Source organism: Maridesulfovibrio ferrireducens (assembly GCF_016342405.1).
GTDB lineage: Bacteria > Desulfobacterota > Desulfovibrionia > Desulfovibrionales > Desulfovibrionaceae > Maridesulfovibrio > Maridesulfovibrio ferrireducens_A.
The window spans coordinates 115,344-171,890 of record NZ_JAEINN010000002.1; the positions used below are offsets into that span (position 1 = coordinate 115,344).

The 56,547-nt window shown below is 41.8% G+C and carries 54 protein-coding genes, 4 tRNA genes, 1 other RNA gene and 1 riboswitch (2 of these 60 running past the window's edge); of the genes, 35 read left to right on the forward strand and 24 right to left on the reverse strand.

The features are described from left to right. From selA to JEY82_RS02405, 5 genes are all read left to right on the forward strand, one after another. Window positions 1–432, forward strand: partial view of an L-seryl-tRNA(Sec) selenium transferase gene (gene selA, locus JEY82_RS02385; RefSeq protein WP_304082224.1) — the end only. 975 nt of this gene lie to the left of the window's left edge; only the last 432 of its 1,407 coding nucleotides appear in the window; the start codon falls outside the window, past its left edge; its stop codon occupies window positions 430–432. An 11-nt stretch (window positions 433–443) separates the two neighbouring features. Next, window positions 444–1,832, forward strand: a complete 1,389-nt coding sequence (locus JEY82_RS02390) for an aminopeptidase (RefSeq protein ID WP_304082226.1) — start codon at window positions 444–446, stop codon at window positions 1,830–1,832. 57 nt (window positions 1,833–1,889) lie between these two features. Next, the gene (gene selB, locus JEY82_RS02395) at window positions 1,890–3,803 is read left to right on the forward strand and encodes a selenocysteine-specific translation elongation factor (protein ID WP_304082228.1); all 1,914 of its coding nucleotides are present in this window, start codon (window positions 1,890–1,892) and stop codon (window positions 3,801–3,803) included. Window positions 3,804–3,902: 99 nt separating this feature from the next. Then, complete coding sequence (locus JEY82_RS02400; RefSeq protein WP_304082230.1) at window positions 3,903–4,343, forward strand: PaaI family thioesterase; 441 nt, start codon at window positions 3,903–3,905, stop codon at window positions 4,341–4,343. Between the two features lie 97 nt (window positions 4,344–4,440). Further along, entirely contained in the window at window positions 4,441–6,639 is a 2,199-nt protein-coding gene (locus JEY82_RS02405; RefSeq protein ID WP_304082232.1) for a pentapeptide repeat-containing protein, read from the forward strand. Between the two features lie 289 nt (window positions 6,640–6,928). Here the strand turns inward: JEY82_RS02405 and JEY82_RS02410 are convergent. After that, a tRNA-His gene (locus JEY82_RS02410) sits at window positions 6,929–7,004 on the reverse strand. 123 nt (window positions 7,005–7,127) lie between these two features. Between JEY82_RS02410 and murA the strand changes: the two genes are divergently transcribed. The 5 genes from murA to metG all read left to right on the forward strand — a co-directional run bounded on the left by murA (window position 7,128) and on the right by metG (window position 14,999). Beyond that, entirely contained in the window at window positions 7,128–8,378 is a 1,251-nt protein-coding gene (gene murA / locus JEY82_RS02415; RefSeq protein ID WP_304082233.1) for a UDP-N-acetylglucosamine 1-carboxyvinyltransferase, read from the forward strand. 19 nt (window positions 8,379–8,397) lie between these two features. Then, entirely contained in the window at window positions 8,398–10,860 is a 2,463-nt protein-coding gene (locus tag JEY82_RS02420; RefSeq protein ID WP_304082235.1) for a DNA internalization-related competence protein ComEC/Rec2, read from the forward strand. A 123-nt stretch (window positions 10,861–10,983) separates the two neighbouring features. Next, a complete protein-coding gene (locus JEY82_RS02425) occupies window positions 10,984–11,382 on the forward strand; it encodes a response regulator (protein ID WP_304082237.1) in 399 nt (132 codons plus the stop codon). A gap of 260 nt (window positions 11,383–11,642) precedes the next feature. Further along, window positions 11,643–12,833: a regulatory iron-sulfur-containing complex subunit RicT gene (locus tag JEY82_RS02430; RefSeq protein ID WP_304082239.1), complete on the forward strand. Its 1,191-nt coding sequence runs from the start codon at window positions 11,643–11,645 to the stop codon at window positions 12,831–12,833. Between the two features lie 228 nt (window positions 12,834–13,061). Then, window positions 13,062–14,999, forward strand: coding sequence for a methionine--tRNA ligase (gene metG / locus JEY82_RS02435; RefSeq protein ID WP_304082241.1), 1,938 nt, complete (start codon window positions 13,062–13,064; stop codon window positions 14,997–14,999). A gap of 67 nt (window positions 15,000–15,066) precedes the next feature. Here the strand turns inward: metG and JEY82_RS02440 are convergent, their stop codons facing one another. From JEY82_RS02440 to JEY82_RS02450, 3 genes are all read right to left on the reverse strand, one after another. After that, window positions 15,067–15,294 (reverse strand): SlyX family protein, encoded by a 228-nt coding sequence (locus JEY82_RS02440; protein WP_304082242.1) that lies wholly within the window; start codon window positions 15,292–15,294, stop codon window positions 15,067–15,069. Window positions 15,295–15,429: 135 nt separating this feature from the next. Then, on the reverse strand, window positions 15,430–15,696 hold the full coding sequence (locus JEY82_RS02445) for a hypothetical protein (protein ID WP_304082244.1): 267 nt from the start codon (window positions 15,694–15,696) through the stop codon (window positions 15,430–15,432). Between the two features lie 11 nt (window positions 15,697–15,707). Further along, window positions 15,708–15,968, reverse strand: a complete 261-nt coding sequence (locus JEY82_RS02450; RefSeq protein ID WP_304082246.1) for a FeoA domain-containing protein — start codon at window positions 15,966–15,968, stop codon at window positions 15,708–15,710. A gap of 168 nt (window positions 15,969–16,136) precedes the next feature. Between JEY82_RS02450 and carB the strand changes: the two genes are divergently transcribed. The 4 genes from carB (at window position 16,137) to JEY82_RS02470 (ending at window position 23,878) form a co-directional block, all read left to right on the forward strand. Beyond that, window positions 16,137–19,376 (forward strand): carbamoyl-phosphate synthase large subunit, encoded by a 3,240-nt coding sequence (gene carB, locus JEY82_RS02455; RefSeq protein WP_304082247.1) that lies wholly within the window; start codon window positions 16,137–16,139, stop codon window positions 19,374–19,376. A gap of 65 nt (window positions 19,377–19,441) precedes the next feature. Then, complete coding sequence (gene purF, locus JEY82_RS02460; protein WP_304082248.1) at window positions 19,442–20,833, forward strand: amidophosphoribosyltransferase; 1,392 nt, start codon at window positions 19,442–19,444, stop codon at window positions 20,831–20,833. Window positions 20,834–20,860: 27 nt separating this feature from the next. Further along, complete coding sequence (locus tag JEY82_RS02465) at window positions 20,861–21,388, forward strand: YkgJ family cysteine cluster protein (protein ID WP_304082250.1); 528 nt, start codon at window positions 20,861–20,863, stop codon at window positions 21,386–21,388. A gap of 90 nt (window positions 21,389–21,478) precedes the next feature. Beyond that, on the forward strand, window positions 21,479–23,878 hold the full coding sequence (locus JEY82_RS02470; RefSeq protein WP_304082252.1) for a penicillin-binding protein 1A: 2,400 nt from the start codon (window positions 21,479–21,481) through the stop codon (window positions 23,876–23,878). A gap of 102 nt (window positions 23,879–23,980) precedes the next feature. Here JEY82_RS02470 and JEY82_RS02475 read toward each other — a convergent pair whose 3' ends face one another. The 6 genes from JEY82_RS02475 to JEY82_RS02500 form a co-directional block, all read right to left on the reverse strand. Beyond that, window positions 23,981–24,676, reverse strand: a complete 696-nt coding sequence (locus JEY82_RS02475; protein WP_092163075.1) for an orotate phosphoribosyltransferase — start codon at window positions 24,674–24,676, stop codon at window positions 23,981–23,983. Window positions 24,677–24,740: 64 nt separating this feature from the next. Beyond that, complete coding sequence (pyrC, locus tag JEY82_RS02480) at window positions 24,741–25,784, reverse strand: dihydroorotase (protein ID WP_304082255.1); 1,044 nt, start codon at window positions 25,782–25,784, stop codon at window positions 24,741–24,743. Then, window positions 25,784–27,070 carry a Zn-dependent hydrolase gene (locus JEY82_RS02485; protein ID WP_304082257.1) on the reverse strand — a complete coding sequence of 429 codons (1,287 nt, stop codon included), beginning with the start codon at window positions 27,068–27,070 and terminating at the stop codon, window positions 25,784–25,786. Before JEY82_RS02485 ends, pyrC begins: the two co-directional genes overlap by 1 nt. A gap of 77 nt (window positions 27,071–27,147) precedes the next feature. Beyond that, entirely contained in the window at window positions 27,148–28,425 is a 1,278-nt protein-coding gene (locus JEY82_RS02490; protein ID WP_304082259.1) for a TRAP transporter large permease, read from the reverse strand. Between the two features lie 15 nt (window positions 28,426–28,440). Then, window positions 28,441–28,962, reverse strand: coding sequence for a TRAP transporter small permease (locus tag JEY82_RS02495; protein WP_304082261.1), 522 nt, complete (start codon window positions 28,960–28,962; stop codon window positions 28,441–28,443). A gap of 63 nt (window positions 28,963–29,025) precedes the next feature. Further along, window positions 29,026–30,045 (reverse strand): TRAP transporter substrate-binding protein, encoded by a 1,020-nt coding sequence (locus JEY82_RS02500; protein ID WP_304082263.1) that lies wholly within the window; start codon window positions 30,043–30,045, stop codon window positions 29,026–29,028. A gap of 219 nt (window positions 30,046–30,264) precedes the next feature. Here JEY82_RS02500 and JEY82_RS02505 point away from each other — a divergent pair, with 219 nt between their 5' ends. Further along, entirely contained in the window at window positions 30,265–31,152 is an 888-nt protein-coding gene (locus JEY82_RS02505; protein ID WP_304082265.1) for a helix-turn-helix domain-containing protein, read from the forward strand. A 14-nt stretch (window positions 31,153–31,166) separates the two neighbouring features. Continuing rightward, a complete protein-coding gene (locus JEY82_RS02510) occupies window positions 31,167–31,511 on the forward strand; it encodes a phenylpyruvate tautomerase MIF-related protein (protein ID WP_304082267.1) in 345 nt (114 codons plus the stop codon). 73 nt (window positions 31,512–31,584) lie between these two features. Here the strand turns inward: JEY82_RS02510 and JEY82_RS02515 are convergent, their stop codons facing one another. Further along, a complete protein-coding gene (locus JEY82_RS02515; protein ID WP_304082269.1) occupies window positions 31,585–33,561 on the reverse strand; it encodes a peptidase U32 family protein in 1,977 nt (658 codons plus the stop codon). Between the two features lie 55 nt (window positions 33,562–33,616). On the opposite strand from JEY82_RS02515, the gene JEY82_RS02520 reads away from it, so the two are divergent. The 3 genes from JEY82_RS02520 (at window position 33,617) to JEY82_RS02530 (ending at window position 35,516) form a co-directional block, all read left to right on the forward strand. After that, window positions 33,617–34,411, forward strand: a complete 795-nt coding sequence (locus JEY82_RS02520) for a dihydroorotate dehydrogenase (RefSeq protein WP_092163061.1) — start codon at window positions 33,617–33,619, stop codon at window positions 34,409–34,411. Window positions 34,412–34,413: 2 nt separating this feature from the next. Beyond that, a complete protein-coding gene (locus JEY82_RS02525) occupies window positions 34,414–35,331 on the forward strand; it encodes a dihydroorotate dehydrogenase (protein ID WP_304082272.1) in 918 nt (305 codons plus the stop codon). Between the two features lie 95 nt (window positions 35,332–35,426). Then, a tRNA-Ser gene (locus tag JEY82_RS02530) sits at window positions 35,427–35,516 on the forward strand. Between the two features lie 109 nt (window positions 35,517–35,625). Here the strand turns inward: JEY82_RS02530 and JEY82_RS02535 are convergent. From JEY82_RS02535 to JEY82_RS02545, 3 genes are all read right to left on the reverse strand, one after another. Then, window positions 35,626–36,186 carry a hypothetical protein gene (locus JEY82_RS02535; protein ID WP_304082274.1) on the reverse strand — a complete coding sequence of 187 codons (561 nt, stop codon included), beginning with the start codon at window positions 36,184–36,186 and terminating at the stop codon, window positions 35,626–35,628. 367 nt (window positions 36,187–36,553) lie between these two features. Continuing rightward, complete coding sequence (locus tag JEY82_RS02540; protein ID WP_304082276.1) at window positions 36,554–36,790, reverse strand: type II toxin-antitoxin system BrnA family antitoxin; 237 nt, start codon at window positions 36,788–36,790, stop codon at window positions 36,554–36,556. Then, on the reverse strand, window positions 36,780–37,040 hold the full coding sequence (locus tag JEY82_RS02545; RefSeq protein WP_304082278.1) for a BrnT family toxin: 261 nt from the start codon (window positions 37,038–37,040) through the stop codon (window positions 36,780–36,782). The genes JEY82_RS02540 and JEY82_RS02545 overlap by 11 nt, the downstream gene beginning before the upstream one ends. Window positions 37,041–37,254: 214 nt before the next feature. On the opposite strand from JEY82_RS02545, the gene JEY82_RS02550 reads away from it, so the two are divergent. From JEY82_RS02550 to JEY82_RS02570, 5 genes are all read left to right on the forward strand, one after another. Next, window positions 37,255–38,430 (forward strand): PIN domain-containing protein, encoded by a 1,176-nt coding sequence (locus JEY82_RS02550; RefSeq protein WP_304082279.1) that lies wholly within the window; start codon window positions 37,255–37,257, stop codon window positions 38,428–38,430. A gap of 121 nt (window positions 38,431–38,551) precedes the next feature. Next, on the forward strand, window positions 38,552–39,004 hold the full coding sequence (locus JEY82_RS02555) for a hypothetical protein (protein WP_304082280.1): 453 nt from the start codon (window positions 38,552–38,554) through the stop codon (window positions 39,002–39,004). A gap of 179 nt (window positions 39,005–39,183) precedes the next feature. Next, on the forward strand, window positions 39,184–39,705 hold the full coding sequence (locus JEY82_RS02560) for a type 1 glutamine amidotransferase domain-containing protein (RefSeq protein ID WP_304082281.1): 522 nt from the start codon (window positions 39,184–39,186) through the stop codon (window positions 39,703–39,705). Between the two features lie 204 nt (window positions 39,706–39,909). Then, complete coding sequence (locus JEY82_RS02565) at window positions 39,910–40,656, forward strand: ABC transporter substrate-binding protein (RefSeq protein WP_304082282.1); 747 nt, start codon at window positions 39,910–39,912, stop codon at window positions 40,654–40,656. 111 nt (window positions 40,657–40,767) lie between these two features. Next, window positions 40,768–41,031 (forward strand): hypothetical protein, encoded by a 264-nt coding sequence (locus tag JEY82_RS02570; RefSeq protein ID WP_304082284.1) that lies wholly within the window; start codon window positions 40,768–40,770, stop codon window positions 41,029–41,031. Window positions 41,032–41,201: 170 nt separating this feature from the next. Here the strand turns inward: JEY82_RS02570 and JEY82_RS02575 are convergent. After that, window positions 41,202–41,278 (reverse strand) — tRNA-Pro (locus JEY82_RS02575). Window positions 41,279–41,526: 248 nt separating this feature from the next. On the opposite strand from JEY82_RS02575, the gene JEY82_RS02580 reads away from it, so the two are divergent. Then, window positions 41,527–42,816, forward strand: coding sequence for a hypothetical protein (locus JEY82_RS02580; protein WP_304082286.1), 1,290 nt, complete (start codon window positions 41,527–41,529; stop codon window positions 42,814–42,816). An 81-nt stretch (window positions 42,817–42,897) separates the two neighbouring features. Here JEY82_RS02580 and JEY82_RS02585 read toward each other — a convergent pair whose 3' ends face one another. Then, window positions 42,898–43,071: a hypothetical protein gene (locus tag JEY82_RS02585; protein WP_170830396.1), complete on the reverse strand. Its 174-nt coding sequence runs from the start codon at window positions 43,069–43,071 to the stop codon at window positions 42,898–42,900. Between the two features lie 537 nt (window positions 43,072–43,608). On the opposite strand from JEY82_RS02585, the gene JEY82_RS02590 reads away from it, so the two are divergent. Further along, window positions 43,609–44,160, forward strand: coding sequence for a hypothetical protein (locus JEY82_RS02590; protein WP_304082288.1), 552 nt, complete (start codon window positions 43,609–43,611; stop codon window positions 44,158–44,160). A 76-nt stretch (window positions 44,161–44,236) separates the two neighbouring features. Here the strand turns inward: JEY82_RS02590 and JEY82_RS02595 are convergent, their stop codons facing one another. Continuing rightward, complete coding sequence (locus tag JEY82_RS02595; protein WP_304082675.1) at window positions 44,237–46,222, reverse strand: methyl-accepting chemotaxis protein; 1,986 nt, start codon at window positions 46,220–46,222, stop codon at window positions 44,237–44,239. 179 nt (window positions 46,223–46,401) lie between these two features. Next, window positions 46,402–46,555, forward strand: a riboswitch (FMN riboswitch). A gap of 112 nt (window positions 46,556–46,667) precedes the next feature. Here JEY82_RS02595 and ribB point away from each other — a divergent pair. After that, the gene (gene ribB, locus JEY82_RS02600; protein WP_304082289.1) at window positions 46,668–47,321 is read left to right on the forward strand and encodes a 3,4-dihydroxy-2-butanone-4-phosphate synthase; all 654 of its coding nucleotides are present in this window, start codon (window positions 46,668–46,670) and stop codon (window positions 47,319–47,321) included. 122 nt (window positions 47,322–47,443) lie between these two features. On the opposite strand, the gene JEY82_RS02605 is transcribed toward ribB, so the two are convergent. Further along, the gene (locus JEY82_RS02605) at window positions 47,444–47,842 is read right to left on the reverse strand and encodes a cupin domain-containing protein (RefSeq protein ID WP_304082291.1); all 399 of its coding nucleotides are present in this window, start codon (window positions 47,840–47,842) and stop codon (window positions 47,444–47,446) included. Between the two features lie 300 nt (window positions 47,843–48,142). Between JEY82_RS02605 and satP the strand changes: the two genes are divergently transcribed. The 6 genes from satP (at window position 48,143) to JEY82_RS02635 (ending at window position 51,501) form a co-directional block, all read left to right on the forward strand. Beyond that, complete coding sequence (gene satP / locus JEY82_RS02610) at window positions 48,143–48,697, forward strand: acetate uptake transporter (protein WP_304082292.1); 555 nt, start codon at window positions 48,143–48,145, stop codon at window positions 48,695–48,697. A 193-nt stretch (window positions 48,698–48,890) separates the two neighbouring features. Then, window positions 48,891–48,986: signal recognition particle sRNA small type (gene ffs / locus JEY82_RS02615), an RNA gene on the forward strand. Window positions 48,987–49,191: 205 nt separating this feature from the next. Further along, complete coding sequence (locus tag JEY82_RS02620) at window positions 49,192–50,469, forward strand: OFA family MFS transporter (protein WP_369681145.1); 1,278 nt, start codon at window positions 49,192–49,194, stop codon at window positions 50,467–50,469. A gap of 21 nt (window positions 50,470–50,490) precedes the next feature. Continuing rightward, window positions 50,491–50,946, forward strand: a complete 456-nt coding sequence (locus JEY82_RS02625) for a rhodanese-like domain-containing protein (RefSeq protein WP_304082294.1) — start codon at window positions 50,491–50,493, stop codon at window positions 50,944–50,946. Next, entirely contained in the window at window positions 50,947–51,351 is a 405-nt protein-coding gene (locus JEY82_RS02630; RefSeq protein ID WP_304082296.1) for a MauE/DoxX family redox-associated membrane protein, read from the forward strand. Between the two features lie 73 nt (window positions 51,352–51,424). After that, window positions 51,425–51,501, forward strand: a tRNA-Arg gene (locus JEY82_RS02635). A 61-nt stretch (window positions 51,502–51,562) separates the two neighbouring features. On the opposite strand, the gene JEY82_RS02640 is transcribed toward JEY82_RS02635, so the two are convergent. The 5 genes from JEY82_RS02640 to JEY82_RS02660 form a co-directional block, all read right to left on the reverse strand. Next, entirely contained in the window at window positions 51,563–52,570 is a 1,008-nt protein-coding gene (locus JEY82_RS02640) for a site-specific integrase (RefSeq protein ID WP_304082298.1), read from the reverse strand. Then, a complete protein-coding gene (locus JEY82_RS02645; RefSeq protein ID WP_304082300.1) occupies window positions 52,512–52,901 on the reverse strand; it encodes a hypothetical protein in 390 nt (129 codons plus the stop codon). Before JEY82_RS02645 ends, JEY82_RS02640 begins: the two co-directional genes overlap by 59 nt. Before the next feature lie 12 nt (window positions 52,902–52,913). Further along, window positions 52,914–53,432 (reverse strand): hypothetical protein, encoded by a 519-nt coding sequence (locus JEY82_RS02650; RefSeq protein ID WP_304082302.1) that lies wholly within the window; start codon window positions 53,430–53,432, stop codon window positions 52,914–52,916. Next, entirely contained in the window at window positions 53,429–53,647 is a 219-nt protein-coding gene (locus tag JEY82_RS02655) for a hypothetical protein (RefSeq protein WP_304082304.1), read from the reverse strand. Before JEY82_RS02655 ends, JEY82_RS02650 begins: the two co-directional genes overlap by 4 nt. 115 nt (window positions 53,648–53,762) lie before the next feature. Further along, complete coding sequence (locus tag JEY82_RS02660) at window positions 53,763–54,002, reverse strand: hypothetical protein (protein ID WP_304082306.1); 240 nt, start codon at window positions 54,000–54,002, stop codon at window positions 53,763–53,765. A gap of 589 nt (window positions 54,003–54,591) precedes the next feature. Here JEY82_RS02660 and JEY82_RS02665 point away from each other — a divergent pair. Beyond that, window positions 54,592–55,674: a type I restriction endonuclease gene (locus JEY82_RS02665; RefSeq protein WP_304082308.1), complete on the forward strand. Its 1,083-nt coding sequence runs from the start codon at window positions 54,592–54,594 to the stop codon at window positions 55,672–55,674. A 125-nt stretch (window positions 55,675–55,799) separates the two neighbouring features. On the opposite strand, the gene JEY82_RS02670 is transcribed toward JEY82_RS02665, so the two are convergent. Then, complete coding sequence (locus JEY82_RS02670; RefSeq protein WP_304082310.1) at window positions 55,800–56,327, reverse strand: helix-turn-helix domain-containing protein; 528 nt, start codon at window positions 56,325–56,327, stop codon at window positions 55,800–55,802. A gap of 79 nt (window positions 56,328–56,406) precedes the next feature. Here JEY82_RS02670 and JEY82_RS02675 point away from each other — a divergent pair, with 79 nt between their 5' ends. Then, window positions 56,407–56,547, forward strand: partial view of a helix-turn-helix transcriptional regulator gene (locus JEY82_RS02675; protein WP_304082312.1) — the 5' portion only. It continues 87 nt past the right edge of the window; the window shows 141 of its 228 coding nt (coding positions 1–141); its start codon is at window positions 56,407–56,409; its stop codon lies off the right edge, out of view.

Here is a 56,547-nt window from a genome sequence, read left to right on the forward strand (position 1 = left end):
GATAAAATGACGCTGGCTGCGTTGGAAGCTACTTTGCGGCTTTATCTGGACCCCGAGACAGCCATGAAACAAGTGCCGACCATACGCATGATTATGGAAAAGCCGGAATCTCTACAGCTCAGAGCGCAATCTCTTTCGCGCGTTCTGGATAGATTTCTGGGTGATAACGTTACCCTTGATGTCCGTGAGGGTGTTTCCAGAGTCGGGGGCGGTGCGTTTCCTGAGCAGGATTTAAAAACTTTTCTGGTAACCGTGATTCCACAGGGAGATCTTTCTGTGCCGGAACTGAAAGAACGGTTGCTTTCATCTGATCCGCCGCTGGTAGGGCGTATAGAAGATGATGCCTTTTGTCTTGATCCGCGAACTCTTACACAAATTGAATATCATATGGTGGCTGAGTCGATTTCACAGGCCCTTAATCTTGATAAATAAAAGGATTTAACATGAATAAAATGCTTGAACATAAAACAAAAAGTTGCTGGGAATTATTTCAGGATGAAGAACATCAGCAGGCTATGGATGATCTTAGCGCACGTTACATTGATTTTTTGAGCCGTTGTAAAACTGAGCGTGAAACAATCAAGTATGTTGAAGAAGTTCTGCTCGAAGCCGGTTTTGATGATTACATCGGTTCCGATAATTGTTTCCGTTCGTTCAAGGACAAGACAATCTTTATTGCCCGTAAAGGTAAAAAGACTCTTTCTGATGGATTCAGACTGGTCGGTGCTCACGCGGATACTCCCCGTCTCGATCTGAAACAGCATCCCCTTTATGAAGATTTGGGTCTCGGCATGGCTAAAACTCATTACTACGGCGGCATCAGAAAATATCAGTGGCTCGCACGTCCACTTTCTTTGCATGGTGTGGTTGTAAAAACTAACGGCGAAAAAGTTGATGTTGTCATAGGTGAAGATCTTAACGATCCAGTCCTTACTATTTTAGATCTTCTGCCGCACCTTGCTTACAAGCAGGTTGAAAAAAAGGTCAGTGATGCTTTTGAAGGCGAAAAGTTAAATATCCTTATGGGACATTCTCTTTCATTTTCAAAAGATGATAGCGAAGATAGTGATGAAAAAACTAAACCATCCGTTAAACGTAAAATTTTGGAAATATTGAACGAGAAATACGGCATCATCGAAGAAGACTTTTTCAGCTCGGAAATGCACATCGTTCCAGCCGGGCCTGCCCGCTATGTCGGACTGGATAAGTCTATGGTCGGTGGATACGGACAGGATGACCGTTCCTGCGTATTCTTGGCACTCGAAGCATTTCTTTCCGAACCTGAGCCGGACCATGCACAGATTGTGCTGTTCTACGATAAAGAAGAAGTCGGTTCCGAAGGTTCAACCGGCGCCAAGTCACTTTTCTTTGAATACTGCCTCGAAGATCTCATTGAAGCATGGGAACCCGGCATGAAGATGTCCCGCATTATGATGGCGGGTAAGGCTCTTTCAACTGACGTGCACGCCGCAATCGACCCTGATTATCAGGATGTGCATGAAAAGCTGAACTCCGCTTATCTCGGTTACGGTCCATGTTTTTGCAAGTTTACCGGACATAGAGGTAAGGTTGGCGCAAATGACGCACATGCCGAATATGTAGGCTGGTTGCGTAATATTTTAGCTGACGCAGAAGTTCCATGGCAGATGGCTGAACTCGGCAAGGTAGACATGGGCGGCGGCGGAACTGTTGCAAAATTCCTGGCACTCTACGGAATGGACGTTATAGATTTCGGGCCTCCGGTTCTTTCCATGCACAGTCCGTTTGAACTGACAAGCAAAGTTGATCTTTATGCTACCAAGTTAGCTTTCAGTACTTTTTTGCGTAGTTAATTTACTAAAAGTTTTTCCCTTTGGTCGCCGAAGGCAAATTTTTTTTAAGGAGCATAAATGCCTGTAGTTATGGGGACAGCTGGTCATATTGATCACGGTAAGACCAGCTTGATTAAGGCTCTTACCGGAACTGATTGCGACAGACTTGCTGAAGAGAAAAAGCGCGGCATCACCATTGAATTAGGTTTTGCCAGCCTAGATCTGGGCGGTAACCGTCAGCTCAGTATTATTGATGTTCCCGGCCATGAAAAGTTTGTTAAAAACATGGTTGCCGGAGCGGCGGGGATTGATTTTGTTCTGCTGGTAATAGCGGCGGACGAAGGCGTAATGCCTCAGACCCGTGAACATTTGGAAATATGTACGCTACTTGGGATTGAGCGCGGCTTTGTGGTGCTCACCAAAGTTGATATGGTCGATGAAGAATGGCTTGCGCTCGTTAAAGAAGATGTAAGTGAGTTTCTGGCCCCGAGCTTTTTAGCCGAGGCCCCGATTTACGGCGTTTCTTCGCATACGGGACAAGGCCTTGATGAACTTAAAACTGCGCTTGCCGATTTCATGGATAGTTTTTCTCCTAAACGAAGAACTGACCTTGCACGGCTGCCTATAGATAGAATCTTTACAATGAAAGGGCATGGCACCGTCGTCACGGGCACGCTCATTTCCGGTCAGCTTTCAGTGGGCGACGATGTTGTAATTTATCCCGCCATGACTGAAACGAAAGTACGCAGTCTGCAATCTCATGGCGGTTCTGTTGAAACAGCTCCTGCCGGACGCAGAACAGCGGTCAACCTTCACGGTGTTGAAGTTGATGATATTGAGCGCGGTGAAGTTGTGGGCAAACCGGGCACGTTGTTTCCGTCAACTGTATGGGATGTAGAGATAACCTGTCTTCCGTCCTCGCCGCGATCTTTGAAGCATCGTAAAGAAGTTCATTTTCATCATGGTTCAAAAGAAACTATGGCGAAAGTGTATTTTCTGGATAGAGAAAAGCTCGTCAAAGGTGAGCGCGCGGTCTGCCAAATCCGTTTCGATCAGCCCATGACAGGTGTTTATGGCGACAGAATCGTAATTCGCTCATTCTCGCCGCTGAGGACCATTGCAGGGGGAAGCATAATAAATCCTATGGGAAGCAAGGTTAAACGTTTCTCGGATGACGTTAAGCGCTTAGAATCACTGATTGGTGCTAGTCCAGAAGATCTGATTCTCACACAGCTTGAACTTGCGGGTAACGCAGGGCTGAATTTTCAGGAACTGTCCATCATGACAGACGTGGCATCCAAGCCGCTTGAAAAGTTATTGCAGTCCCTAGGCGGTCAGCAGAAAGTATTCCTGTATGATAAAGAAAGCCGCAGTTATATTTTCGGTGGGCATTATGAAAGTCTTGTGAGTGGATTTATAAAATATTTAGAAGATTTTCATAAAAAAGAACCTATGAAGCCCGGTGTAACCAAGAGTGAAATAGGTTCCGCATGGGGCAAGGGGCTTGCTGCCAAGCTTTTCCATTCGATAGTTGAAAGGCTTACTAAAAAGAATGAAATCGTAGTGGCTCAAGATATTATACATCTTCCCGGTCACAAGGTTTCAATGGCTTCCGATCAGCAGAAGTTGCGCGATATCTTATTTGATGCCTACGATAAGGGCGGACTGACTCCGCCGAATGTTAAGGATATTCTGGAGCCGCTTGATCTGCTATTCAAAGAGGCTGCGCCTGTGTTTAAGCTGTTGCAGGATGAAGGGGCAATTGTAAGAATCAACGATAGTTTATATTTTGCCACATCCGCGATTGAAAAGCTTAAAGTTATTCTTGAGGGATATTTCGCAGACAATTTAGAATTAGGGCCGCCCGATTTTAAAGAGCTGACGAATCTGTCCAGAAAGTTTGCTATACCGCTTCTTGAGTTCATGGATAAAGAAAAGTTCACCATGCGGGTGGGCGATAAGCGCAGACTGAGAAAAACCGGTGTGGTTTAAAGCTATGCTGTGATTGATATAAATATATGCGGAATCAAGTTTATGCTTGGTTCCGTTTTTTTTGTAATACAGATTTAAATACATAAATCAGGAGTAAATATGGAAGGTTTCGACATCAAAAAAGTGATTGAAGAAGGTATCCCGTTTGACCTTTTCTTAGGTCTCAAGGTTGAACACTTAGAGCATGGCTATGCAAAACTGCGTTTGCCTTATCGTCCTGAGTTCATAGGCGACCCGAGGCGTCCGGCATTGCATGGCGGCGTTATATCCATGCTTATTGATACCTGCGGCGGAACAGCTGTATGGGCATCGGGAGATGTGCGGGATCGTGTTTCCACAATTGATATGCGCGTGGACTATCTGCGTCCCGCTGGACCGGAAGACCTTATAGCCGAGGCCCGTGTAAGGTTGCTTGGCAACAGGGTGGGGAATAGCCAGATTACCGTTTATTCTGCATCTGACCCTGATTTGATTGTTGCGGAGGGGCGCGCTGTTTATAATGTGCGGAAACATTCTGATGATGTGTTGTGTGAGGAATAAGAAAATTACGAGGCGGTATTTTCGCTCTGGATTAGTCAGCGGCTAATGGTGTATGAACCTTTGATCTTAAAAATAATATTTGTTCAGGGGTTCATATATGGGTTGTTGTATCGGGGCGGAGCATAATAATTGGTGTGCAAAACTTTCTAAGGAAGATTCTAAGATTGTTTATGTCGATGGGAATGGGAAGGAGTATTGTATATTTCATGCTCCGGCTGAGCATAAGTATGTGAGTAAATATGTTGAGGGGGTGGGGGAGAAGCCTGCATTGATTTCTGGGGATAAGTTTAATGCGAAGGTATTTAAGCGGATTCAGGGGGTTATTGATGCGGGGGTGGATGAGGAACGGGATAAGTTTCAAACTGAAGAGGCTTACCTGGATAGAGTAATAATGAATGTAAGTAGTGATAAGGAGCTTTCTGTAACGGTAGAATTATCAGAGTGTATTAAAGAAACAAGAGATTGGAATCCTCGATGTAATTTTGCGGGAACTGTTTTTTTTGATCAAATATTATTTCATCATTTTGATGACGAAAATGTTTTGCCCCCAATAAATTTCTCTAACTGTCTATTTAAAAAAGAAGTTTCATTTTATAATTCATGTTTTAGTGGCCTTTTTTTCTTTACAGACACTGTCTTTGAGAACAACGCTTGTTTTAGTTGTAAGTGCCAAAAAGGTGCTTATTTTCTCGGGGCAATTTTTGAAAGAAGAGCTGATTTTAGAGATATAGATGTTAAAGGTCTTTCTAATTTTACAAGTAGTCAATTTTGTTGTGAAGCATGGTTTTATCAAAGCAATTTTCATGGGAAAACTATTTTTAAAGAAAGTTACTTTAAAGGTGGTCCTGAGTTTGATCATATTAATTTTTATGAAGAGGTGAGTTTTGAAGATGTTTTTTTTGAAAAATATGTTTTATTCGCTTCGACACATTTTCACGGAGAAGCTGGATTTGAAAGTACGTCTTTTAAAAATGGAGTAGATTTTCAAGTTACTGAGTTTCATGGTTTTGCAAATTTCAAAAAAACATTTTTTTTAAATAATTCTAGGCTATTGTCTCGATTTTGCAAGTTTCATGGTGGTGTAAGTTTTAATGATAGTGTGTTTGGATATGGTCCTAATATTTCTGAATGTGAATTTTCTGAAAATGTATCTTTCAAACCTTCAAGCGTTAACGGTTCTGTTGAAATTGAGTCATGTAAATTTTTTAAAGATTTAAGTTACATATGTATTAATAGCAGTAAGATCTTTTTTAAAAAGAATAGAGTTATGGGTGTTGCTACTTTTTCTGATTCTGAATTTAATGAGTTAAGGATTAGTGATTCAACTTTTGAAAGTCAGGTGCTTTTTAAAAATACAAATTTTGGTGATTTGCTAGAAGTTAAAGATTGTACTTTCGAAAAGACTGCTAATTTTAATAATGCAACTTTTGTTGATACCACTACGAAGATCACAGATTCTTTATTTAATAGCTGGGTATATTTTAGAGATGTTGATTTTGGAGGTCCTACTAGTTTTGATGGGACTATCTGTGAAAAGACTATTTTGATGGAAAGAGCAAATGTAAAAAAGTTATCTTTTATTAATATGAATATTGAATCGTTTAAATTTGTTGAATGCAAATGGAATGAGTCTCATGGCTATGCCTCTATTTATGATGAAGAGGATTTGAATAAGAGTAAATCGTATTCGACGTTGGAAGAGATTTATAGAAGACTTAAAAAAGGGGCTCGAGAGAGTACTGATGAAGTGCAAACTTCTAACTGGCATTACAAAGAAAAGGAAATGAATAGAAGGAATGTAAGTGGTACTGAATCATTTCCTTTTTTACATTTTTTTATAATATTTGCTTCAATTTTAGCCGTTGGACACATTTTAGCAAACTACGGTTGTGCGTCATATCCCGCATTGGTGGGAATTGTTTTTACAATATTTTGTTATGTTTTATTTTTATGGGGTGAAGTTTCTAAGAATAAAGATTGGTTCTCTAAAATTTATCTCAATGTATATAATTCGATTAGTGGATATGGTGAAAAGCCTGAAAAGGCACTAGGCGTACTAGGTGTGTTTATTCTATTAAGCATGGTGATTGTAGCCTTTTTGCCTGATCTTAAAGTTGTAAAGGAAGCTCAATCCTTAGATTTTCTGAGCACATGGCTCTGGTATCTACCACTCTCAAAAATAGACGCTCAGTCAGCAACAGGCTTAAATTCACTTTTTAGAGTGATTTGCAACATCCTCATCACCATCCAAGCCGCCCTATTCGCCTTCGCCCTGCGAAATAAATTACGCCGCTAATAAAAATATAGCTTAAATTAAAAAAAGCCCTCCGTTAACAAATCAAAGTTAATGGAGGGCTTTTCATATTTATTCAGCCGAAATGATAAAATTGGATAGTCGTATCGAATAACAAAATTACCCGTTGGGTGCGATAAAAATGATTAAAGTCTAAGCGTTTAATATTGCTTAGAATTAAAGGAAGTGGGGACTGGCAAGGGTTTTGCGAGAGATTTTTATGAAAATGTCTAGACCGGAAAAAGCGCATTAAAAAAGGGATCAGATTAATTCTGATCCCTTGATTATTCGCTGGGGTGAGTGAGGGGACTTGAACCCCCGGCCACTTGGGCCACAACCAAGTGCTCTACCAACTGAGCTACACCCACCGTGTCGAGAAACAGTGACTATCTAAACCCGGGAAAATGGTCAAGAAGTTTTTGAAAAAAAATGAAAAATAGTACATAAGAATCTTCATCAGACGGTAAAAATCAAAAATAAGGAAATATATAATGGATAAATTAGTAATTGAAGGTGGAGTAGCTTTAAAGGGGCCTATCCGTGTAAGTGGAGCTAAAAATGCTGCGTTGCCGATTCTGCTCGCATGTCTTTTGCCTGAAGGACAGGTTAATCTGACCAATGTCCCGCGCCTTAGAGATATTCATACCACCCTTAAACTTCTGGATATTCTGGGCTGTGAGACTTCCTTTGATGGAAATAACGTCACCAGCATTGTTAAAGACCTGAAAGTTGAGGCCCCTTATGACCTTGTTAAGACCATGAGAGCCTCTGTATTATGCCTTGGGCCTCTTTTGGCCTTGAAGGGTGAGGCGAAGGTGGCCCTGCCCGGTGGGTGCGCTATCGGGGCACGTCCTGTTGATTTGCATCTATCCGCATTTGAAAAGATGGGCGCGGAGTTTGATTTGGAATCGGGTTATATTCATGGGCGTTGTGCTAAACTTAAAGGCGCTCATATCAATTTTGATTTTCCAACCGTTGGCGGCACGGAAAATGTGCTCATGGCTGCGGCGCTTGCAGATGGTAATTCAATAATTGAAAATGCCGCCCGCGAACCGGAAGTTGAAGATCTTGCAAATTTCCTTATTGCCTGCGGAGCAAAAATCACAGGACATGGAACCAGTGTTATTCGAGTTGAAGGCGTTTCTTCGCTGAAAGGATGTGATTATAAAATCATGCCTGACCGCATTGAGGCCGGAACTTATATGGTTGCCGCCGCAATAACTGATGGGGAATTGCTTATTCAGGATTGCCCGTTCCATGATCTTGATGCTGTTGTTCAGAAATTGCGCGAAATGGGCGTGTTGGTTGAAGAGAAAAAAGATGGTGTGCTTGTTCGCAGGAATGGAGAGTTGGTTGGCGTTGATATCACCACGCAGCCTTTCCCCGGTTTCCCTACAGATATGCAGGCCCAGCTTATGACTCTTATGTGTCTTGCCAAGGGCGCGGGAACAATCGAAGAAAAAATCTTCGAAAATAGATTTATGCACGTTCAGGAATTGCTCAGAATGGGTGCTAATATTAAACTTAAAGGCCGCACTGCTATGGTCCGAGGCGTTCCCGGTCTGACAGGAGCACCTGTGATGGCTTCTGATCTGCGCGCCAGTGCCTCGCTTGTTGTTGCCGCACTAGCGGCATCCGGCAGAACTGATGTTCAGCGTATTTACCATCTGGACAGAGGGTACGAAAGACTTGAAGAAAAACTTTGCGGAGTCGGGGCGAAAGTCTGGCGCGAAAAAGAATAGTTCTTAAGAATCACTGATTATGAATAGAAGTGATAGTAAATCTTGTTTAGTAAGCAGGCCCGGAATTCCGGGCCTGCTTTTTTGGCAGAAGCTGGTGCCTGCTTTTGTTTTCGGGATTTTATCGATTAAATGGCTGTTACCGTGTTTTGTTGCTTTTTTTGTTTATGTCGTGATTCTTTTTTCGTTCAGACTTCAAAAAGGAACGATTGTACTTTTGGTGCTGATGTTCGCGCTGGGCAGTTTTTATGCTTCGGCAGTGCTTCCTGTTCCACCGGATGAAATGCCGGATTGGATGGCGCATAAAGAAAAAGTTCACGTTAATGCCGAAATCGCAGCCATAAAGGGTTTACCCGGTAAGCGGCTGAAAATTATTCTCAAAAATGTTCTGTGCACAACCTCACATAAAATTTCCGGCGAAAATCTTTCTGAAATGGTTAATGAAACAACCAAGCTTGCAGGATATCTGCTTTGGACATGGGAAAAGCCCGATGTTTTTCCAGTAAAGGGACAGAAAGTAAGTCTGTTGATAAAAGTGAAACCTGTTCACGGTTTTAAAAATGCCGGTGTCTGGGATTATGACTTCTACAACAGAACTAAAAATATTTTTTATCGTTTTTATACTCGCGGACCGCTCAAAAATGGCGAACTGAAACCTGTTGATCCCGGTTTTGGGGAGCGGCTGCGTGCAGATTTACGGCATCGAATTGTTAGTAATACGCCGTCAACTCAAGGCGGCGCAATTTTTCCTGCGCTTCTTACCGGAGACCGATTCTTTTTATCGAGAGATACAGTTGAACTTATCCGCAGGGCGGGAGTTTCGCATTTGCTAGCTTTGTCCGGTTTGCATGTCGGGTTTGTCGCATCAATCGGTTTTGCTTTCGCATGGTTGATAGGTTTATTCTTTCCACAAATTTATTTGAAAATTCCACGAATGAAGTTGGCAGTTATTCTGGCAACGCCGTTTGTGCTCTTTTATTTATGGCTGGGGCAATTTTCCCCGTCTCTTTTGCGAGCTGTGTGCATGTTTGGATTCTGGGGTTTGCTGCTGCTTATGAATCGGGGCAGGGTGCTGCTCGATGGTCTCTTTCTGGCGGTTGTGTTGATACTGGTTTTTTCACCGCTCAGTGCTTTTGATCTTGGATTTCAGCTTTCAGTGCTGGCTGTTGGTGGAATCTCTGTTTTTTACCCATATTTTCAATCTATACTTCCTGCCGGAATAACTTTCATTGGTAAAATTTCCCGTTTCATACTGGCTATTCTGGCGGTCAGCCTTTGCGCGAATATTACTATCCTTCCGATTACAATCTGGAATTTCGGGGTGCTGATTCCTAATTTAGTTTTTAATGTTTTGTGGATTCCGCTTTTAGGCTTTTTCCTTATGCCTGTTTGCGGAGTGGGCGGTCTTGTTCTGTCGTTTGTAAATACTGCTGTTTCTCAGAAGCTCTTTTTATTAGGTGCGACGTGTTTTGACGAAATGTTTTCTCTTGTGCGGACCGCCGTTTCTGCCGGATGGCTTCCCGAATACGCTTTCTATCGGCCTTTATGGCAAGATTTTATAATATATTATGTTCTGCTGTTGCTTTGTCTTTCACTTCAAAAAAGCAGAAAAGTAAAATTGACAGCATTTTGCATGATAGTTCTGCTGGTTGGTTCGCGTATCGGCGCAATGTATGAATCCGGTGAATTGCCGGGAATAGGTCCTGAATTTGTAAAAGTTGATTTGCTTGATACCGGACAGTCGCAAGGTCTTGTAATTACTGGACCAAAAGGAACAAGGACCGTTGTTGACGGCGGCGGGTCATTCGGAGATTCTTTTGATATTGGTAGAGCCATTGTAGGACCTTGGCTGGCGAGCGGTCATTTGCCGAAAGTTGATAATATTATTCTTACCCATGCTGACAGGGATCATTGCGGTGGCCTTGCTTATCTGCTGGAAAAATTTGACGTCGGTCATTATTATTCCGATGGAAATATGCCCGAAGGAGTCATCGGTGAAAGGTTTAAAAAAGCTTTTGCTGAAAAGGAAGTGGTACCTGAAAAAGTTGAGCGCGGTGATGTCATTGAATTGGAACCGGGGTTATTTTTGCAGATTCTTCATCCTGCTTCGGATTTTAAAGGAACAAAAAATAATCGTTCACTTTTTTTACGATTGGTTTGGAATGGCAAGGGGCTTATTTGCATCTCGGGTGATGTAGAGAAATCAGGAATCAAGACACTGCTTCGCAATAACGATGATCTTTTTGCCGATGTATTAGTTTTACCGCATCACGGCAGTGCAGGGGCTTATTCCTCTGAATTGTATGGCAGAGTAAATCCAAAAATTGCTGTTGCGGCATGTGGTTTTCTAAATAGATATAAGTTTGTTGCAGATAAAGTTGAGTGCGAATTGCGGACTAGAAAGATCAAAATTTACAAGACTTCTGAAAAGGGTATGATTTCAGCAAAATGGAATAAGTCCGGGGAAATTATTATTCGACCTTGAAATTTATGAATTTCTATGTTTTTGATTAAGAACATAACTTGATTTTGATGCTTAAAAGTGACAGAGTTTTGTGGTATGATATTCTGTTTTAATTTCAGTTAGCTTTAATGGAGGTGCGTCTGCATGCGAATGCTTATTGTTGACGATGATTTTTACTGCCGCAATATGTTGCATGAGATCATGAAGCCTTACGCTCAATGTGATATTGCAGTTAATGGCGAAGAGGCTGTATTTGCTTTCAAAAAAGCCCTTGAGGATGATAAAAGGTACGATTTAGTTTGCCTTGATCTCGTCATGCCGGAAATGGATGGGCAGCAGGCTCTTCGGGAAATAAGATCAATTGAGAAAGATTTTAAAGTTAATGGGGATGACGAAGTTAAAGTTATCGTGACAACGATGCTTGATGATCGCAAGGAAACCCACGATGCTTTCTTCCTCGGAGGAGCGACCTCTTATCTGGTTAAGCCTATTGAGGAAGCTAAGTTGTTAAAAGAAATGAAAAATTTAGGTTTTTCAGTGTAATTAAAGTTGGTCTTGGCAATTTGATTTACGAGTATATTGCTGAGAGATAAATTTTTTTAAGCTTTATTATTTACCTGAAAAGATTTGAAATCCGCAGCATTTGTTGCGGATTTTTTTTGCTTAATTTTTTATAGTGTATTATTTAAAGACGTTATAGATGTAGAACTGAATTGAAGTTCCTTAGGAAGTGGTCTATTGTGTCCTATTCAAATTAAGTTTTATCCGCCCTTTGTTGGCGTACTATATAAGGTTCTTAAATAATGTCTCAAATTTTAGGTGTTAAATTTAACGATTTCGGTCAGATATACTATTTTTCTTCCGGGCCTTTTGTTGTCCGCGAAGGACATTCAGTAATCGTAAAGACTGAACAGGGGATGGGGCTTGGCAAAGTCTTTGTTGTTCAACAGGATTTGCCGGAAGACATCACTGAAGATTCAGTCAAAACAATATATCGTCTCGCAGGTGAAGAAGATCTGGTTATCGACGGTGAAAATAAAGATTTATCTCGCAATGCACTCAGGTTCTGTAAGGGATGCATTGAGGGTCAAAAGCTTGAAATGAAACTTGTTGATGTTGAGGTTTTCTTTGATCGCAGCAAGATGATTTTCTATTTTACCGCTCCCGGAAGAATCGATTTTCGTGAGCTGGTTAAAGATCTGGTTAAAGAATACAGAACACGTATTGAACTTAGACAGATCGGTGTCCGGCATGAAACTCAGATGCTTGGCGCAATAGGTAATTGTGGGCAGATTTGTTGTTGTCGTCGGTTTATGCGTAAATTTATGCCCGTTACTATCCGCATGGCAAAAGAGCAGAATCTTTTTCTCAATCCGACAAAAATATCCGGTATATGCGGTCGTCTTTTGTGTTGTCTTTCTTTTGAACAGGAAAATTATGAGCAGTTTCACAAACGTTGTCCAAAAATTGGTAAACGTTACAATACTGCGCATGGAAATGTTAAGGTAACACGGACTAATTTCTTCAGGAATACTTTGACTATCCTGCCGGAAGTTGGGGATGAAATTGAAGTTTGTCTTGATGAGTGGCCGGATGTTTTGAAAGCTACATCTCCGGACCAGCTTGTAAAAAAAGAACTTCCGAAAGATGATTTAGATTTTGAAAGTAACGAGCCGCAAACTCAAATTAATTATAATGATCGAGACAGATCAAGTAAGCCGGCAGCTTCCGGGCGTGCAGATCGTCCCGAACGTCCTCGTGCCGCAAGGCCGGAGCGCCCTCGTCCAGCTAGGCCGGAACGTCCGCGTCCTGAAAAAAAGAAGCGTCCTTTTGTAAGCAGTGACAGTCCTGAACCTGTTGCAGAGCGGGATCGGGTTGTTTCAGAGCCGGTCAATAAGTCTGAGGCAGAAGCTCAAGATAAAAAAACTGTCTCTAGAAATCGCCGTCCTTCAAGGCGCAGGCGCAGAAAAAAACCTGCAGGTGGCGATTCATAAAAACTAAAGAAAACTAGATTTGATTATCTTCGGGTTGTCGGCTATATGGCGGGCAGTTCGTGAGAAGTTAATAACCTTGCGGCCGGTGAAAGTAATAATACTCATCCGGCTGCATGTTTTTGTATGTAGTGTCTTTTTCCAGCTTTGTTTTAATGCGGAATTTTTAACACGCTGAATTTAAGGCTGTTAATTGCGCTGTTTTTGTCACCGTAACAGGAGAGATCGATTTTGGATTCGTTTTTTATTACAACTCCCATTTACTACGTTAATGCCAAGCCTCATCTTGGTCATGCCTACACGACAATTCTTGCTGACTCCATGAAACGGTTTCACAAGCTAATGGGAGATGATACTTATTTTCTCACTGGAACGGATGAACACGGTGATAAAATAGTTCAAGCTGCGGAAAAAGGCGGACAAACTCCAAGTGAGTACGTTGACGAAATCAGTGCCCTGTTTAGAAATCTTTGGCCTGATTTGCAGGTTGAAAACGATGACTTTATCCGGACTACAGAAAAACGCCATATTAAGTGCGTTCAAGAAGTTTTGCAAAAAGTTTATGATAAAGGTGATATTTATTTCGGAGAATACGGCGGACATTATTGTTTCGGCTGTGAAAGATTTTATACCGAAAAAGAACTCGTTGATGGTAAATGTCCTCAGCATGAAACAAAGCCTGAATATATAGCTGAGAAAAACTATTTCTTCAAAATGTCTAAATATCAGGACTGGCTTATCGGGCATATTAATGCCAATCCAGATTTTATCCGTCCTGAAAGATACCGCAACGAAGTCATGAGCCTTCTTAAATCAGGTGCTCTTGAAGATTTATGTATTTCACGCCCCAAAAGTCGCCTCGAGTGGGGCATTGAACTCCCATTTGATAAAGATTTCGTTACATATGTATGGTTTGACGCTTTAATCAACTATATCACAGCACTTGATTATCCAAAGGGTGACAAGTTTAAAAAATTCTGGCCTTCTGCCAACCACCTTGTTGCTAAAGATATTCTCAAACCGCATGCTGTTTTCTGGCCTACAATGCTTAAAGCCGCTGAAATTGAGCCTTATCAGAATCTTAATGTGCATGGATATTGGCTGATTAAAGATACCAAGATGTCTAAATCGCTCGGAAATGTTGTTGAGCCGCTTGAAATGGCTCAAAAATACGGGGTTAATGCTTTCCGTTATTTTCTCATGCGTGAGATGGTTTTCGGTAATGATTCAAGTTTTTCTGAAGAAGCTCTCGTAGGCCGGCTTAATGCGGATCTGGCAAACGATCTTGGAAATCTTTTCAGCAGAACTTTAGCTATGACTCACAAGTACTTTGGTGGGTTGGTTCCGGCCGAAGGCGAAGAGGGTGAAGAAGACTGCAATATTAAAAATATTGGACGCACCAGCATGGCTGCTTTTCAGCAGAACTTTTTGGAAGCTAAGTTTTCAAGAGGTTTAGAATCGTTATGGGAGCTTGTGCGCGGGCTGAATAAATATATAGATACAACGCAGCCTTGGACTCTCTATAAAGAAGAAAATCTTTCTCGTCTTGGCACCGTAATGTATGTTCTTCTTGAGAATATGCGTAAAATTGCTGTCCACTTGTGGCCGGTAATGCCTGAAGCCAGTGAAAAAATGTTGGCCGAGCTTGGAATTACTTTCCGTCCTGAGAAAGTTAATCTTCAAGGAGAAGTTGATGTATGGGGTCTTCTTGAGCTTGGTACGGAAGTAGCCAGCAAGTCGAATCTTTTCCCAAGAGTTGAGTTTGAAAAAACTCCTCCTGTAGAAAAGAAAAAGAGTGAGAAGTCTGCCAAAAAAACTAAAGAAGTAAAAACTGCGATTGAGGGAATTATTGAATTTCCTGATTTCCAGAAAGTAGATATGCGAATTGGAACGGTTCTTTCCGTTGCCAAGCACCCTGATGCCGACAAATTGCTGATAGTGAAAATTGATACCGGAGATGAAAAGCCGCGTCAGGTTGTTGCCGGATTAGCCGAGTTTTTCTCTCCCGAAGATCTTGAAGGCAAGCAGGTTGTAGTCGTGGTTAACCTTAAACCTCGTAAACTTAGAGGTGAGGTATCACAAGGAATGATTTTAGCTGTCCGCAACGGGGACGGGATGGAGCTGCTGACTGTTACAGCCGGTGTTGCTAACGGGTCTAAGGTTTCCTAATTAAATTATGTTGCAAAATAAAAAGGCAGATCATTTTTGATCTGCCTTTTTTATGGTCTATCGATTTCTAGCTGTAATGTGGCGGTGGAACATCTTCTATATTGCCTGATGCTGAGGCTATATCTTTTAGATCTTTCATTTGTCCGGCAAGGATATCAATTTTTTTTTCGAGTTCTGAAATTTGATTCTGCTGTGCAATAATGAAGACGTTCATGTCTTCAATTATCCTGTCCTGCATTGCAAGACTGGTTTCCAAGGTTTCAATTCGGTCTTCAAGTTTGTTTGGGGTATTCATGGGTTCAAAGTGCCAGAACAAAGAGTATAAGGCAATTGTCTAATGATTAATAAATTATATTATACTGAAATAATAGATTAAAATATATGTAGATGGATGATTTAATAGCTGAAAAGGGGCTGGTGAGCGGGGGAGTTAAGCTTTTTTATTGTCAGGAATGTCGTAAGGAACTGATGCCCCGTCTATAACAATGTTAACGATTCTTCCTTCGGTTTTTTCGATATAGTTTTTGTAACTGTTGAGTGAGTTCATGGTGGAAACTGTATCTTGAGTATTCGACCAGACTCCTTGAAATTTTTGCAGTTGATCATGAAGTTTTTTCATTTCACGAAGATCTGCGGAAAAGCGAGAGGAGTCATTCGCTAAAATTTCTACGGCTCGCCATTTTGTGTTAGAGTCCATAGTTCTCTCGCTTAATCACAGCATCCGCATATCGGGATAGCTAAAATCTTGTTAGCCATTTCTTTTCCCAGCGCGTATTCAGAGGAGCGAATTCTTATGGTCATTCTTCCACAATTTCTAAGCACATTTATAATGGTACCTGGAATAATACCCATGGAAAGCAGTCTGCTACAGAAGCATCTGCCTCCTTGTAAACTGATAACCCTTACTGACACACCTTCCTTATAACAGGATAGTGGTCTTGGCTTTGTTGTGTCTGGTAGTACGTTCATTGCAATTGATATTTAAATTCATTTAGACTGTTTGTCAATGTCCTAATTCGTTTGGAACTGAAAAAGACGGGAATTCGAGACTTGCTCATCTGCGAGTAATGTTTTATGGCTTTCTGTCACTTAAAAGTCCTAAAGATAATATCTCAAACCAATATTTGGGTGGAGTTTATGCCTAAACGCACTGATATCAAGAAAATTATGCTTATCGGCTCCGGGCCGATTGTAATTGGCCAGGCCTGTGAATTCGATTATTCCGGAACTCAGGCTCTTAAAGCTCTTAAAGAAGAAGGTTACGAAGTAATACTCGTAAACTCTAATCCTGCCACAATAATGACCGACCCTCATCTGGCCGATCGTACATATATAGAACCGATTGAGCCTGGAACTGTTGCTAAAATTATTGAAAAAGAAAGACCTGACGCTCTACTGCCTACTCTTGGCGGACAGACTGCTCTGAATACTGCGCTTGCAGTGGCTGAGATGGGTGTTCTTGAAAAGTACGGCGTTGAACTTATCGGTGCATCTGTTGATGTCATTGAGAAGGCTGAAAGTAGAGAGCTTTTCCGTGCAGCAATGGAAAAGATTAATCTCAAAGTTCCTTTCAGCGGTATTGCCCGTAATATTGATGACGTGCGCTATTGGGGTAAAAAGATAAATTTCCCGATTATTATCCGTCCTGCATTTACTTTAGGTGGTACCGGCGGCGGTGTTGCTTATAATATGGAAGATCTCGAAGATATCGCCATGCAGGGAATTTCCGCAAGTTTACAAAGTGAAGTTATGCTCGAAGAATCCATTTTAGGATGGAAAGAATACGAGCTGGAAGTAATGCGTGACAAAAAAGATAACTGCGTAATTATTTGCTCCATTGAAAATATTGATCCCATGGGAGTCCATACTGGTGACTCCATAACTGTTGCCCCGGCTCAGACTCTTACTGATGTGGAATATCAGCTTTTGAGGGATGCTTCTCTCGCCATTATGCGTGAAATCGGTGTTGAAACCGGTGGATCAAATGTTCAGTTTGCAATTAATCCTGCAAATGGCGAACTTGCAATAATCGAGATGAATCCACGGGTTTCCAGATCTTCAGCTCTTGCTTCCAAAGCAACTGGATTCCCTATTGCCAAAATTGCGGCTAAGCTCGCTGTCGGTTATACTCTCGATGAAATTCCTAATGACATCACCCGCGAGACAATGGCTTCTTTCGAACCTACCATTGACTATTGCGTAATAAAAATTCCTCGTTTCACCTTTGAAAAATTCCCGGGAGCCGAAGATTACCTCACCACAGCTATGAAGAGTGTTGGTGAAACCATGGCAATCGGACGTACTTTCAAAGAAGCTTTGCAGAAAGGTCTTAGATCTTTAGAAGTCGGCATGCCCGGTTTCGGTAAGAATTTCGAAAAACCTGAGATAGACCGTGAAGAGTTGATTCGACTTATGCGTAAGCCTAACTCAAAACGTATTTTTGCACTTCGCGATGCCTTCCTCTGCGGTTTCACTGTAGAAGAGATATTCGATATCTGTAAAATAGATCCTTGGTATTTAAATCAGTTTGAAGAGCTTGTTCGTTTTGAAGAGCAACTTAAGGCTTTCACTCTTGAAATCGGTATGTATTCTGAAAATGCAGAAATTCCGGCAATGCTAAAAAAAGCTAAAGAGTTAGGTTATTCCGATCCGCAGCTGGCCACTCTCTGGAAAAAAACTGAAGAAGAAGTCAGAATATTCCGAAAAAATCTCGAAATCAAACCTACATATTATCTGGTTGATACTTGCGCCGCAGAATTTGAAGCCTATACTCCTTACTTCTACTCTACTTATGAGTCAGGGCAGGAAGCGGAGCCTATGGAAGGCCGTAAGGTAATGATTCTGGGAGGCGGTCCTAACAGAATCGGACAGGGAATTGAATTTGACTATTGTTGTTGTCATTCCGCTTTTGCTCTTGAAGAGATGGGCGTTAAGTCAATTATGGTCAACTCCAACCCCGAAACGGTATCAACTGATTATGATACTTCAGATCGACTTTATTTTGAGCCGCTTACTTATGAAGATGTTCTTAATATTATTGAGTTTGAAAAACCTGATGGAATTATCGTTCAGTTCGGTGGTCAGACTCCGCTCAATCTGGCCATTCCTCTACTGAAAGCAGGGGTTAAAATCCTTGGAACTTCACCGGACAGTATTGACCGTGCTGAAGACAGAGAGAGATTCCAAGCTCTTCTTCATAAGCTTGATCTGAAGCAGCCTGCAAACGGAACAGCCCGTTCACTTGAAGATGCTCAGAAAATAGCTACTGAATTGACGTATCCTTTAGTGCTTCGTCCTTCCTATGTTCTGGGCGGACGGGGAATGGATATTGTTTACAGTGATGATGAATTTGAATCATATTTCCGCGAAGCATCGGTTGTTTCTCCTGAACATCCTATTTTGATAGATAAGTTCCTTGAGAATGCTGTCGAAGTAGATGTTGATGCTCTTTCTGATGGCGAGCAGACTTATGTAGCAGGCGTTATGGAACATATTGAGGAAGCAGGAATTCATTCCGGTGACTCCGCATGTGTACTTCCGCCTCATACGCTGAGCCCTGAAATAGTAAAAGAAATTGAACGGCAGACGATTGCTCTCGCGGCAGAGCTTGAAATTGTCGGATTAATGAATATTCAGTTCGCGGTTAAAGACAATGTTGTTTATATCATTGAAGTTAATCCCAGAGCATCAAGAACAGTTCCTTTTGTTAGTAAAGCAACAGGAATTCAGCTTGCAAAGTTTGCAACCAGAGTAATGCTCGGCGAAAAACTTTCTGATTTAGATCCTTGGTCTCTCCGTAAAGAAGGTTTTTACTCCGTTAAAGAAGCGGTCTTTCCTTTTAACAAATTCCCGAATGTTGATGTAAAGCTTGGACCTGAAATGCGTTCTACCGGTGAAGTTATGGGTATGGATGTTCTGCCCGGACTTGCTTTCATGAAAGCTCAACTCGGAGCCGGACTTAAACTTCCGCTTGAGGGAACTGTTTTTATCTCTGTTAAAGACCGTGATAAAGAGGGGATTGTTTCTACGGCTCAGATTTTTAAAGAACTCGGATTTAAGATCCTTTCTACCGGAGGCACAGCGACCTTCCTTAATGAAAAGGGAATTGAAACTGAAAGAATTCTTAAGGTGAATGAAGGGCGACCTCATGTTGTTGATTACATAAAAAATAACGACATTGATCTTTTAATAAATACGCCATCCGACAAAAAAACGGTTTCTGATTCGAAAGAAATCAGGCAGACCGCTTTGTTGTACGGGTTAGCATATACAACGACAGTAGCTGGCGCGCATGCCATGGCTTTAGCCATAAAAGAGCATCGCGGCACTGGGCTGGATGTACGGTGTTTACAGCATTACCATAACATGGAAAAATAAACTGGAAATTATCGGGCCGGGCACATGCTCCGGTCCTTTCCTTTTTGAATACAAGAGCAGGAAATATGAAAAAAGAATATTGCGGACTCTTTGGAATATGCGGCCACCCCGAAGCAGCAAGAATGACCTATTTCGGTCTTTATGCTATGCAGCATCGCGGTCAGGAATCTGCTGGAATTGTTACATGGGACGGCGATACAATCCGTGAACAGAAGGGCATGGGATTGGTTGCTGACGTTTTTAACGAGCGTCATCTAAGTAAAGAATTGAAAGGTGATATTGCTATCGGGCATGTCAGATATTCTACTACCGGTGCATCACTGATAAAAAATGCTCAGCCGTTTGTCGTAAGATTTGGCGATTTGCGTCTTGCGATTGCCCATAATGGTAATCTTGTGAATACGAAGGAACTTCGTGATGAACTTGAAGCGCAGGGCTCAATTTTCCAGACTACTATGGATTCAGAAGTTTTCGTCCATCTGATCGCAAAAAGTCTGAATGGGAATACCATTGAAGACGCTGTCATGAAAGCTTGCAAAAAGGTCAAAGGGGCATTTTCACTTTTGATTCTTGCAAATGACAAGATGATTGCAGTTAAAGATCCTCATGGATTCCGTCCGTTAGTGCTTGGTAAAGTTAATGATAATTATGTTTTTGCCTCTGAAACATGCGCATTCGATCTGATCGATGCAAAATCTATCCGTGCTGTTAAGCAGGGAGAAATGCTTGTTGTTGAGGACGGCAAACTGACATCTTATATTTATGATGACACTACTCCCAAGAGACAATGTATTTTTGAATTGATTTATTTTGCCCGTCCTGACTCCATTATTTTTGATGAAGTTGTATATGAAAGACGTAAAAAAATGGGGCAGATTCTCGCTAGAGAAATGCCGAAGGATGTTGATTTTGTTATGCCTTTCCCTGACTCCGGTAACTATGCCGCTGTCGGATATTCTCAGGAATCAGGACTTCCGCTTGAACTTGCCATGATTCGAAATCATTATGTCGGTCGTACTTTTATTCAGCCTTCACAGGATATGCGCGATTTCAGTGTTAAGATGAAGCTTAACCCTGTTCGCAGCATGATCAAAGGCAAAAGCATCATGATTATCGAAGATTCCATTGTTCGCGGAACAACAATTCGCGCAAGGGTTAAAGAACTCAGGGCGCTTGGCGCACGTGAAATTCATATGCGTGTCAGTTGTCCCGCAATTCGCTTCCCTTGTTATTACGGAATCGATTTTTCATCTAAGGGTGAACTTATCGCGGCTAATAGTACGGAAGAAGAAATTGCAAGTTTTATCGGTCTTGATTCTCTTCATTATCTTTCAATTGATGGTCTTTTGGACTCAGTTGAAGATAGAGATTCTTACTGTCTGGCATGTTTTAACGGTGAGTACCCAATTGAGCCCTGCTCCTGTTCCGGTAAAATGTGTTTGGAAGATAAGTGCTAGCAACAAAGCAATGGAGTATTTTCATTTATGAATGATCCTTTTGTTTGCGCACGATGTGCCGCTAAAGGCCCGACATGTTGCGAATTGACTCCAGGCTGTGAAGAAGTCTGTTTTCCAGTTTCTGAATATGAACGGGAGCGCATTCTAGAATGCGCTCTCGATTTAGGCGGGTTCGTTTTACAACCGAACACCGCCCTTTTTATTGAAAATTTACTTCGCTTGTTTCCTGATCAGCGCAGGGCTGTAAAAGAGTTGTTTCCTCCGGGAGGAGCTCATTATCGGTTAGCGGTTGATGAATCGGGAAAGTGTTTCTTTTTGGGGGAGCAAGGTTGTCTTATACCGCAGGATTTTCGTCCCTATTATTGCCGCTTATTTCCTTTTTGGACAACTGAGGGCGGTAGAATCAATGTTTTAGAAATAGCGACTTGTCTTGCTCAACTTGAAAATAAGAGTCCGGGAAAATTGCTCAAAGCTCTGGATGTTTCTCAGGTTAAAGTCAGAGATCTTCATGCAAGGCTGAGACGGGCATGGGGATTTGATCCTCATTCAAAATAGTTTTTTTGAGCCAACTGATATCATAGTCGAATTTTAGATTAATTATTATCCGGACCAGTTATCTGATTTGATAACTTGCGAGATTAGCAGATGAAGAAAGTTTATAAAATAAGTCTGATTGTAATGCTTGTGATCGGGATTCTCGGGATATCTTCTGCGGCCGGTTTATACTACTGGGCCTCCAGAGATTTGCCGGGCTTTAAGAATGTTACCGATTACAACCCGCCTCTTGTTACTACTGTGTATACGCATGACAACAAGGTGCTTGGATATTTCTATAAAGAAAAACGCTTCTTAGTAAGAATGGATGAAATGACTCCGCTTCTTTCTAAAGCGTTTCTCGCCGCTGAAGATGCTTCTTTTTACGAACATGACGGTGTGGATTTTTCTGCTATTTCAAGAGCATTCGTAGCCAACCTTAGGGGAGGCTCCATTAAGCAGGGCGGAAGTACCATAACTCAGCAAATTATTAAGCGTTTGTTACTTACTCCTGAAAAAAGTTATAAGCGTAAAATTAAAGAAGCAATTCTTGCTTTCAGGCTTGAGCATTATCTTGAAAAAGATGAAATACTCACAATTTATCTGAATCAAATTTATCTCGGCGCAGGGGCATATGGTGTTGAAGCGGCTGCCCGTGTTTATTTCGGTAAACATGTTAGCGACTTAACCGTTGCGGAATGTGCTCTCCTCGCAGGATTGCCACAGGCTCCGAGCCGTTATGATCCGTACAGACATCCTGAAAGAGCAAAAGCTCGCCAGCTTTATGTTCTGGGGCAAATGTACGAGCATAGATGGATTGACCGGGATCAGTACAATACAGCTATAGACCAACAGCTTGTATACAAAAGCATGGAAGATCCGTCTTGGCAGAATGGTCCATATTATCTGGAAGAAGTCAGACGTTGGCTTCTTGATAAGTATGGCGAAGAAGCTGTTTATTACGGCGGGCTCAATGTCGTAACAGCTTGCGATTTAAAACATCAGAAAGCGGCTGATGACGCTGTCAGAACCGGACTTGAAAATTCATCCACCAGAAGGGGATGGAAAGGGCCTTTGGCTCATCTACAGCCTGCCGATTTTCAGAAATTTTTGACAACCGATGTTGTTCCGGTTTCAGATCTTAAACCCGGTTACTGGGTAAAAGTTTTAGTTACAAAGGTTGCTAAAACTGAAGCCTCAGTTAAATTTGGAAAATATTCTGCGAAAATGCCTGTAACAAGCATGCACTGGTGTCGTAAGCCGGATATTCGTAAAGCTCATGATCAAGTTCGCCCTGTTAAGGACGCTACAACTGTTCTAAAATCAGGGGATGTTGTCTGGGCTAAACTTACCAAGGCCTTTTTTAAAGACGGCAGTGAAGTTAATTTCAATCAAGTCAGTGCTGATGCTGCTGAGCTTGAAGGTGTCAGTTGGACTGTTGATTTGGTTCAGAGACCCGTTGTCGAAGGTGCTTTGGTTTCTATGGACCCTAGGTCCGGTGAAATTAAGGCAATGGTTGGCGGGTATTCATTTCATAAAAGTCAGTTCAACCGTGCAACGCAGGCGAAAAGACAGCCCGGTTCGGCATTCAAACCCATTGTATATTCAACAGCAATGGACAATGGTTATACTCCGGCATCTATCATGATGGATGCTCCGTTTGTATATACTGATATGGTTGCAGGTAAGCTCTGGAAACCGGAAAATTTTGAAGGAGTTTTCTACGGACCTACTTTGTTGCGTACCGCTCTTGTGAAATCACGAAATCTGGTAACCATCAGACTTGCACAGAAGATGGGTATAAGTAAAATTGTTGAACGGGCTAAGACAATGGGACTTGAGGGCGAGTTTCCTCATGATTTGTCAGTTGCGCTTGGTTCCGCATCAGTTACTTTGATTAATATGATTGAAGCTTACTCCGCTTTTGCGCGAGGTGGTACATCCGTTAAAGCTCGTCTGGTTTTGACTGTAAACAGTGCCTGGGGCGAGCTTCTTTATGAATCAAAGCCTGAAGTCCATGATGCAATCAGCCCGCAGACAGCGTATATAATGTGCAATCTTCTTAAGGAAGTTGTTCAGCGCGGCACAGGGTGGAGAGCAAAAGTACTTGGTCGTCCGGTTGCAGGTAAAACCGGAACTACAAATAATGAACAGGATGCTTGGTATATGGGATTTTCTCCTTACCTGCTGACTGGTGTGTTCGTTGGTTTTGACCAGTTGACTCCGATGGGTAAATGGGAAACCGGCTCACGTGCCGCGAGTCCTATCTGGGTTTCTTATCGTAAAGAGGTCGAGAAGGATTATCCTTATATGGATTTTCCGCAACCGGACGGTGTTGTAATGGCGAAGATTGATGCCGCTTCGGGCTTGCTTGCCGGACCGGGGTCAAGTGAAACATTCTTCCTTCCGTTTAAGGAAGGAACCCAGCCTACCAAGACAGCTACTGGATCAGGATCAGGCTCTGAAAGTGGCGGTTCTTCCAGTGAAGATCTGTTTAAGCAGACTTTCTAAGGTTTTAATAGGCTGGTTTGAAATAATACCAGTCGATAATTAATCAAAAAAAAGGGCAAATCTTTAATTAAAGATTTGCCCTTTTTCGTGGTCAATTAATTCTTATTTAGGATAAGTTGAAATTCCGCCGTGAGCTCCAGACCATTCTACTGGATTGTTGAGGAAATTTTCGACTTCATCCAAAGATTTGGTGTTGAAGTATTTTTCTTTTTTACAGACGTTAAGAATATCCCACCAGTTTGCCAGTGAGAGCATTTCAAGTCCTGCTGCAGCAAGGGTTTCTTTGGTGTTTGGGAAAATTCCGTAGTGGAAGAGTACAAAAGTATGAGTAACTTCTGCGCCTGCACGACGAAGAGCTTCAGCAAAAGTTATTTTACTGCGTCCGTCAGTGGTTAAGTCTTCAACAAGAAGAACTTTCGCTCCTTCTTTAAAATCACCTTCAATCTGTGCATCGCGGCCAAAACCTTTCGGTTTTTTGCGCACATACTGCATAGGAAGCATCAGTCTGTCAGACAGCCATGCAGCAAAAGGGATACCGGCTGTTTCGCCGCCTGCAATACAGTCGATTGACTCAAAGCCTACTTCTCTAAGAATAACAGAAGCCCCGAAGTCCATCAGTGTCTGACGAACACGCGGGTAGGAAATAAGTTTACGGCAGTCAATGTATACCGGGCTGGCCCAGCCAGAGGTAAACTTGAAAGGCTCATCAGCTCTGAAGCGAATAGCTTCAACTTCGATGAGCATTTTAGCTGTAATTTCAGCTATGGTTTCTTTGTCTGGAAAGCTGGTAGGAACCATTGTTTCTCCTTTGTTGTTGTATGCGTAAAAAAAGCTGAGCCTAAAAAAAACGGCTCAGCCTCTATCAATCAACCAATTCCCAATAAAGGGGAGTGTCGGGGTTGAATATTCGAACCTCGTCCTCTCCCGCTTTGAAGAGCCATTCCATTGAAACGGGTATATCTCGTTTGGCTAGAGTAATTGTGCTGCCATTGGGAGAAAATCCGTAAAATCTGGCTCCGTATATAGAAGTAAAGCCTTCGAGTTTTTCAAGGGCTTTATTTCTTTCAAAAATTTGAGTTACATAACCGATTGAGGTCGGCGCATTAAAAATTCCGGCAGCAGCCCCTGCTTTTTCTTTGCTTGAACATGGGTGCGGCGCAGAATCTGTTCCGAGAAAAAACTTTTCATTACCTGAAGTTGCTGCATCACGTAATGCTTCGCGATCTTTGAAAGTTTTCGCAACCGGCAGGCAGTACATGTAAGGATTCATGCCACCTTTAAAAAGATCGTTGCGGGTCAGCACCAGATGATGCGGAGTTATGGTCGCAACCGTGAATTCGTCTTGAGCAAGAACATAATCAACTGCGGTTTTGCAGGTCAAGTGTTCGAAAACTATTTTTAGTTCGGGAAAATCTTTACGAAGCGGTGCAAGCACTCTGTCTATAAAAACTGCTTCGCGGTCGAAAACGTCAACTTTCGGGTCAACAACTTCTCCGTGGACGGAAAGTGGAATTCCAAGTTCCTGCATCACTTCGAGTACCGGATAAACTTTCTTTATGGAAGTTACTCCGCTGTCGGAATTTGTTGTAGCTCCTGCTGGAAACAGCTTAATTGCATGGAAAGCTTTAACTGCGCAAGCTTCGCGAATCTCTTCCGGGTCAGTTGTATCTGTCAGGTAGCAGGTCATAAGTGGTTCAAATCGTGAACCTTCCGGGCGCGCAGCGATAATTCGTCTGCGATATTCCTCAGCTCCGGCTACCGTGGTAACAGGAGGGGAGAGGTTAGGCATAACAATAGCTCTGCCGTAAATTTTTGCAGTGTAGGGCAGCACAGCCGCAAGCATATCTCCATCTCTAAGGTGGAGATGCCAGTCATCAGGTCTTATGATGGTAATTTCAGTGCTCATTATTTGAACTCCGTAATTGTGCGGCAAAGTACAGATGTGCCCCGAATGAAATCTGCAATATCCATTTCTTCTTCGGGATTATGGGAACCGTTGCGATTTCTCACAAAGATCATTCCTGTGGGAACTCCGGCATTTGCGAAAAGTGACGCATCATGTCCGGCTCCGCTTGGTATAGCTTCTATTGGCAATCCTTCCTCTCCACAAGCTTTATTTATGCGCTCAACAATACTTTGGTCAAGCACTGCGGGAGGAGTTTTTACAGGTTTATCAAATTCGAACTGAACTTTGCGGTCATAAGTTATTGTCGCGCATTCAGAATGGATCAGCGCTTCAATGGCGGCAAGAGTATGTTCATATTGACTTCTTGCCTCAAAACTGAATGTCACTAAGCCGGGAATGCGTGACATAGCATGGTTTTGCGGGTTGGTTGTCATAATTCCGGTTGTTACAACCAGATCTCCACCATGTTGTAAAATTGTGGTCCAGTGATCGTCTATCCGGGTAATTAAATCCGCAGTTGCAAAAACAGCGTCACGTCTAAGCCAGCGCGGAACCGCTCCTGAATGTCCGTCTTCACCGATACAGAGAATTTTTCTGTGTCTGATGTTGCCGCGGATTCCGGTGACAGCTGCAACAGGAAGGTTGCGGGCAATCATAACCGGTCCCTGTTCAATGTGGAGCTCAAAGAAGGCTTTGATTTTAGAGGTATCAATAAGCTTTTCGCCTTTAGATATTCTAGCAACATCCGCTCCGCACTGAGCCATGTGTGTTCCGAGAGTCTTGCCGTCATCGCGTTGAGGGAGAGCCTGCTCAGATTTTTCAAGTTTACCCAGAAGAGCTTTGGAACCTAAGTAACATGCGTCGAACCACGCACTTTCTTCTCCGCGCAGGGCTATAACTTTAACGGGAGTTTCAGGGGATGTTCTGGTTCTTTTGTATTCAATCAGACATAGAAGGCCAGCGATAACTCCGGCCGCACCGTCATAGTTTCCGCCTTGCGGAACGGAATCAAGATGTGAGCCTATCAGTATGTATTCTTGATCTTGTGATATTTCTTCAAGTTCAATGACAAGGTTTGCAGCCGCATCACGCGAAGTGATAAGCCCTTCACTTTTGGCAAAGTTCTCAATCATGTCGAAAGCTTTACTTTCACCTTCGCCATATGAAGGGCGTGAAACCCCGATTTTATCTCTGGATAATTCTTCCAGATCGGCAAACAGTTTTTCTGCATCATTTGTAAGATGTTCGAGACTTGGCTGAGTTTCTAATACTCCATGTGGATTCATTATATTCGTCCCCACTGAATGTTCATTTACTATTGTTTGCATGTTACTATTTATAAATTGTAATTTTGTTCAGATCGTTAAGGTGCAACCAGTCCGGGAAGGAAAGTTGCCAGTCCTGGAACGTAGGTGACGAGCATCAACACAAGGATATTGATGAAAAGGAAAGGCCACACTCCGTTAATGATGGACATGACCGGTTTATCCAGTGTTGAAGATGCAACAAAGATATCCAGCCCGAAGGGGGGAGTTATCATGCCTATGCAGATGTTAAGGCAGACGATTTCACCGAAATGAATCGGGTCAATTCCCATAGACACTGCCACTGGGAAAAGTGGTGGGACAAGTATAAGGAGCGCGGAGTTCGGGTCTATGAACATTCCGGCAATAAAGAATGCAATGTTAACAATTATCAGGAATGTGATAGGTCCGGCCTGAATGTCTGTCAGGAAATTAGTAATCAGGATTGGAACCTGAGCAAGTGTTACAAAGTAGGAAAGAACACTGCCCATTGCCAGCAGAATGAAAATGATTGTGGTTGAAATAGACGCTCTTTCAGTAATGCTTATCAGTCTGGAAACGGTAAGGTTTTTATAAATAGCGGCTTCAACAAAGATTGCATAAACAACTGAAACAGCAGCAGCTTCCGTAGGAGTGAACAACCCTGTGTAAATACCACCTAAAATAATAATAGGCAGCCCGAGTGCCCAGGCTGCTGCATTAAATGTTTTAAGGAAGGGGATAGTAGATTTTTCGCCTCTGCCTACGCCTTTTCTAAGACTTTCAAAAATAACCAGACCACTGAAAGCCAGACCAAGAGTAAGTCCGACACCAAGACCACCGATGAACAGCCCTGTAATAGATGTTCCTGTCATCCAACCGTAAATAATCAAGGTGATGCTTGGTGGAATGAGCAAGGCTGTTTCTGCGCTGGAAACGATCAGGCCGAGGCTGAATTTTTCGCTGAATCCGGTTTTACGCAGTTCAGGGTACATGAGCTTCCCCATGGCGGCGACTGTTGCAGGTGCGGAACCGGATACAGAACCGAAAGCCATTGATCCGGCAATGGTAGTGTGTCCTATTCCACCAAGCCTGTGAGCTGTGAAATGTTTTATAAGGTCAGTGAGGCGTTTTGCAATTTGTCCTGATGCCATAAGTTCGGCAGCAAAAATAAAAAATGGAATAGCGAGAAGTGTGGAAAAGTTAATACCGCCGACCATTTTTTGAATAAGTACCGGGTCGGGAATTCTTGAAAAAAGAAAAGTTTTAGTCAAAAAGGCAGGTATGCCGAGGACAAGTAGCATTTCAAATCCACAAACGAGCATTGTGAGAGCTATCAGGATTATTATAGGAGTCATAATTATGCTACCGCCTTAGTTTGTTGGAGCAACAAGAAGAGGTTTATTGTGACGGTCGTTTACACCAGTAAGTTCCAGTCCGTATCTGAGAGCCAGAAGTATGAACCCTACGGTCGGTGCAACGTATAGCCAGTACATAGGCAGTCCAAGCGTCGGGCTGACCTGGCCTGTACGCATAACAAATTTAACAAGCGCAACTCCAAGCCATGCAAGGTAGCAACTGAATACAATCCCTGTGGTATTGATTAATAAACAGATAATTTTTTTTGGTATCTTCGGGAGTCTTTCAAGAAGAGTCGTGACTGCGACATGGCGGCCTCGTTCCAACGCAAGTCCGAGAGCTAAGAATACAGCCCAGACCATAAGCAAGCGGGTTGCTTCGTCTATCCATGCGAAAGTACTTGAGTATTGGGGTAATATTTCTCGCACCAATACATTAAAAGTATAGAGGGCGACCATGATCAAATTTATGGAAATGACGAGAAATCGTTCAACTGCCCTAATTCCTGTGAGTATGGAATTTAGTATTTTTCGCATAATTTTCTCCCGAAAAAAAAATAGGCGGGAAAGATAAGTCTTTCCCGCCTGAATGGAATGTAACTATTCTACAATACGTTTGTATTCAGCTTCGTAAAGCTTAACGAGTTTTTCACCTTCGCTACCAGCACGATCAAGGTAAGCGGCGATGGTTTTGGGGTACATGAGGCTACGCATGGTTGCGCGGTCTGCGTCGGAAAGAGGGCTGACTTTTACGCCTGCTTTTTTGATTACAGCAAGAGCGTCTTTCTGAGCCTGTTCTTTATGAACTTCAACACCGGGCATAACTTCCATGAAAGATGTTGTGATTACATCCTGATACTTTGCTGGAAGGCTGTCCCACCACATTGGGTTGAAAAGAATGAAATCTTCCATTGCGCCGTGTTCGGAAAGAACAAGGTACTTCTGGACTTCGTAGAATTTCATGCGCTGAATGGTATCAAGAGGATTTTCTTCACCATCAACAACGCCGTTCTGTAGTGCTGTGTATAGTTCACCGAAAGGCAATGCGATAGCAGAAGCTCCGATTGCAGAAAACTGCTCGATGAGGATTTTTGAATCCATTACGCGGAAACGCTGTCCTTTGTATGCTTCAACTGAACCGAGAGGTTTGTTTGAAGTAAAGTTTTTGCGTCCGTTAGGCCAGGTTGCAATAGCTTTGAATCCTCTGGGGCCGAAACTTTTAAGCAGTTCTTTACCAAACTTGCCCTGACGAAGTTCCTGCGCTTTTGCGCGGTCAGTAGGGAGCAGGAAAGGAATATCCATGATGGATACAGATGGGTTGAATCCACCAAGGAATGCAGCGGCAGATACAGTACCTTCAATTGTACCGAACTGAACACCTTCGTTTATCTGACGCTGGTTGCCGAGCTGGGAAGAAGGAAAAATTTTAAATTCAACAGCTCCGTTCGTGCGTTCTTTAACAAGCTTAGCGACTTTTTCAAGTCCCTGATGGCGAGGCTGAAGCGCTGATTCGATATGCCCGATACGAGCTTCGAATTCTGCAGCTCCGGCAGATATAACTCCGCCGAGAACCATACATAAGGCCAATGCAATTGAAACAATACGTCCAGATAATTTCATTCGTAATCCTCCTGATTAAAGCAGCAATGTTTTGATTCCTATTAAGTTGAAGTACAAGGGTGATTATTGTCAAGAAGATTCTCATTTTTGAAACAAATAAAAAATCTATTCACAAAAATGAGAATTTAAGTAATTGTTATTAACAAAGTTGGCAAAACCTTTTTTTTCGTATTGTTTTAGCGTTTATGATTATAAAAATCAGAATAGCGGAGAATCTAGATGGGCGAATTGAGTGCCAAAGAAATTGGTCAGAGACTCAAGGCTTTCAGACTTGGAAGTGAGTATAGTGCGGAGGACATTGCAGCGAAAATCGGTATATCTCGCGCAGCCCTTTATCGCTATGAAAAAGGAGATCCTCCTAAGCTTGAAACCCTTGAAAGTATAGCTGAATTGCTTGGTGTTTCGCTAACTTCTTTAATGGGAGTCGGGGTTGAATATGTTCCGTCTGCTGTGAGTTTTTTTGAAAGAATGCGACAGGCAGAATCCGTATCGGAACACTTGTTTGTAATGTTCGGTCCTGTTTCATACTTATTGACTACCGATGAATTTGATGACGTTTTGGCTGTCGTTTTAAAAGAAGGTTTGTCATCGGCAATACCAGATTTACGGCAGGCGGCAACATCCGTTGATGAAATTTTAACAATTTTGAAAGAACGCAAAAAAGCTTACCATGAACGCAAACCAAGCGTGGTCAGTCTTGTTTCTGCATCGGAACTTGAAAGATTTTTGCGTAATGGTTTCATTGGTAGATATGATTTGCCCGCAAATGTGTTAAAAGAACGTAAAGAGATAGCGCGTAGAGAAGTCGAAAATGTTTTGGACATGCTGGAAAAACAGCCTATAGGTGTTCAAATTGGGGTATTGCGGGACTCTATACCCAGTACGAGTTTTCAGATTTTCAGACAGCCGGAACGTTCTGTGCTTGCAGTAAGTCCTTTCAGGCTTGGTGAGTTCCCTAACGTCCGTCTTGGTGTTGCAATGATAACGTCGGCACCGGAAGCGCTGGTTCTTCATGAAAAAATGGTAAACGAGCTTTGGGATAGATCTCTTAAAGGACTTGAGGCAGCCCGTTTTTTAAGGAAACTTATTCAGGAAACCGGCTCATAGAGAGGAGGTAATGTATGCCTTTTGTAAGAGTTGAAACTAATATGAAAATTGAATCTGCCGAAGCTGATGCGTTTGTTGCGAAGCTTTCAGAATTCACATCAATCGCATTAGGTAAGCCTGAAGTGTATGTTACTGTCATGCTGCATCAAAATGTCAATATGTTGTTATCTGGAAGCAATGAGCCTGCCGCGTTTGTGACTTTGGGCAGTATCTCTTTGCAGTCTGATAAGTGTTCAGAATTATCAGAAAAATTTTGCGGATTTATTTATAAAGAATTTTTGATACCCGGAAGCAGGGTCGTTATTGAATTTCGTGATCTTGAACGTTCCATGTTCGGTTGGGACGGGCGGACTTTTTAAGTTAAAAAAAAGTCCCGATGCAAATTATAAAATTCGCATCGGGAATAGATTGTTCACATGTCGTCAAGGACGATTAGAGCAAGGACAGATCCCAGTTGAACGTACTGGTTCTGGTAGGGGTTGGGACGGCTTTAGGCCATGATTCGGTGATTGTCAGAAACATTGAATATCCGGCACTTTCAAGTTTCTTGGTTACAACTCCTAAATCGAGTTCCCAGCCGGGATAAACCCAGTAGTTCTGGTTGTATTTTCTGACCCAGCAGATTTCTTTTTTCTGGCTGTAGATAGGGCTCATAAGTTCAGTTTCTTCGGCAATGATCCTTGAAATTCCCAGCGGCCAAAGGCCTTTGGTTACAATTCCCAAAGGAAGCGGGCTGTGAGCCGGAAGGGCAAGGAAATCCGCCTTTGAAAGTTCAGGGCTGACGAATGCTGAGGAGAAGCCCATTTCATAAAGTTCCATCAGCGCAAGCGGATTGGATACATTGCAGAATGGCCCTGCGTGAAAATGTAAATTTTCGTCGTCAGGGAAAAGTCCTTTCTGCCAAGGAGAACCAAGAACAAATTCTGTTGCTCCATGCCCGAGGCAGTAAGCGACAAGCTGTTTTATTTCAGATTCTTCGTTCGGCCATATGACCGGAGGAAGATGCCACCAGATCTTTGACACAAGCGGTTTTGGAGTACGGTCCAGTGCATTGGCGGAAAGCCAGATACCTGTTCCGAACTTGTTTTTTCCGCGCGGAGGGTTCCTTTGAAGACTAAGAACTTTAACACGCTCAGTCGGGTTGAAAGGATGCGGAAGATCCACTTGAACGGAGCTTGAAGTTTTTTCTGGAACTTTAATCTTTGAGAGAGCTGTTTCCAGCTTCTTAAGAGAATTGACCAGACCTTCTTCGCGACGGTCGATCAGGAATACTCTGGTACCTGATTTCAGGCGGGCCTTGCCTTGAATCGGAATAGATACTTTGCCGCGTTTAGGGACAGATCTTCTGATTTTCAAGGTTTGATGTCCGGGCTGATCCTGATAGCCAATGCGGAGGAAGTCACCGCTCAGAAGTTCCTGACGGCATTCGAAGTAAGGTTTTCCGTTTTTCTCCTGCTTGGTAATCCCGATGAGAAAACCGGAACCGGTTTCATTATTCGGATCAAGCGGAACAAATGGACGCTGCGGCAGAAAGTTTGAATGGGATGACGGTCTGCTGAGAGCCAGTTCAAGTAATTCAACTGCTGTCTTACGGACTTTGGCATCATTAGGATGATCGCGCAGCATGCGGTAACCTGTGACAGTATAGTAAACGTAATGCGGACCTTTTTTACGGCCTTCAATTTTCCATGAAGATACTTCTGGAACTGAAAGCATAGGTTTGGTCAGCACGTCGAGACTTAAGTCGAGACAGGAAAATAGACGTTTTGGCTGATCTTTACGGGAAGAGCCGCCGTAAAGTCTGCGACAGGGTTGCACACAACGTCCACGGAGGCTGCTTTTTCCGCCGAAGTAGGAACTCCAGTAGCAACGGCCTGATACGCTGTAGCAAAGGGCGCCGTGAACAAACATCTCAAGGGTGATTGATTCAGGGCAGGCTTCAGCCATCTGTTTGATTTCTTCTAAGTTAAGCTCTCTTGGGACAACCACGCGAGTGACACCCATTTCAGCGGCAACTTTTAGTGCGGCAGGGTGGCTTACATTGGCAAGGGTAGAGAGGTGGATTTCACCTTCGTAACCAATTTGTCTGGCAATGTTAACCATTGCCAGGTCTTGAACAATGATACCGTCCGGTTTAATCGTCTGGGCCACTCGGTCCAGCAATCTGGCCGCGGAGTCGATATCATCCGGTTTAACCAAGGTGTTCATGGGGATATAGGTCTTAACGCCATTTTCCCGTCCAAGCTGCGCAAGTGCAGCTAGTTCGCTGGTAGAGAAGTTATCAGCTTCCATACGAGCGGAAAAATGTTTAAGTCCGGCGTATACTGCATCTGCTCCGGCTGCGATTGCAGCAAGGAAAGATGATTTATCGCCCGCCGGGGCAAGAATTTCTGGTTTATGTTTTGTCATAGTGTATCACGCTTTGCCGCATAACGCGGACAGCAAAAATCTATAGGATTAAATCATGAGTGCAAACAATTGCAGGGCAGTTAAAGTCATTGACGTTACGCCCCTCGGACACTCCTCACCGGGTGAGGAAATCGTCGAACTCAAGCTCGAATATCCGGGCTGGGAATCTGGCTGGCGCGTTGGCCAGTTTGTTATGATCAGGCCCGTATCGTGGCCGCTTGACCTAGTATGGGGACGTCCTTTTTCCATCAGTAACGCAGACGACACCACTCTGACTATTCTTTTTCAAGTTATAGGACGTGGCACAAAACGTCTTGCGCAACTAACCAAAGGCGAGCAGGTTAATGTATGGGGTCCGCTTGGAACCTTTTTCAGCAAACCTAAAGACCGTCCAGTACTAATGCTCGCTGGAGGGATGGGCATAGCGCCCTTTTGCGGTTATGTCGACTCCCATGATCAGCCTGAAAATTTAAAGCTCTTTTTTGCGCATCGCCCTCCGTTGGAAAATTATCCCTATAAGGCCCTGTCTGAAAAGGTAGAAGTTGAAGATATCCGCGAAAATAAACCGGAAGATATTCACTCTATTATTGCACGAGTTGAAGCGCTTGTTAAGGAATATGCTGATAAAAAAGGATTGGTAACCGCCTGCGGACCGACTCCTTTTCTGCGTACTGTCCGCAACGCCGCCATTAAATACGGAGTTGAAGCGGAACTTTCGCTTGAAAATCGTATGGCCTGCGGAGTTGGTGCATGCCTCGGTTGTGTAACGAAAGACAGCAACGGGCATCATACGCAGGTATGTACAACCGGCCCGGTTTTTAAAGCTACTGATATCAGTCTGGAGGGTTAGTTATGGATATGTCAGTTGATTTTGCCGGACTGAAGTTAAAAAATCCCATACTCACAGCGTCAGGCACATTCGGTTTCGGATTGGAATTTAAAAGATTCGGAGATCTCGAAAGCCTTGGCGGTATCGTTGTAAAAGGGCTTTCATTGAAACCCAGAGAAGGCAATCCCATGCCGAGAATAGCTGAAACTCCGTGCGGCATGCTCAATGCCATCGGAATTCAGAATCCCGGTGTTGAAGCTTTCATCAAAAATAAATTACCCAAGCTGCCGTGGAAAACTCTACCTGTGCTTGTGAATCTTTATGCCACTGATGCTACTGAATTCGGCGAGCTGGCAGCTGTGCTTTCAGCAGAAGAGGGCGTTGCCGCGCTTGAAGTGAATGTGTCATGTCCTAACGTAAAAGAGGGTGGTATCGCCTTTGGTCAGGACCCGCGTCAGATCACAAAAGTTGCCGAGGCTGTTAAGAAGAATGCAGGCAATAAGCCTGTAATCATCAAGCTGTCACCAAATGTAACGGATATCGCCACCTGTGCCCGCGCTGCCGAAGATGGCGGAGCGGACGGAATCTCACTCATCAATACTCTGTCAGGAATGGCGGTGGATATTGAAAGACGTGTGCCACGCTTAACTAACGTTATAGGCGGTCTTTCCGGTCCTGCGGTTAAGCCCGTAGCATTGAGATGTGTGTTTCAGGCCGTAAATGCGGTTAAGATCCCCGTAATTGGTCTGGGCGGCATAGCCTCAGCAGAAGACGCCGCAGAGTTCTTGTTGGTGGGCGCTACGGCTGTACAGATAGGTACTGCTAATTTCTTAAGCCCTGATATGGCTTTTAGAATCGCAGAAGAACTTCCGAAAGTGCTCGAAAGAGTGAATGCGAAATCTCTGGATGAGTTCCGTGGAAGCTTAAAATTGCCTAAATAAGCACTTTCTTTCATGTTATTTAAAATAATTGAATAAAAAGTGAGAAATAGCTTGCCAAGCTACTCTGATTTAGCTAAATCCTTTTTCACCCAAGCGGAGAGGTGTCCGAGTATGGCTTAAGGAGCACGCCTGGAAAGCGTGTTTAGTTAACGCTAACGGAGGTTCGAATCCTCTCCTCTCCGCCAGATTGGTTATACAGCCCCTTACAACGAAAGTTGTGAGGGGCTTTTTCGTGATAAAAAAGAAGCCCCGATCATTTGTAATGATCGGGGCTTCCCTGCTTGAAAATGCTATCTATGGTTTTGGTTCAACAGGAGGGGGAATAATAGCTTCGGCCTCTTTTGGTGCAATATTACTTTGCAGAGATTCAGCAAACTCGCCCTCAATTTCTTTCCATGTGACAATATCCACTAGTCCAATGTATTTTTGGAAGGAAGATATGGGCTTTTTATTTTCATCATCTAGGTAAATATGAACGTTGAAAAAAAAGTCTTTTGAAATTGGAGTCCTATCTATTCTATATCTGGAGATATCGCCCGAACTTATTAGAGCATTAAATGCCTCAATGAGTTTTTTTCGGAAAGTTGTAACAACTTCGCCTGTTATTGGGTCACTCTCATCTATCTTCCTCACCATAGCGTCGACAAGTAATGGCTCTTTATTTTGAAACTCAACAATGTCTCTGGAAGATAATTGACGAGTAAGGTCGCCCACTTTTAGCTTAAAAGGAAATTCTTCTTTATCTGAAGGAATTATTTCGTAGTGCACAATGTTTTTGCTAGATTTTTCTTTTTCCAGAAAGGCAGAGAGGTTTCTTTTAAAATCTTCGATTTTTTCTGCTAGTTTTTTAGCCATTGTAGTTATTCTCCTTCGCCCATTCGTGGATATAGTCTTCTAGAAAAGTTTCTTTGATGTATTTAAATTTCATATTGTAATCATCAGCTGTATAAAATGATGTGTCAACCTCTTGGACCGTGTCCGTCATCTATAGGGCACTTCAAGGTTCGAATCCTCTCCTCTCCGCCAGATTGGTTATACAGCCCCTTACAACGGAAGTTGTGAGGGGCTTTTTCATTTTTGGGGGATTTTTCAGCAGAAGCGTCGTGAAGATAAGATTCTTGCGTTTAAAGATAATCTTCCGCTGAATACGTGAATGAAAAAGGGGCCTAATAAGAAAGTAAACCCTTACACTAAATATAAAACCCCGCCGAAGCGGGGTGTATTAATGATCTGCTGGGTGTTGTGAGTCAATGCGGTTAGCAATCCATGTTTTGATTACAGCCTGTCGGTTGACTCCCAATCGTGTTGCTTCACGATCCAAAGCTATTATCATCCATGCGGGAAAATCTACGTTTACCCGTTTAATGTCTTTATTCGGTCTGGTGGCTTTGGATAAGTCCAGTTGTTCAGTTATGTCTTGATCTGATTCAAAAGCTTCATCAAATTCTTTAGCTTTCATAAAGTTCCACCTCCTTCTTTCTGGAACGGCGCACTGATATAATGCGGATAACTCCATTGCGTGGAGTTGTTACGGCTGACCAGTGTTTGCCGTTTATGATTCCAATAAAAAAAATACGGGGTTCGTCTTGAGTACGTGCCGGAATTTCCAGCAAGTTTGGATCATTCCAAAGGGCTTGCGCTTGTTTGAAGTCAATCCCGTGTTTTTCTAAATTGGATACACTTTTGTTGTTGTCGTATTCAAACTGCATACCTATATTGTATATTTTTGTTGTTTGTTGTCAAGATGGGGGAATTAAGATTTGGTCTCATCAGTGTAAGGAGCATGGTTGTTTGCTGGCTCAGATTAGGCAGGGGATTAAGAGTATTTATGGGGAGTGAGCTGTATTGTTATTATGTGTTTACATCTGTTTTTTAGCTGCATACACTGATGTGTAATATATATTACAAGAAGGAGGCCTCATTATGCCTGAAGTTGTTGTGCCTTTTGCTGCTATTAGTATTGATAATGATATTTTGAAGAAGCATGATTATAATTTTTTGAGAGGAATTTTAAAACAATTAGAGCAGTTTGCAGGTAATAAAGATGTTGAAATTATTCAAACTGATATTGTCCACAAAGAATCTGTGAAACATCTTGCGGAAAAAATTAACGGGGCGCGTAGTTCATTAGATAAATCAATTAAAGATGTTGCTAAGTATCTTCAGTTAGACAGTAAGGCGGTTGATTCTGCTTTTGTTTTTCTTTCAGATCCTGACTCTGATGAGCTTGTAGCTGAAAAGCAATTGGCTGAGTTTTACAATCGTATTGGAGCTGAGGTTTTAGAATCTGACAGTGATACAATTGATGTAAAGCAACTTGTTGATATGTATTTTTCTCATGAAATGCCGTTCGAGAAAACAGGTAAAAAGAAAGAAGAATTTCCTGATGCAATATCATTACTTCGGTTAGAATGGTGGGCTGAAGAGCTGGGAGTTCACGTTATTGCTGTTAGCCGCGATGGTGGGTGGTTAAAGTATGGAGAAGGTTCGAAACGGCTAACCGTTGTTGATGATTTGGCTTATGCAATGTCATTAATGCATGAAGAAGGCATTTCAAAAACAATAGAAAAAGCCATTAATGCTGTGCTAAGTAAGAATGATAATTTTTCAAAAGAAATAGATAGTGCGATTGAATCATGTTTAGATGGAGCTGACATTGCGATTGAATTTGAGTCATCGTTATATGTTGATTATTTTGATACAAGTGTAAATATTTCGAGTCATGTTCTACAGCATAAAGGGGAAGATATTGCTGTTAGTGTTGTACGGGTTGAAAATGATTCCGTTATCGTCAGAGTTCGTGCCTTCGTTGAGTGTGAAGTTAAGTGTGGGTTTGATTTTTATGTCTATGATTCATTTGATAAAGAAGATATCAAGCTTACAACTAATTATAAGAGTACTACTGAAAAATTCAAAACAGATGTATTGTTGTCATTTAGCTGTGACTTAGCAGCTGATTTAGATACGTTCGAGTTAGAGGATATTGAGGTTGAGAGTTGCCTACAATCAGCTCATTTTGGTGATGTTGAGGTTGAATTTGAACAAGAACCTGAAGACGAAGAAGAATATGAAATTGCTTCTTTACTATCTGAATTTTAGTTATTTTAAATGTAGCCCGCCCTCCGGCGGGCTTTTTTAGGTTCAAGATTCATCCCAATTTAATCTTATTATATATTTTATATAATAGTCTTAATGTTAAATTTAAGAAGAGAGGATATTTATGGACCCGTTAGCCATGATTTCAACAGCCTTAGCATCTATTAAAGGTGCTGGTGATATTACTAAATCTTTGCTGAACCTCAAAAGTTCCGTTGATAATATTGAATTGAGAGAACATCTTATTAATCTACGTGAAGCTTTGATTGACTCCAAGGATCAGATTCTTGAAATTCGGGATATTCTTCAAGAAAAAGATACTAAGATTAAGGAGCTTGAAGATCGGTTAGAGAGGGACGAGGAGCTTACATATAATTCCAGCTATGGGCTTTATGAATCAAAAGAAGATGGTAGAATTATTCGATACTGTATGAAATGTCATGCTGAGGGTATTTATATACCTGTCAAAGAGGAAGAGCATATGTTTACATGTATGCGTTGTAATCAGCGTTATTCGCGTCCTGAATATCAACATCAAACTAGTGCAAATTGTGATTATGATATGTTTGGTCTTTAGCAGTTCATTTATATAAGTTTAGTAATCAAAATCCAATATCCAATGCCTTAATTCCAGACAGCATTGTTACTATCTCCCTTTTTATGATAACTACGACTCTAGGGATTCAACAGTTGTCGTGACGATTCTTATCTGCTTTCAATCAAGTTAACTATGAATTAGACGAACCGGAGTTTTTGATGAAAATGAAAGGTATGCGTGTCTTGATGTTTGTGGAGAATGTTTTTGAGGATATGGAACTTTTGTATCCTTACTATCGTTTGATTGAGGAAGGTGCAGAGGTTGTGGTAGCCGGACCTGAATCCGGAACCGTTTATACTGGTAAAAACGGTTATCCTTTTCGCTCCACAGCCGCTATTGCGGACCAGCAGGAGGATGATTTTGATTTGCTTGTAATTGCGGGCGGTTTTGCTCCGGATAAACTTAGACGTGATGCTAAAGTTCTAGAGCTTACCCGTAAGATACATGAAGCCGGGAAAATTGTTGCGCATATCTGCCATGGCGGATGGATTCCGATTTCAGCAGGAATTATGAAAGGTTTCACCTGTACCTCAACTCCCGGAATAAAAGATGATCTCATAAATGCCGGAGCCACTTGGGTTGATAAAGAAGTCGTTGTGGACCGGAATCAAATTTCTTCCCGCAAGCCGGATGACCTGCCAGCTTTTTGTCGTGCCATTGTGGACTCGGTAACAAAATAACCTTGCAAGTGTTTGAAAACAAAATCAATTCCAGCCTGTTCTGACAAAAGTGTGAGAGGCTTTTGGTGTTGGATATGTAGTCGTCTATCTAACATTTTGTTTATACTTGTTGAGAACGTTAGTCTCTATATTTACGCGGCGTGGTAAAGTCTGTAAGGATAGTAGGAGTAGCTCTATTTAATGATGATTATGAGGTCCTAAAATATGAAATTTTTAAAGATCTGGCTTGTCACTGCAATTTTAATAATTGCTTCTCCTTTTGCGCACATCAGTGCTGCGGAGACTTTTCGTGTCATGCTTCAGGTCGAATCTTTTCCTCCGTATTCTTTCGAAAAAGGCGATTCAAGATCTGGAATTATTGAAGATTTATTCACAGCTTTTGCTAAAGAGACTGGAGATACCTTCGAATATGTCCGTGTTCCCTTTCGGCGCGCGCTTTATCAATTTGAAACAGGTAAAATCGATTTAGAACCGATGTGTAATCCGATTTGGCGGCAGTCATCATCATTACGCGGTATATACAGCATTCCTTTTGCCGTCTCCGAAGAGATTGTTTTGTTTAATGCAGATAAATACATTCCGATCAATTCTCCCGAAGACCTATTAGGGAAGACCGTAGGAGTTATTTCGGGGTATCATTACCCGGTATACGGTCCGTATTTCGTTGATGGGCGCATAAATTCTTATCCTCTTTACAATGAAAATAAACTTATTCAGTTATTGCTTGCCGGACGTTTAGATCAGGCTCTTATGAATAAGGATTTTGCTCAGTATGAAATAAAATTACAGAATCTTAAGGATCGACTTATCATAAGTGAACCTTGCAATGTTTTGGATATGATGATTCGTTTCCACCCTAGTAAAAAGGACGCTGTTCCTCGATTTAACAAGGCGATTCAAAAACTCTTGAACGACGGTACAATTGAACAAATTTATGATCGTTATCGCTAGAATTTCAAGGTAAGTTAGAAAATAGAGCAGTATAGCTTTACACTTAACATTGACTTTCCCCGCCATCCTCCTATGATGCCGCATCAACATTAAAAATTGCGAGGAAATATAATGATTCTACCATGTATGGCTAAAGATATTGTTACTCTAATTAAAGAAAACGGTGAAAAGTTTGAAGGGATTAAGGCCGTAATTTCTGCCCAGAGAATTATTACATTTCAGATTGATTTAGAGATCGATCCTAAAGACACAATTACATTTGAGTTGCCGAACGGCACTGTTGTTAACTATCTTGTTATTGATTCTGAGCGTATTCCGAAAGAAGACGGCGTTGATGCTCATTACCAGCTTCTGGTTAGAAAGGTTCACGCCTAAGTTTGACTAATAAACCTCTGCGTGATTTGTAATTAGAATTTTATTTTGTCAATAAAAGAAGCCCCGTACCTTTAGTTAGGTGCGGGGCTTCTTTATTCGCGATTGAATATTATTTGCTGAAAATAAAAAAGCCACTGAATTATCAGTGGCTTAGTAGGGTCTTTTTTTCGTGGTCGGGATGAGAGGATTTGAACCTCCGACCCCTTGAACCCCATTCAAGTGCGCTACCAGGCTGCGCTACATCCCGACTCGAGTGAAGAGGAATTATTCTCATTCCTGTTCACTGTCAACTCAAAAAAAGATTTTCTGCTTAGTCTCTTCATAAGGATATAGGATAATGGTTTCAATTTGTTGAAATAAGATTAAATCAGGAATAGTATGCAGATAAGTACAGGAGGTTAGTTGAAGTACATTGCGGCTATTTTATCTGTTTTTATCCACGTTTTAATCGTGTTTCTACTCTGCAAAAATATTTTCATTATACCGGAAATTGTTGTGAGCAGATTTGATATTGAATTGGTTCGTACTTCTGTTCCTGAAAAAAAAAATTCTGAACTGAAATTAAAAAAAACAATTTCTCCGAAAATTGAACGTGTGAAAAAAAATGAGCATAAAATAGTCCGTAAAAAAAGATTATCGCCGAAACAAAAAGCTGGATCGTCTGGTTCAGTCAAACCTATTTCTGTTAAATCTGTTGCAAAGGTTAAGAAAGCGATTTCCGCGGTCTCTGCGCCCCCTGTAATTGAAAGCAAATCTATTCATAATAAGAATGCAATAGTCCTTAAACAAGGCAAAAGTCTAACTATCGGTAATAACACAGTAGTTATTAAACGAGGTTCAGAGGGGCGTACTTTCGACAATCTGGCAGCTTATTCTTTTAATGAGGATGATTTTAGTGGACATTATGAGACTGAAACCGGAAGGGCGGTTGTTGTTATTGATGCAAGGCAGGATCATGGACGGCTTGTTTTGCATGATCAGAAAACTGGTTTGACCAGAAAGCTCAGAAAAGCTGGATTAGGAGATTTTATTTATACTTACGGGCCGTCTTTTAATGAAGACTTTCCTGTCGAAGGATCAGTTGTTTTTCTGCCCGGTGATGAGCATTGGATAAGGCGTTTTATGTGGCTTCCCGGCAATGAATCTGCTGAATATCCGAGAAAAGGGCGTGTTCGCGAAGTTAGAGAGTCAGAAGAAGTAAAAGTGAATAATTTGTTTATACCTGAGTCGAAAGGAGTGTTTCCGGCAATTATTCTTGCTAGATTCGGAGCAGTAATCCCTGATGATCAATTTTCTGAAGTGGCTCGTCATTTGTCAGGCAGGGGCGTGGTGGTTCAGGTCGTTTCACCATTAAAAGAACTGACTGAAGAAGATTTGACACAACTGGCTGATAAAATGCGCCATATGAAAAAAGTAGATCCCGAGCATGTTGGAATCTGGATTAGAGGCTATAAGCCTCAGTCCGTCCCGTTGATGCCGAAGTCATTGCAGATGTTTGATTTTGCGTTGCTGACAATCGATTCACCTGCCGGCAGTTTCTATCCCGAAAGGATAACTTCAATTATTCCGGAAAATATTCCGATGTTTATCGGATTCAGTAATGTGAGCAATAAATGGAAAAAAATGATTTCGATAATGCCCACCGGTTTACAGTCTGTCCCCCATCAGCTTGAGGTGCTGGATAAAGCCTCAACCGTTATCGAGGCGGGGACAGACCTTGAATCTCTTGATTCATTGTCCGGGGATTTTGTAAGCAGTATATCCGCGTGGCTTGTTTCTCATTAATGCACTGCGAATTGATTACGGTGCGGATGCGAGAACTGCTTGTTTTAGTTAGGGAAGAGAGAGTAGAATGAGGGTAGATGCTTAAACTTCGTCTTGGTCAGTGTCTGATTCCAGCGAGTCGGCTTTTTCCTGATCATCCAGAGATTTAACCATGGCAGCAATGTTGTTGCTGATAGAACGAAATTTAAAAAGGTCGTTCTGTTCCATTTTTTTAAACGGGTCTGATTTTTCTCCAATTCCTGTATCTTTATTCATAAAAACCTCCATTACGTTTTGGCGTTAGCTACTTTCGTTTTGAGATTTTCTAGCCTGAATCAACAAGTGGACTATACACTAAATATAAAATTTGTCTAGAGATCATTGCTGAAAAAAAAGGAGTAAGGTTAAGGTTATGTGACTTTTAATTTAAAGATATAAATATAATGATACAAATAATTATGAAAAGTTGTAATGGAATACATAGTGTAATTGTCTTTAGTCTTTTAACTAACAGTGTTTGTTCGTGTTGTTTATAGTTATAATTGTGCGTAGAGTTTCTATTGTTACACTATATTAGTATTAATAATTAAATGTAATGCAACAATTCTTTGGAGTAATAGTGTGTTTACAGTTTATTATACTGCTTGTTCATTATTGAACTTGCTTGAAGTTTTAGAAATATTTGCACTCTGGAAAAAAAATATGGTAAAGGATAATCAGTAATTAATAGGATAATTCTTGATTGTGAACTTTAATTTTTTTAGTTATTGATTTGTATCGTAATCGCACACACGCTCAACACTGGAGGAAGCAATGAGTAATCCTAAAGAGTTCATTTTATATAGCGGCGGAGCTCCCGGCACTGAAAGTGAATTTGGAGTCAACGCTGAAAAATACGGGCTTCAGGAAGTTAGTTTTAGCTTCGAAGGGCACCAGATTGCTCGTCAACGCGGCCTACGGGTTCTCACAGAGAAAGAACTCGAGAGCAAAGATGTCAGTTTGACGTATGTTTCCAAACTGATGAACCGCACTTTTACCCGTGCTCCTATTTTTCGTAAAGTTCTCCAGAGTATCTGCTGGCAGGTTAACAGCGGCCATGAAATTTTTATTGTAGGTACTATTCTTGAAGATGGCACTGTAAAGGGTGGCACCGGATGGGGCGCTGAATTTGCAAAAATATGCAACAAACCTCTTTATGTCTTTTCTCAGGATAAAGGCTGCTGGTACACGTGGCAGAAAGAACGCTGGGCCGAGTGTGATGCCCCTGTGATCTCGCATAGACACTTTACTGCAACAGGAACCCGTTTTCTCGAAGATTCCGGCAGGAAGGCAATCGGGAAGTTGTTTGAGGATAGTTTTAAATAGATTTATTTTAGAAAAGAATTTTAAACGCCCTTGCTTTTTAAGAAGCAAGGGCGTTTTTTTTGATATTTTTTAAAAGTTAATTAAGTTTAAAGAATAGCATTGCCGCATGAAGTTCTTCTGCTTGACTGGAAAGTTCTTCTGAGGTCGCGGCAACCTCTTCTGAAGCTGAAGCATTTTGCTGAATAACCTTGTCCAGTTGTAAAGAAGACTGCTGAATAAGATTAATGCCTGAATTTTGTTCATCGCACGAAAGCGATATTTCTTTTATCAATTTTGCTGTTCGTTCAATTTCAGGAACCAAGGCATCTAAATCTGTATGTGTTTTTTGGGCGAGAGTCAGACTGCTGGACGATAAATCTTCGATTTCGGTTGCTGCAATTCTACTTTTTTCAGCTAATTTTCTAACTTCCGCCGCAACTACCGCAAATCCTTTGCCGTGTTCTCCTGCGCGAGCGGCTTCGATGGCGGCATTCAGCGCGAGCAGATTTGTCTGGCGGGAAATTTCTTCTATAATTTTAATTTTATCAGCAATTTCTGTCATAGCTGCCAGATTTTTTTTAACACCCTGACTTCCTTTTTTTGTGTTTTCAGCCGTTGTTATGGCGATCTGTTCTGTTTTGCGTGTGTTTTCAGCATTGTTTCGTATGCTGACGCTGATTTCTTCAATTGATGAGCTTAATTCTTCAATAGCGGCAGCCTGATCTGTCGCACCTTGTGACAGTCCTTCCGCAGATGCTGCTAACTCTTCACTTCCGGCAGAAACATTTTCAGTAGAGTGTTGTACATCCGTAACTACCTGTTTTAAATTTTCAACCATATTCATCATGGAAGCATATGCCCCTTGGGGCATTTGTGAAAGGGGTTCAATGTTTAGGTGTCCATGAGACATCTGCTCTGCAATATCTGATAATTCTTCCGGCTCCGCACCAATGGTAGCTGTGATTTTATTGGCAAAAATAGTTGCCGCAATTGTGATTATAATTCCAAGCAGTACTGCAACAATTACGATTAATTTGATCATATTGTTAATTGTCTGGTTTAACTTAGTCTGTTTTTCAAGCAGAGCGTTATCAATGTCGTCGATGTAAACTCCCATGCCGATTATCCAATTCCACGGTTTGAATAATTTGACATATGACAGCTTTGGGAAATCGCCATTTTCCCCGGGTTTTCCCCACCAGTATGAGACAGTTCCTTCTCCCTTATTTGTGCAGACATCAACGATCTCTTTGAATAGCAGTTTTCCTTTTGTATCCTTGAACTCGGCCATGTTTTTACCATTTAAATCCGGGCTTGCTGGGTGCATAACCATATTTTGTTTCGTATCATTTACCCAGAAATAGTTTCCGTCTTTCATCCGCATTTCTGCAATTTGTTCAAGAGCTTTTTCTTTCATTTCAAGGGTGATGTTATCCAGCCATGCCCCTGTTCCAATTATCCAGTTAAGTTCCGGAATAAGTTTAACATATGAAACTTTTTGAGTATCTTTGTTTGTGTCAGGTTTTTTCCATATATATGAAACAGTGCCTTCTCCATTTTTACGGCAAACTTCAACCATCTCTCTAAAAAGATATTTGCCGGAACTATCTTTTATGTTTGAAAGATTTTTTCCATTAAGCTGCGGCGAGATAGGATGCATGATTGTTTTCGCCTGCATATCATTTATCCAAATATAATTATTACCTTCATATCGAATAGGTTTGACTAGGTTTTTAAGCTTTTTTTCAAGTTCAGATTTGGAAATCTTGTTGTGATTAGATTTATAGAAGCTTGATAGCTGGGTCGCAATCGAATCTATAGTGTTTTTTAATGATTTTGCTTTACTTATTTTAAGCAACTCAATGTCTTGCGATTTGTTGTAATAGGACTGAACTGTTTTTTCAGCCATGTTGACAAGTTCATTCAGTTCTGAAATTTTTTGTTCATACATTGTTTTTCGATATTTATTCATTTCGCTGTTTGTATATTTGTTCAATTGATAAATGAATATAACGCACAATGATGCTATAGAGATTATTAGTACTGTGATTTGAAAAATTGTAAGTCTTGTTTTTAATTTCATCACTATCACTCTCCATGAGAAAATTAGAGATTCAGTAAAGATATTTTTGTGAATCTTTTAAATACTTAAATTTAATGTCTATGTACACATTTTTATAATCTTTAAGTGTTAAATCATGGATGTAATGTGTAGTACATGTTTGATTGACTAATCGTTTATTCGTGTTGTAAAAGAACTGAGTTTATTCTCAGGGCGGGGTGCAATTCCCCACCGGCGGTGTTCTTTAAGCCTTTAAAGAAAGCCCGCGAGCGCCTTTTTCATTGTGAGAAAGGGTCAGCAGATCTGGTGTGATTCCAGAGCCGACGGTTACAGTCCGGATGGAAGAGGATACGACAGTAGAAAACCCGCTATAACTCAATTTAGTTTATGGCGTGGCTGTCTTTTATCTATAGACAGCTGTCAGTTCTTGCGCCCTGATTCTGGTACCTTATTACGGAGACTTACCATGAATCAGAATCTGTTATCTCAATTCGGCAATCCCATTGAAAGAGTAGAAAGAGGACTTCAGGCCTTGAAAGAGGGTCGAGGTGTGCTTGTCACAGACAATGAGGACCGGGAAAATGAGGGTGATCTTATTTTTTCGGCAGAGCAGTTGACTAATAGTCAAATGGCTATGCTCATTAGGCAATGCAGCGGCATTGTCTGCCTGTGTCTGACTGAAGAAAAAATCAGTCAACTTGGACTTCCAATGATGGTTGCTGAAAATACCTGCCGTAACCAAACGGGATTCACTGTTACTATTGAAGCCGCGGAAGGCGTTACCACCGGAGTTTCGGCTGCGGATCGTGTAACTACTATTAAAACCGCAATAGCTGATGATGCAAAACCTGGTGACCTTCACAGACCCGGGCATGTTTTTCCTTTGCGTGCAAAGGCCGGCGGGGTTCTCGAAAGGCAAGGGCACACCGAGGCAACCGTAGACATGATGAATCTTGCAGGCCTTAAGCCTTATGGAGTTCTTTGCGAAGTCACGAATCCTGATGGAACAATGTCCAGACTGCCGGAAATCGTTGAACTTGGGAAAAAGTATAATATCCCGGTGCTGACCGTGGATGATATTATCCAATACCGTCTTCAGTTGGCGCAAAAAGCTTCATAATAGAAAACATTCCTTTCCGGAATAGACCTTACCCCTTGATTCAATCTCGGCACCTGAATCAACACCGACACTTGATATATAAAAGCCTGCCGGAAATCCGGCAGGCTTTCTTAATTTGAATCTTATTCATATACATTACAGATGCAGCATAGAAATGTTGCAGATTCTGTTTCGCTTATGTTTCTCATGCCGTGAGGCTCCATACTTTCCGCATAAACCCAGTCTCCGGGGCCGCAAATTTTACTTTCGGCTACATCATCGGTTTCAGGATCATAACTGAAACACTCAAAAGATCCTTTCTCAATATATACGGTCTGCAAATAAAAATGATTATGTGCGGGAATTTCTCCGCCAGGTTCAACTGTAAAGTGCCTTAGTCCATATTCAGGCAGTCCGTTTGCATCTTTACCCGACTTGGAAAGCCAGCGGATGGTAACCCCGTTCACTTCGTAAATTTCGCCTTTGTAGGGGATTTGCGCGACTTTAATGCCTTCAACATCTTTTACGTTCATAGCTTTCATTATGGCTCTCCAATATATTTAATTGTTACTGTTTTTATTAATTAGATAAACCAGATTAATTGTTATGGTTGTAAGAATCAAGAATCAAAAATAAGCAAACGTGCTGATCTAATAGTCGTAATAGTTGAATTAGAACTGTAAATTTGTAACTTACGTTTCGCACTTATTCTTCCTTTCAATTTTGTCTAGCTGATTTAGTGATTAATGTAGTATGATATGAATCGCTAAAGACAAGGCGGATATTATATTTTAACATGATTTCAATTGATATTGGAATCACACAATAAGGGAGAATTAGAAGTGGAGTCAAAATTAGCAAATCCGGCACCTTTGGGTCTTATGGGCTTTGGTATGACAACTGTCTTGCTTAATATTCATAATGCGGGGTTTTTCCCCATCAGTTCTATGATTCTTGCTATGGGAATTTGTTACGGTGGGATTGCTCAGGTTATAGCCGGTATTATGGAATTCAAGAAAGGTAATACTTTCGGCACCACGGCTTTTATCTCTTATGGTTTTTTCTGGCTGAGTCTGGTTGTTCTTATTATCTTGCCTAAAATTGGGTGGGCAGAAGCAACTCCGCACGCCTTTATGGCTTGGTATTTGATTATGTGGGGTGTTTTTACCTTGTTTATGTATGTTGGTACACTCAAGAGTAATAAGGTTTTGCAGTTTGTTTTTCTGTCACTTACCGTATTATTTTTCTTGCTTGCCGCACGAGATCTCACAGGCAACGCTGCCATAGGAACTTTTGCAGGTTACGAAGGTATACTCTGCGGTGCTTCCGCTATCTATCTTGCTATGGCTGAAGTTTTGAATGAAGTTCATGGGCGTACAATATTGCCTATCGGTTAATATTTAGTTTTTAACTTTTTTGCGAAAGGTGTCATCCGATGAAAGGTAATTCTTAAATCGGATGAGCCTTTGTTTTAATGAAATCAGCATCTTTTGTGAATTAGCTATAAAAATGATACTTTTTGTTGATATCACTTGACAATTTAAGATCAAGTTAATAGACATTCCCTTCGTCCTTGAGACGAATTCTTTTACAGAGAGGCCAGACGGCGGGTGCGCTGTGAATCCCGTCAGGTCCGAAAGGAAGCAGCGGTAACGGTTTATCCCGGGTGTCTGGTCTCGCTGGAAGAAAGGCGTGTTCGTAATGAACACGCCTTTTTTTATTTTTAAAGGTAGCATTTTATTTCATCCCATCAAAAGAATTGTCCGCCAGATTTTTTTTCTTATCAAAATATTATATATTCCTGTTTAAAAAAAGGTTGCTTTAATTATTCAATGTAAGTGACACTCTCATTTATTATAATTATAAATATCATCACAGAATGAGGGTGGAAATGAGTGCATCCATTACAAGAGAAAGCCGATGGAAGATTGTTGTCGGGGCCGTGCTTGTTCAACTTGCTTTAGGTGGAGTGTACGCTTGGTCGGTTTTTACTCCTGTGCTGCATATGGGCGGCTGGAGCAAAACACACACTCAGCTGGTTTTTACTGCCGCAATCGTGAGCATTGCTGTAGCAATGCTCTTTAGCGGAACTTTAATAAGAAGGTGGGGGCCGCGTCCGCTTATTCTTTTCGGCGGCTCAACCTTAAGTGCCGGCTATCTCATTGCCGGGCTCAGCGGCACCACTTCATTTCTACCAGTTTTTCTGCTTATTGGAATTCTTGCCGGATTTGGTATCGGTTTAGGGTATATGGTGCCTCTTGTCGTAGCTATGCACTGGTTTCCTGATCGCAAAGGGCTGATTACCGGTGTTGTTGTTGCTGGGTTCGGTTTCGGCGTTATGGGTTGGGTTAAGCTTGCGGATTCATGGGGACACCTGCTTGAGAATATAGGCCTATCCAATACTTTTGTGGTTTATGGTGTTATCATTTTGTTGCTGGTAGCTATTGGCGGCAGATATATGGTTTTCCCTGAGATTGAAGCTGGCATTAAATATCTTAATGATACAAATAGCCTCACGCGTAGGGAGATGCTTAGAACTCCTGAATTTTATATTATTTTTGTTGCTTACGCGTCCTTAGCTGCTTCCGGGTTAATGGCCGTAGGGCTTATGAAGCTTTATCCCATGGAATTATTAATGAATTCCGGGGTGGAGCGTGCTTCTGCCAGTGTTATTACCGGAACCGCGATGGGTGTTTTTTTCAGCCTTGCAAACGGACTGGGTAGAGTTTCGTGGGGGGCGGTAAGTGACAAGCTGGGCAGAAAAAGATCTGTTATGTTGATGGCTGCGACACAAGGATGCTGGTTTTTGTTGTTTCCGTCGCTTGCGGGAAGTGAATTTACTTTGTATCTCGGTGCAACCCTGATAGGTTTTAATTTCGGTGGAAATTTTTCTCTCTTTCCGACGTTAACCGCAGACCTTTTTGGTGCGGATTCGGTTGGTGACAATTATCCGGTTGTAAATCTGGCTTTCGGGTTGGGCGGGATCATAGGGCCCACTCTGGGTGGGGTTATGGGCGATCTGGGTGACTTTACTATGGCTTTTACTATTTGTGGGTTTATGTGTTTCGCAGGTTCGTTTATCACTTTATTTTTGAAAAGTTCTGTACAACGATTTGCAGGAGAGCAGGACTATCAAGTTGAACCTGTTAGCAATTCAAGTCGCAGTTAAAATTTATATTAGGTATACTTAATGAAAGTCGGAAAAAAATTAGCATTTGTATTCAAGATACTTTTAGTTTGTGCCGTTTCGGCAGGGTTGGCGTGGTCTTTTAATTCGTTGCGACCTGTTCCACCAATAACTATGCAGCAATCAGAAATTGTTGAAATTGATGGAGTAGAAACTCTTAAAATTTTTGATTCCAATGAAGCTGTTTTTGTCGATGCCCGTAGCGATACTGATTTCGCAATGGGGCATATTCCGGGAGCGGTTAATGTGCCTTCGTGGGCTATTGGAATTGAGCTGGATGGTTTGATAACAAGTATTCCCAAGGATAAAATGATAGTTGTATATTGCGATGGTCTTTCATGCGGGAAAAGCAATATAGTTGCTCGCAAGTTGAGGGATAAAGGATTTAGTGATCTGGCTGTTTACCCTGATGGACTTGACGGCTGGCTCAGTCTCGGTAGAGATTTGGAGGGCAATTAGATGTCTATTAAATCCTTACCACGTATAGCTTTAGGACTGGTTTTTATAGTCGCATGTGTGGGAAAAATTGCCGATCCGGTAGCTTTTGGAGAGATCGTTAAGAATTATCAGATATTGCCGGACATATTGGTCATGCCTGTAGCTTATTTTTTGCCGTGGCTGGAATTTGTGTGCGGGGCGTTGCTTGTCTGCGGAGTGATGACTGAGACTGCAACGGCACTCATTACAGCAATGCTTGTATTGTTTATAGCGGTTCTTTCTGCTAATCTTTACAGGGGTATTGATGTAGCTTGCGGCTGTTTTTCTACTGACGTAAGTTTTAAATCTGACATGGTGATGACCATTGTCAGGGACGTGGTGCTGCTCGTCTTTGCTTTTCTGTCATTCAGGTTTAGAAAGGATTAAGTTTAAAATATTAATCATGAAAGTGTTTTTTCTTGACAGTGAACGTTGCTGATGTATACCTGTCGTTCGTTAAGGGCAATTAGCTCAGTTGGATAGAGTGTCAGCCTCCGGAGCTGAAGGTCGCAGGTTCGAATCTTGCATTGCCCACCAATTATTTCAGGGGTTTAGAGCTGTATAGTGAGTCGGTTGTAAGCTTTACTCACTGCTTTACTCACCTTATTTTCAAGCCTTCGCTTTTGCGGAGGCTTTTTTTTTTGCCTTTTAGCGGAATAACTTTGCCTGTTCCGAACACTTCATCCAGTGCCACTTTTACGCCTCTGATTGAATGAATATACCTTGCTGTGGTTTCCGGTGACTTATGGCGTAAGATTGCCTGAATATCCGCCATAGGGATCATTTTATTATCCAGAATAGAAGCGGTAAGGTGGCGGATAGCGTGAAAACCGAAAGGTTTTACCTCTGCTCGTTTACACATGCGCTCCATCATCTTGTTCACACTGGAATAGTTCCGGCCTGTTGCTGGATTCACGAATACATATTCCGTGAACGGGAAGTTAAGCTTTTGCCGGGCAAGATGTTTAATAAGTTCATCGTGCAGTATTTGAGTCATAGGAATCCAATCGTATTCAACACCGCCGTCACGCTTGGCAGTCCATAAACGTATTTTACGGGCTGAGAAGTCGAGATCTTCTTTTTTCAGATTCAGAATTTCGGATTTTCTACCCGCAGTATGCAGGAAGGTAAGCAGGAGCGTTTTTCGGTGCGGCTCCAAATGGTAAACGCCTGTTCTATGGCTTGAACCGTCCGGAACCTGATCGGCTATTTCGTAGAGCTTCCAGAAGTCGTCCTCTGTAGGGATATAGCGTGGATTTTTTATTTCCTTATACTTTTCTACTTTCCAAGGGCATTCACCCTTAGTCAGTCCAGCCTTGCTACCCCATGCCCACATTCTAAGAATATGGCGGCGGTATCTGTTTGCCCTGTGCCCCGTTTTTATAGAGGCTATTTTATCAAGGAATTTACGAACTGTTTCGTGATCCAGATTAACCGCAGGTTCAAACGGCTTTACTCCGGAAGCGTTAAGAAGCTCTTTAAGCACCATTTTTTTATCCAGAAACCAGCGGGGGCTGATCCCTTTGGCTACTTGCGCTTCAAGGTGTCTAGTGGTGAGACTGTGCAAGGAGATTGAAAGGGTCGGGGTCGCGGATAATTCGCTCAACCTCTGCCTCATCATACATTCCCAATCCAAGGCTTCTTTCTTGGTCGAAGCTTTCTTTTCTTTCTGCTTTCCATTCGGCAAGGTTATCCTTGCGAACCATTCCTTCTTCTGTGTGGTCTTGTTTTTTCGCTGTATTGGCATCGTCTGTTCCTCTGGTGAGGCAATTGACCATGTTTATTTCAAAGAACACCCATTCTTTTCCCATGCGAACACCGCCGATAGCGGTTGCATTTCTATAAACCCAGTTTTTGGATTTCGCAAATGCTGTTGCTACGTCTTCGGCAGAATAGCGGCGGCCTAAGTGGGATTGCAGGGTGCTTGTAAGATTCATGGTGGGTTATCCTTATCTCAACGGGCACATTTGTGCGTCTCTTGAATCTCCGCCAAGCGCGGCAGAGTAACTTTCATCGATACGGCAGTTTTCTATAAGCTGTTCTGTGTTTGACCACGGTATGTAAGTGTTTGGAGTGGTCTTCTTTTCTGTGTGACTACTTTTTTCAGGGGCAGGAGCATTTATTGCTTTTCCGGTTTCCTTCGCCAGCTTTTTACTTTCAAGAAACGTTGCGCGCATTAGGGCTTTATGCTTTTTAGATTCCGCGCGCATTTTGCGGAACCAAGTGCCGTCAAAAAATTCGGTTGAATCAAAATATTTCTCTACCAGTAGATCAACACGGAAAACGAAGCTTTCACCGTCTCGGCGGAGAGTATATTGTGGAAGGCGAGTTAAGCCCGGCTTAGTGGGCATCATTTGCCAGCCTATGCCGTAACCGGGATAATTTTTAGTGCTGAACACACGGCCTTTTTCATCGACCTCATAATCAAAGCCTTTTATCTTATGTCTTTCTGTGATTTGTTTTTTCATAAAGCCTCCTGAAATATGCACCGCAAACCTGCTTCGGTTTCTATTGCGGTTACATGTTTTGGTCTGAATATGCAGAGTCGTGTTTTATTCATGCGTCCGTTTACAATTTTGAATCCTACCCAAAAGCCGCGCGGGTCGAGCCGATCAACATATGCTAAGTATGGACGTTTCCGGATGCTTGTTTTTACCTGCACTCGCAGTCCAGCTTTCAACATGATCTAATCGTTGTAACGACAGCCACGGTGACAGTCGTTTTCGTCTGTCGAAATATGGTTCTGCGGGGCTGCATCGTTTTTAAGGTCCGTAAGTTCCACTATTAAGCCACCAATTTTACACATGCCTTTGTTCGTCATGTGTGGGCGCAATTCTTGTAATTGCTTCTGTATTTTCGCCAATTCGTAATTCACATAAGGATTGCTCATACTCGGCCTCGTAAAGCTTGTTGCAGTCTTCATGGTCTTTGGTGAACTTCTTCACGGCCTCCGCACTGGTTAGCCATTCGTGCGCGCCGCAATAAGTGCATGTCGCTTCAAAGGTGACTTTGCGGTGAAAGATTACGTGTAGAGACATAAGGTTATCTCCTTTTTCTTGTTCGAAGCCTGTGAGGGGGCCGGAAAGGGGAGTTCCGGCACACCCACAGTTAGTGAGGAGGTGTCTATATCTATGTAGCCCTTCACAGACTTCGAAAATTTTAAATTAGTAAGAGCCGCAAGGGTTTCCCTTTTTGTTTACTCTCACCCTAAGAAAGTTCTGATTGCCGAAGTACTGAACGCCTGTATTTTTGTCCGTATAAAGCTCTATTGAAGAACTCGACGGACTTAATGGTGCGTTTGTGTATTCATTTGTTTTGGCAAGTTTGTAACCACAAAAAGCGAAAACAAAGACCATTATGCAGGCCCACAGACAAATCATTAGATTAAAAGGTCTTATTTTCATGGATATACCTCTCACGTTATTAACACGTTGATTCAAGGCGTACTTGCTCCGGATGTTTCGCGCGGTGCGTTTGGTCTTGTGGTCGTTGTGTTGAAAATAAGTTACCGCGTGTAAACTTTATCGTCAAGACTAAAAGTTACTGAGCGTTAACATTTTTTATTCTATGTATGATTAAGTTTATTATGTTGAGCTGAAAATATTAAATTTAAGAGAGGTGGTGGATATGGATTTTGCTGATAAAGTGAATGCCTTAGCAATTAGAGTTAACGAGCTGAGAGAACACTTAGCTACTGAAGAAGCCACTAAAAATGCTTTAGTTCAGCCTTTTTTGCAGATGTTAGGCTATGACACATTTGATCCAAGAGTGGTTGTTCCTGAATTTACTTCTGATACTGGAACCAAAAAGAATGAAAAGGTTGATTATGCTGTTATGAAAGACGGCAATCCTATCATGCTTATGGAATGCAAGGCTTGTGGATGTACTCTTGATCAGGGCAAAGCTAATCAATTACATCGATATTTCCAGAATACACCGACTGCTCGTGTGGCTATTTTGACAGATGGAATAACATATAAGTTTTTTTCTGATTTGGATAAGCCGAATCTGATGGACGCAAAACCCTTTATGGTTTTTGATTTTGAGAAAGTAGAACAGGCTTTAATACCAGAGTTAAGAAAAATTTCTAATGGGCAGTTTGATGAAAATTCAACTATGTATGCCGCACAAAATCTAAAGTATACACGAGAAATCAAGCGTCTTTTAGCTAATCAGTTTGAAGATCCTAGTGATGAATTTATAAGGCTTTTTGCAGGGCAGGTCTATTCCGGACCGTTACGCGCAACCGTGATTGAAGAGTTTCGTGATAGAGTGGTGCAGGCTGCTCAAGATTGTATCAATGAAATTATTAATGATCGACTTAAAAGTGCAATGACAGGTGAAGCTGTTCCTTCTAGTAATCATATTGCAGATAATAAGGCTCAGTCTGAAAACTATGATGAAGATGAAGCTCCAAAGGTTGTTACTACTGAAGAGGAAATAGAAGGTTATCACATTATTAAGTCTATTTTGCGGGAAGTTGTTGAACCTTCCAGAGTCATTATGAGGGATACTAAAAGCTATTGTGGAGTTCTGCTTGACGATAATAACCGTAAGCCTCTTTGCCGTATGCACTTCAATACAGGGCAGAAATATTTAGGTTTGCTAGATACAGATAAGAATGAGACTCGGCATCCTATTGAATCAGTAGATGATATTTATTCTTTTGCTGATGGTTTAAAAGAATCTCTTGCAAGGTATAATGATTAATTCACGATTTGGTTTAATAAAAAGTAAATCCCCTGAGACATTGGTTTCAGGGGATTATTTGATTAGGAAAAGTTTTGTTTGGGAGAATTCTTTTTTTAATGATTTTCCAGATGAATAGATAATTTTTAAGCTGATTTCTTGGTTTGCTGGGAATCACTATTTATTTCAATGTTTGCTTGCTCTGCCGCTTTATTCAGAAGAATAGCTGGGTTTAGATCAATACTCTTACATATAATAAAAAGTTCTTCAGGTGTGGGAGAATCTTGTCCTGAAGTTATTGTATCCAGTCTTTCAGTTGTAATGCCTGTCATAGTTGTAATTTTTTTATTTGATGATCCTGCCAGTCGTATATTTTCAGTGAGTTCATGAGCTACCTGTTTATTAAACAGGGTTAGCGTGCTTGGTTCTTCTCCAAACATTTCAAGAGGAGATACTCCTAACTTCTTCGCGTAACGCACCATATCTCCAAAAGAATTTTTTTCTCCGCCTAAATTTTCCGACAACCACCGCGAAACAGCCGCCTTGGAAACTCCAAGTCTTTTGCCAATGGTTTCTAAGGTTTCGCCTTCAGTGCGAAGCTTTTTAATGCGTTCCATAACAGCTTGCCAGCCGTGTGCTGCTTCTTTGTCGAATGGTTTTGTACTCATGCTCATATGATTAGCCTGAATTTTGTTTACGTGAGTTAACATATTTTCTTGATTTGTTTGTTAACACGCGGTAACCTTTCTCGTTATGAATGACCTTGAAAAATATCGGACCGATAATGGGCTGACCTTTGAAGCTCTCGCTACGAAAGTAGGGATGAGCAAACCGGGGGTTTTTCGTCATTGTAAAGAGCAACAAATGATTTCTGGAGAAGCGGCTCTTCGGTAT

Coding starts and splice junctions, on each gene's coding strand:
- murA (WP_304082233.1), top strand. CDS start 7,128: ATGGATAAATTAGTAATTGAAGGTGGAGTAGCTTTAAAGGGGCCTATC.
- JEY82_RS02535 (WP_304082274.1), bottom strand. CDS start 36,186: ATGGCTAAAAAACTAGCAGAAAAAATCGAAGATTTTAAAAGAAACCTC.
- JEY82_RS02630 (WP_304082296.1), top strand. CDS start 50,947: ATGTCTATTAAATCCTTACCACGTATAGCTTTAGGACTGGTTTTTATA.
- JEY82_RS02670 (WP_304082310.1), bottom strand. CDS start 56,327: ATGAGCATGAGTACAAAACCATTCGACAAAGAAGCAGCACACGGCTGG.
- JEY82_RS02450 (WP_304082246.1), bottom strand. CDS start 15,968: ATGAACGTACTACCAGACACAACAAAGCCAAGACCACTATCCTGTTAT.
- JEY82_RS02430 (WP_304082239.1), top strand. CDS start 11,643: ATGTCTCAAATTTTAGGTGTTAAATTTAACGATTTCGGTCAGATATAC.
- JEY82_RS02595 (WP_304082675.1), bottom strand. CDS start 46,222: ATGAAATTAAAAACAAGACTTACAATTTTTCAAATCACAGTACTAATA.
- JEY82_RS02475 (WP_092163075.1), bottom strand. CDS start 24,676: ATGGTTCCTACCAGCTTTCCAGACAAAGAAACCATAGCTGAAATTACA.
- JEY82_RS02585 (WP_170830396.1), bottom strand. CDS start 43,071: ATGAATAAAGATACAGGAATTGGAGAAAAATCAGACCCGTTTAAAAAA.
- JEY82_RS02400 (WP_304082230.1), top strand. CDS start 3,903: ATGGAAGGTTTCGACATCAAAAAAGTGATTGAAGAAGGTATCCCGTTT.
- JEY82_RS02645 (WP_304082300.1), bottom strand. CDS start 52,901: ATGAATCTTACAAGCACCCTGCAATCCCACTTAGGCCGCCGCTATTCT.
- JEY82_RS02425 (WP_304082237.1), top strand. CDS start 10,984: ATGCGAATGCTTATTGTTGACGATGATTTTTACTGCCGCAATATGTTG.
- JEY82_RS02390 (WP_304082226.1), top strand. CDS start 444: ATGAATAAAATGCTTGAACATAAAACAAAAAGTTGCTGGGAATTATTT.
- JEY82_RS02665 (WP_304082308.1), top strand. CDS start 54,592: ATGGATTTTGCTGATAAAGTGAATGCCTTAGCAATTAGAGTTAACGAG.
- JEY82_RS02505 (WP_304082265.1), top strand. CDS start 30,265: ATGGGCGAATTGAGTGCCAAAGAAATTGGTCAGAGACTCAAGGCTTTC.
- JEY82_RS02440 (WP_304082242.1), bottom strand. CDS start 15,294: ATGAATACCCCAAACAAACTTGAAGACCGAATTGAAACCTTGGAAACC.
- JEY82_RS02565 (WP_304082282.1), top strand. CDS start 39,910: ATGAAATTTTTAAAGATCTGGCTTGTCACTGCAATTTTAATAATTGCT.
- JEY82_RS02485 (WP_304082257.1), bottom strand. CDS start 27,070: ATGAATCCACATGGAGTATTAGAAACTCAGCCAAGTCTCGAACATCTT.
- pyrC (WP_304082255.1), bottom strand. CDS start 25,784: ATGAGCACTGAAATTACCATCATAAGACCTGATGACTGGCATCTCCAC.
- JEY82_RS02465 (WP_304082250.1), top strand. CDS start 20,861: ATGAATGATCCTTTTGTTTGCGCACGATGTGCCGCTAAAGGCCCGACA.
- JEY82_RS02510 (WP_304082267.1), top strand. CDS start 31,167: ATGCCTTTTGTAAGAGTTGAAACTAATATGAAAATTGAATCTGCCGAA.
- JEY82_RS02470 (WP_304082252.1), top strand. CDS start 21,479: ATGAAGAAAGTTTATAAAATAAGTCTGATTGTAATGCTTGTGATCGGG.
- JEY82_RS02515 (WP_304082269.1), bottom strand. CDS start 33,561: ATGACAAAACATAAACCAGAAATTCTTGCCCCGGCGGGCGATAAATCA.
- JEY82_RS02660 (WP_304082306.1), bottom strand. CDS start 54,002: ATGTCTCTACACGTAATCTTTCACCGCAAAGTCACCTTTGAAGCGACA.
- ribB (WP_304082289.1), top strand. CDS start 46,668: ATGAATCAGAATCTGTTATCTCAATTCGGCAATCCCATTGAAAGAGTA.
- JEY82_RS02445 (WP_304082244.1), bottom strand. CDS start 15,696: ATGGACTCTAACACAAAATGGCGAGCCGTAGAAATTTTAGCGAATGAC.
- JEY82_RS02590 (WP_304082288.1), top strand. CDS start 43,609: ATGAGTAATCCTAAAGAGTTCATTTTATATAGCGGCGGAGCTCCCGGC.
- JEY82_RS02560 (WP_304082281.1), top strand. CDS start 39,184: ATGAAAATGAAAGGTATGCGTGTCTTGATGTTTGTGGAGAATGTTTTT.
- JEY82_RS02405 (WP_304082232.1), top strand. CDS start 4,441: ATGGGTTGTTGTATCGGGGCGGAGCATAATAATTGGTGTGCAAAACTT.
- purF (WP_304082248.1), top strand. CDS start 19,442: ATGAAAAAAGAATATTGCGGACTCTTTGGAATATGCGGCCACCCCGAA.
- JEY82_RS02625 (WP_304082294.1), top strand. CDS start 50,491: ATGAAAGTCGGAAAAAAATTAGCATTTGTATTCAAGATACTTTTAGTT.
- JEY82_RS02605 (WP_304082291.1), bottom strand. CDS start 47,842: ATGAAAGCTATGAACGTAAAAGATGTTGAAGGCATTAAAGTCGCGCAA.
- JEY82_RS02540 (WP_304082276.1), bottom strand. CDS start 36,790: ATGAAAGCTAAAGAATTTGATGAAGCTTTTGAATCAGATCAAGACATA.
- JEY82_RS02555 (WP_304082280.1), top strand. CDS start 38,552: ATGGACCCGTTAGCCATGATTTCAACAGCCTTAGCATCTATTAAAGGT.
- JEY82_RS02525 (WP_304082272.1), top strand. CDS start 34,414: ATGGATATGTCAGTTGATTTTGCCGGACTGAAGTTAAAAAATCCCATA.
- JEY82_RS02520 (WP_092163061.1), top strand. CDS start 33,617: ATGAGTGCAAACAATTGCAGGGCAGTTAAAGTCATTGACGTTACGCCC.
- JEY82_RS02420 (WP_304082235.1), top strand. CDS start 8,398: ATGAATAGAAGTGATAGTAAATCTTGTTTAGTAAGCAGGCCCGGAATT.
- JEY82_RS02545 (WP_304082278.1), bottom strand. CDS start 37,040: ATGCAGTTTGAATACGACAACAACAAAAGTGTATCCAATTTAGAAAAA.
- JEY82_RS02550 (WP_304082279.1), top strand. CDS start 37,255: ATGCCTGAAGTTGTTGTGCCTTTTGCTGCTATTAGTATTGATAATGAT.
- JEY82_RS02655 (WP_304082304.1), bottom strand. CDS start 53,647: ATGTTGAAAGCTGGACTGCGAGTGCAGGTAAAAACAAGCATCCGGAAA.
- carB (WP_304082247.1), top strand. CDS start 16,137: ATGCCTAAACGCACTGATATCAAGAAAATTATGCTTATCGGCTCCGGG.
- JEY82_RS02495 (WP_304082261.1), bottom strand. CDS start 28,962: ATGCGAAAAATACTAAATTCCATACTCACAGGAATTAGGGCAGTTGAA.
- JEY82_RS02650 (WP_304082302.1), bottom strand. CDS start 53,432: ATGAAAAAACAAATCACAGAAAGACATAAGATAAAAGGCTTTGATTAT.
- JEY82_RS02570 (WP_304082284.1), top strand. CDS start 40,768: ATGATTCTACCATGTATGGCTAAAGATATTGTTACTCTAATTAAAGAA.
- JEY82_RS02490 (WP_304082259.1), bottom strand. CDS start 28,425: ATGACTCCTATAATAATCCTGATAGCTCTCACAATGCTCGTTTGTGGA.
- JEY82_RS02620 (WP_369681145.1), top strand. CDS start 49,192: ATGAGTGCATCCATTACAAGAGAAAGCCGATGGAAGATTGTTGTCGGG.
- selB (WP_304082228.1), top strand. CDS start 1,890: ATGCCTGTAGTTATGGGGACAGCTGGTCATATTGATCACGGTAAGACC.
- JEY82_RS02500 (WP_304082263.1), bottom strand. CDS start 30,045: ATGAAATTATCTGGACGTATTGTTTCAATTGCATTGGCCTTATGTATG.